Raw genomic sequence first — 57,671 nt, forward strand, 5'->3', positions numbered from 1 at the left:
CACGGATTGCACATTCATCACAAAAGATGAAGCAACGATCGCTGTATCGATACAATCCTGTGGCATCGCACCGTGTCCGCCTTTTCCCTTGAATGTAACCTTGAACAAATCCGCTGAAGCAAAGGATGGTCCCGGTGTGCAGCTGACTTTATGGGTTGGCATTTGTGACCAAATATGAATGCCAAAGACGTTGTCCACCCCTTCAACCGCCCTTTGATCCACAAGTGCCTTTGCACCCTGGGCGACTTCCTCCGCGGGCTGGAAAAGTAAACGGACATTACCAGGTAATTCATCCTTAATTTCATTCAGTGCTTTCGCGGCAACCATCAGCATCGCTGTATGGGCATCATGGCCGCATGCGTGCATTTTCCCTTCTTCTATTGAAGTGTATGGCAAGTCCTTATTCAGTTCTTCAACTGACAGAGCATCCATATCTCCTCTCAAGGCGACGGTTTTTCCAGGCTTCCCGCCCTTGATTTCGGCAATCACACCGGTCGGTTCAGTACGACGATATGTGATGCCTAGCTCATCAAGATAGGAACAGACAAAATCAGTCGTCTTATATTCTTCCCATGAGAGTTCAGGTGCGCTGTGCAGCTGCCTGCGCAAATCCGTTAGTTCTTCTTTATATTCCTGAAATGCTTCCTTCAATTTTTGATTAATCATCATTCCGCCTCCGTTAAAGTCTTCGCTGTTTCGTAAAAAATCTCTACGGCTTTTGCAATGTCTTCTGAATCCGACCATTCTTCCGGACAGTGGCTGAGTCCGGCCCTGCTTGGAATGAACAGCATGCCGACATCCGTAAAATCGGATAACACCATCGCATCATGCCCGGCTCCGCTGTTGATCGAGCAATATGGAATCCCTAGCTCGTCGCTTTTCTCTTTTAAAAGGGAGCGGACTACCGCATGCAATTCTTTCGGCTGGATATACAATAGCTGCTCCACTGCTGTTTCGATTCCATTTCCAGTAAACGAAGCTAAAAGATTCTTCGTTTTTTCAATGACATTAAGGACATTCTCTTCCTTTCCTGAGCGAATGTCCACAGAAAATACAACCTGATCCGGAATGACATTGGCGCCGTTCGGATAGACATTTAATCGTCCAGTCGTGATGACGGTTCCTTCTCCTTCTTCTCTTGTGAGGTCAGGCAGCTGGCTGATGATTTTGCTCGCCGTTACGAGTGCATCAGCCCGGCGATCCATCGGGGTTGTTCCCGCATGGCCAGCCTGCCCCTTTACGGTAACCTCCAATTGGGTGAGGCCAACAATGGCCTCCACGACGCCAATAGGAATCTTCTTTTCTTCTAAAATAGGTCCTTGTTCGATATGTAATTCCAAAAATGCCTTCATTGTTTTTGGGTCTCGTTTTTTCGGAAGCGATGGATCAAGTCCGATATCGATCATGGCTTCAATAGTTGAGATGCCATTCTGATCTTTTAGCATCTTAAATTCGTCCTCACCAAGCAAACCAACCATGCCCCGGGATCCCATCAGGCCGCCTCCGAATCGAGCGCCCTCTTCTTCAACCAATGCAACGACTTCCAAAGGATACTTGGGTTTCAATCCATTTTTAGAAAATAGCTCTGCAACTTCCAGGGCAGCAACGACCCCGGCGGGTCCATCATAGGAACCGCCGTGAGGGACCGAGTCAAAATGAGAACCAATCATCACACTTGGTGCATTTTCAATTGTTCCCTCCATTTTGCCGAATATATTGCCGAAGCCATCTTCCCGGACCAATAGTCCAGACTCTTTCATTTTCTGCTTTATATAATTTCGGGTTCCCAGATCCTCCTGGCTGTATGTCAGTCTTGTCGTTCCTTTGCCAGGAGAAGCTGTGTATTGGCTGATTTGTTCAATATGCTGTTCAATCCGTTCTTTTAAATCTAGCAATCTAATTCCCTCCTATTTCCTACAAGAATCCGACGAAGATGCCTGCAAGCACGACCGATACGATTGTGACGGTCACGAATCCGCCGACAAGCATTGGTGGAAGCATGTGGCTTGATAGTGCTTCTCTTTCTTTTTCGTCTTCTGTCAGTGAATTGATGACTTCGTTGGTGATGATATAATCTGCCGGGAATCCATACAGTGCTGTAAGGGATACAGCAAAAGCCATCTCCTTGCTAACTTTTAAAATCTTGCCGACAACAAATGAGAAGATGTACATTCCAGTAATGCCAAGAACGATTGCACCGATCAGCGGTACGAGAATTTCAAGCAGCATTCCAGGTGTTGCCTGCTTCAATCCATCGAAAATGAATAGCATCAATACAAGGATTGCGATTCCGAAGCCATTTGCTTTTTGCAAAACCTGCTTTTCAAGGAATCCAGCACTTGTAGCGATGACACCAAATAATAGTGCCAGAACGAATGGACTGACCGACACGATCGGTGCCAGAAGCGTGGACGTTAAGTATGCAAGATAAGCAACAACTGACAATCTGAAAAACTTAAAAAACTCTGTGTTATATTTTTCAGGCATTCTTTTAAAAAGTTTCAATTCAACTGGCGGTGCTGCTTCTGCAGTTGCGGCAACCTCAGCTGCAGTAAGGCTGCCCTCGCGATATTGCTTTAAAAGCCGTTTGCCTTCCTTTTTCAAAACAAAAGAGGTTAACGGATACCCTGCGAATCCTTGCATGACGTAAATGACAATGGCAAAAACAGACAGTGACGCTAGTCCGGCTTCTTTCGCACCTTCAGACATAATCAAAGCGGAAACCACTCCTCCAACCAATGGCGGTATGGCGACAACCATCGTCTGGAATCCGAAGATGAGCGTACCTACACTTAACAGGATGGCGACGATGCCCAAAATGCCTGACAGTGCAATGACAATCGTTTTCCACTGCTTCTTCAACTCTTGGATCGATAGCAAGGTACCCATATTCGTGATTAACAAATACATCATCATCACTGCTACTGCGGATGGCACACCTGCGAGAGCAACGATTTCTTTAGGAAAAAAGGTCCAGTATCCAATCAGGAATAGGACTGCTGATACGAACATGGACGGAACCCATGCCTTTGTTCTGACTGCGACCAAATCACCGACTAATAAAATGAAAACTACAATAACCAAAGCTAATAACTGAGACATGATAATCCCCTTCCATACTCTTTTTTGCTTCAACGCTTCGTCTTACGAAAGAAAAAAACTATTAGGACGATAATAATATAGATAAAATTTTCAGTCAATCATAATTTTAAGAATCTTCTAAAGAAAGCGTTTTCTTATGGTTTTTCCTCCTATAGGCCTATGGCAAAAAAAGACGAACTGCTATTTCCGCAGTTCGTCTTTGCTATCTATTCTGTTAATCAGGGTTTTTGGTCTTAAGGGAAACAGACATTGGCTTTTTATCCAGACAATATTCGAGAAGCACGATTTTGCCTTCAAGTTCCAGATGTTTGGCGAGGGCGATCAGTTCTTCCCCTTCTTCAGCTGAGGATATGGACGAAATTCTCACATTGCCATCACTATTCTGGATTTGATCCAGTAAATCTTCTTTTGACAGTTTTACTTTCGTCATTTTTCTCACCCCTTAATTGGATTAACAATCTTTACCCAAGGCAGTATGAAGTGAATCTTGGTAAATAATAGTATTTAACGTTAACAATTACAGATCATCAGCACGTTGCCATCCGGGTCCTTGAAGTTGAAATAAGCAAAATCGCCGATCCGTTCAATTTCTTTTACAACAGGAATTCCTTTAGAAATGACAAATTCATAAGCTTCATCCACATCATTCACGAGCAGGTTAAACAATACATGCTCAGAAGGCTTCAAATGGAAGCCTGGGTCAAAAGTGTGGTCATCAAGGGTTAATCCTGTTTCAGAAGCAACAGGGATGTTATGTACCGGTGATTCAACCTTTTTAGGGTCAAATGGGATTCCAAGCAAATCGTAGTACCATTCCGAGGATTCCTTCAGATTGCTTACATGGACGAATACATTGTTTACTTTATTGAAAAGTGGTGATTTCAATCGAGATTCTCTCCCCTAAACTGAAATTTTAGTTACTCCAATGGATTTTCTCCATACCTTACCCATAATGCAGGAAATTTCTTTTTCAGTCCCACTTCATCCTCTTCATCCCAGTCCAATTCAATCTCAGAGACAATATTTTGATCACCGGTGAGTTTTTCATATAGATCATAATAGTCGTCATATTCTAAGCCCGTCTTCTCTTCGTATGCGATACTGGCTACACTCAGCAAATCCTCGAGCTCGGGAATATCTTCTTCATCCTCAAGCACTTTTAAATGAGGAATAATTTTTTCAGGATCAAGGATGACGGTTTCATAGGTTTCCTTCCCCTGGTAAAGCAGCCACGCCCTGAAATAGTCGAAGGTATCGTCGGAAGCTCCTCCCATGATGATATAGGCTGCTGCCCACAGGTCAGAAGTGTAGGACTTCAAGTAATTCTGATTGAAATAATAATCGAACATCACGATCTCTTTCACGGGCCTCTTCGATAAATGGTTTATAAGCCATTCTAACTGCTCTTCTTCGTTTTCTCCTTTTTGTTTAGAGATCTTTAACAACTCCCAGAATTCCAGGTCTGTCATCTTGCTTTCCTTCATCACCTGTTCAGAAGGATTCGCCATTACATAGCCTTTCTTCATTTTCGATCGAATAAGCTTGTCTGCATCCTTCTGGCAGGCTTCTTCAGATTCGAACGTCTTTACTTTTACCGCTCCAACAGTTCCAACCTTTCCGTAAGTCACTGTATGGCTTTTTCCAGCAACTTTTATTTCCCAAAATTTATTTGAGTTGCCATCATTGAAAATAAGCATTGTTACCATGATACCTTCCACCTCTATTTCCTGTTGGGGTTCAGCCGTATTTGTCGAGACAAGCCACTTTATTTGTCGTAAAGTCAGCCTTCATCTTTTCGAAATAACAAGGATACTTCGTTTTTTAATTTTTTTAGAATAGGAAATTTTGTAGAATACCCCAGACTCTCTAAGACACTCCTGTAATACCATTCCTGCTGCTCCTTGCCTCTTCTGAATCTGTTCCATACTTCTTCTCCGGATTTTTCGGAATCAAGACGGATCGACCGGACATTGTGGAGCTTGTCTGCACAAGCGATCACCCGGATTTCTTCAGGAGCGTTTTTTAAAAAATCGATCGTATGCTGCTTTCGTTCTTCCCATGACAGGGACTTGTCTGGTTCTGAACAGCCTGCTACCAGCTGGGCGATCTCCCTTCCGAATTCCCGCTCAATATCGTTCAAGGTCAAAGCGGTATCCTCTACTGTGTCATGCAGGATTCCAGCCGCAATTAATTCCTTCCTGTATCCTGCTTCTTGAAGAATCATGCCAACTGCCACTGGATGAGAAATATAAGGAATTTTCGTGTTCTTCCGGTACTGGCCTTCATGAGCCACGGATGCAATCTGCAACGCTTTATCAATCAAGTCCAATTTAGTCGCCCCCATACGTCTAGATATCTAATTACTTTTTTATTGATGAGTAAATTCCTTCTATTGGAGAAAAGCTGATTATTTTTTCCAAATTATTCTGCTATATTTAACTTATAAACATCATTTGGAGGCAGACATGACCAAACTGACAGACCATATCATCGTCATCTCATTCGACTGCCTCTCTGAGCATGATGTGCCATTGCTCAGGGAGCTGCCAAATTTCAAAGCATTCATTGAAAAAAGTTCATATTGTACAAAAGTAGAGACAATCTATCCTTCTGTCACCTATCCATGCCATGCAACAATTGTAACCGGGAATCTTCCAAATCGTCATGGAATTGTGAACAATACCTTCATCCAGCCGGGAAGGATTTCACCTGACTGGTACTAGCATCGGACTCACATAAGAGGGACAACCCTCTATGATGAGGCGAAAAAAGCCGGCATGAAAACAGCAGCCTTACTTTGGCCTGTAACGGCAAAAGCCGCCATTGACTACAATATGCCTGAAATTTTTGCGAACAGACCTTGGCATCATCAAATTCCGATTTCCCTGTTCAATGGAAGTCCACGATACCAGCTTGAAATGAACTCCAAATTTGGTCACATCCGAAATGGACTTAGCCAGCCTGCGCTAGATGATTTCGTACTGGCCTCAACTGAGGAAACGATTAAAACGAAGAAACCCGAGCTGATGCTGATCCATTTTGTCGACCTGGATTCCCAGCGGCATATGCATGGTTTTTCATCCAAAGAAGCCCAGGACGCATTGCATCGCCATGACCACAGATTGGGTAAGATTCTTGAAGCCACTAAAGAGGCCGGTATTTATGAAAACACAACCTTTGTCCTTCTCGGCGATCATAGTGCTCTTGATGAGTCTAAAGTCGTGAAATTGAACGTATTATTTAAAGAACGAGGGCTAATCAAGGTTAATGGTGCCGGCAAAGTGAATGACTGGAAAGCCTACTGTAAGAGCTGTGACGGATCTGCATATGTCTATGTGAGTGATGAGAACGATATCGAAACCAAAAACACTGTTACAGAGCTGTTAGCGCAGCTGCTCCAGGAACGGTCTAATGGCATCGAAAAAGTCATCACAGGCCAGGAAGCGAACACGATGGGTGCTGATGGGAGTGCCTTCAGGATGCTTGAAGCTGCCAGGGGTTTTTATTTTAGCGAGGCCATCGACGGTGAATACATTGAAGAAGTCAGCGAACAGGATGCCATAAGTAAAAGATACACGCTTGCCTGCCATGGCTACTCCCCTGAAAAAGATGGGTATCACACTGTTTTCTTTGCAGCAGGAAAAGGCATTCGCACAGGAATATCTGTTCGTTCCATGCATCTGGTTGACGAAGGCCCTACCTTCGCCCGCCTGCTCGGACTGGACCTCGGCGATACTGATGGCCGCGTTCTCGAGGGAATTCTGGATATTTAAAATGTGGAAATGAAGGTTATTCGAGATTAAGAAGCGAAATGGTTAGTAGCAGCAATTAAAAAAATAAAAACTGGGGGCAAAATGATGAAAGGATATACGAAAGAAGAGAGCAGCTGGATTCGCTATGACTGGGCAAGCTCAGCATATTCAATAATCATTTCGACGGCTGTTTTTCCGCTCTTTTATAAGGCTTCTGCTACCGAAGCTGGTGTGAGCCTGTCGAATTCGACAGCTTATCTAGGGTATACAATTGCCATTGCCACCTTCATTCTCGCCTTGATCGGACCGATTCTCGGTACCATCGCAGATTACAAAGGAATGAAGAAACGATTCTTCACGATTTTCTTTACACTGGGAATTATATTTACAGCAGGACTTGCTTTTGTCCCAAGCGGGAACTGGCTGATGCTGCTGGTGATTTACACCCTCGCCGTTCTTGGTTCGACCGGGTCAAATGTATTTTACGATGCATTCATCGTGGATGTAACAACCGACGAACGGATGGATAGAGTGTCAGCTCGAGGTTATGGGATGGGTTACATCGGAAGTACGATTCCTTTCATCATCAGCATTGCAATCATCATTCTTGCACAGACCAAGGTATTGCCGATTTCCATGACACTGGCAAGCCAGACTGCATTCATCATCACTGCTCTCTGGTGGGGTCTTTTCTCAATTCCAATGTTCAAAAATGTCCACCAAAGACATTATATTGAGCGCGAACCACAAATCGTTCTGCAAAGCTTTAAGCGTCTAGCGAAAACATTCAAGGAAATCCGCAAGTACAGGGCATTATTTATATTCTTACTAGCTTATTTCTTTTACATTGATGGTGTCGGGACAATCATCACCATGTCGACAGCTTATGGTACTGACCTTGGTATCAGTTCTACCAATCTATTGATTATCCTGTTCGCCACCCAGGTTGTTGCCTGGCCGTTCGCAATTTTATTTGGCAGATTATCCGAGCGTTTTACTGGTAAAAAAATGCTTTATGTAGGAATCATCGTTTATATTTTTGTCTGTATTTATGCTTACTTCCTGGAAACCACGACCGATTTTTGGATCCTGGCTATGCTTGTCGCGACCTCACAGGGCGGCATTCAGGCATTGAGCCGTTCTTACTTCGCAAAATTAGTACCGAAAGCGAACGCAAATGAATTCTTCGGTTTCTATAATATTTTCGGGAAATTCGCTTCAATCATGGGCCCTCTCATGGTCGGTCTGACGGCACAGCTTACAGGAAATTCGAGTATGGGCGTATTCAGCCTGGTCATCCTCTTTGTCATTGGGATGATTATTCTTGCCTTCGTACCAGAACCGGAAAAACAACCCCATGCACCTGAAATTGCCTGACCATCAGCCTCTGGGAAACCGGAGGCTTTTTTCGAAAAACAGGAGGTGTTCTAGTAATCTATGAAAAAGCTGAAGTTATCGCTAACTATTATAGGCGTCATGCTCCTTTTATTTATCACCATCACCATGTTCAACACCCTCACCTTGAAATCACGTCAGCCTCAACCTGATCCTTTCAATGGTACCCTAGATGAAGACCATGCGATTGAAACACTGTCACAAGCCATTCAATTCAAGACGATTTCCTATCAGGAACGCAGTAAGATGAACATGGTTGAATTTTCCTCTTTCCTTTCTTTTTTGGAAAAAAGCTTCCCGAAAGTTTACCAGAATCTTGAAATGGAAAAAGTGAATGACTACGCACTTGTTTATAGGTGGAAGGGTTCTAACCAAGAAAAGTCCCCCGTGGGCTTGACCAGCCATTATGATGTAGTTCCTGTTCTTGAAGGGACCGAGGAAAACTGGGAGCATCCCCCTTTCAGCGGCACCATAGCAGACGGTAAGATTTGGGGCCGCGGAACACTTGATGACAAAATCGGTGTGATTGGCATCCTTGAAGCTGCCGAGCATCTGCTGTCGGAGGGGTATCAACCTGACCGTGACATCTATTTTATGTTTGGATACGATGAGGAAATTGGCGGAGATGAAGGTGCCAGCGAGATTGTCCGGACTTTGAATAAAAGAGGTATCAATTTTGATTTTGTCCTGGATGAAGGCGGTGCGATCGTCGAAAACATGGTACCTGGAGTCGATAAGCCAGTGGGTGTCGTCGGTATCTCCGAGAAAGGGTCAGCAACAGCAGAACTTATGATTGAAGGCAGTGGCGGCCATTCTTCCCAGCCGAAAAATCGGACGAATATCGGCAGGATTGCAAGCGCTATTTCTAAGCTGGAAGAAACCCAATTCCCTGCCGACTTGCAGGGACCTGGCGAAGACTTGTTTGAATTCGTCGCACCTGAAATGAGCTTTGGGATGAAATATGTATTTGCGAACAAGCTGATGTTTGAACCAGTAATCGAAAGAATCCTCTTACAGCAGCCTGCATCGGCAGCATTGATCAGGACAACGGTTGCTCCAACGATATTTCATGCTGGAGAGCAATATAATGCACTCCCAGAAAAAGCTGCAGCGATTATCAACCTGCGTCTTATGCCTGGAGATTCACTGGACAAAGTGAAGCAATATATTGAAGAAACAATAGATGACGACCAAATTAAAGTGACGATTGAAGGCTCTGAAGCTTCGGGTGTTTCTTCTGTTGACAGCTGGCAGTTTAAGGCTATTCAGCAAGGCGCCCGCAACGTTTATCAAGACGCAGTCATTGCTCCCTATCTGATGTTCGCCGGCTCTGATGCAAAGCATTATGACAGTATTTCCGAAAATACTTACAGATTCCTCCCCGTCCAACTGACCTCGGATGATTTGAACCGGATGCATGGGACGAATGAGCATATCAGTATTGAGAACTATTTGGATGCCATCCGTTTCTATATGGAAATCATTCGAGAGAGCGATAAGCAATAAATGAGGTGTAATCATAAAATTTTATATCTTTTCGATTCTAATATTCTTTCTGTTTTGGCTGATTGCATCCAGTTTCAATTCAGAAGCAATCTGGTGGTCCATTTTTTCAACAGACCGTTCGACACATACTCCTATGATTGAACAGATATCGCTTGTTAAATTCACTCTTGCTGCTTTGGTTTTTGGTGGAATTTGCACGATCCTAACAAAATGTCAATCAAAATAGAAATTATTTCTACTAAAGAAATTGCCAAAAATGTCGAAATAACCATGTAGAGATTTTTAGCATATGCACGAAAGGGATTATTTTACATGAAATTCAACCTACGAGCCTATATGGCTCTATTTTTTGGCGTCATAATCATCGTATTGACGATGCTGTTGAGCATAACAATCAGCAGGCACTCCGGTGAAACGATCAAAAGAGAGATTGGGAACAGCCTATCTACGACTGCCTACAATATGGCAGATAAATTGGATTATTTCATGTGGTCAAGGATTGGGGAAGTTGAAGCCTTGAGCCAAATAAAGGATATTAAATCCCAGGAAGACCTACAGTCAGCACAGGCAATACTTGACCAATTAAAGTCCAGTATTCCCGTATTTTCATGGATTGGTCTGACCGACTCTGCAGGAAATGTGGTAGCAGCAACAGATAAAATATTGTTAGGCTCTGATATTTCAAAGCGTCCTGTTTTTCATGAAGGCAAAAACGGCACTTTTATTGGTGATGTTCATAACGCTGTGCTTCTTGCGAATTTGCTTCCGAATCCAACTGGAGAGCCGATGCAATTTGTCGACATCAGCAATCCTTTATCTGATAAGGACGGGAACTTCACCGGTGTTCTTGCCGCACATCTGAGCTGGGAATGGTCACGACAAGTTAAAGATGAGATTGTGCAACCGTTGAAAGACGAACTAAGCGGAGCCGAAGTGTTTGTTATAAGTGGGAATGACCATACTGTGCTTCTTGGACCACCCAAAATGGCTGGGGAAATATTAGATATCACCAGTGTACAAAATGCCAGGAAAGGTGAAAATAGCTGGCTTGTTGAACAATGGCCTGATGGAAAAAGCTATCTTACAGGCTTTTCGATTGGTGACGGACATCATGATTATTCAGGACTGGGTTGGATTGTCATAGTACGAATTCCAGTTGAGGACGCATTTGCACCTGTTGATACCTTAAAAAGCTTCATTATTAAACTTGGTACATTTACTGCTGTCATCTTTGCGGTCATAGGCTGGCTTCTCGCCGGGTTTGTAACAAGTCCATTACGGAAAATAACGAATGCTGCCCATAGTTTGAGACTAGGAAATCAAGCGGCGATCCCCTACATAAAAGGGATTCATGACCTTGAACTCCTTTCTGGTTCACTTAGGGATCTCGTTGATTCTTTGATCCGGACTGAGTCCGATTTGGGGGAAATGGAGACCCTTGCACGTCAGGATCTTTTAACCGGCCTTGGCAACAGAGTTGCTCTGGAACAATTCCTAAAAAAACCAAACAATATGGGGCATTCATTGGCTTTCTTATATTTAGATCTGGATGGATTTAAACAAATCAATGATTCTCATGGACATCAAACCGGAGATATGGTACTCAAAGAAGTGGCAAACAGACTAAAAGAGAGTACAAGAAAAGAAGATTCCATCTTCAGACTTGGTGGCGATGAGTTCCTTATCGTAATAGACACACCAAATAAACCAGTAGAACCTATCCTTAATACAATCGCATATAAACTTATCGAAAATATTAACAAGCCTTATATTTTCGATAAGGTCATGCTAAAAGTCGGATGCAGTGTCGGCGGTGCAGTTTGGCCCGATCATGATACCGATCCGTTTACCGTCATTAGTTATGCTGATGAGGCCCTATATGCTTCCAAGAGGAACGGTAAAAACAAATTCACTTTCCATCTAAATTAAAAACAGATGCCAGTAGCATGTACTCCTGGCATTATGTTTGGTCAGGCTTAGTGTAATTTGGATTTCAAGAACTCCGCTGTTCTTCCTCACTGCAGCTAGTTAAAGAACAATGATAGTCATTGATAATGTATATAAATGAAACACTTCTTCAAAAGGTTTCAATGTACTGGGAAACAAATTCATTTTATACCTCCTCAGCCTTGTCCTTTAAAAATTCCTCCAGCCATTCATCATCTACTGGTCCGTTGGTGATTTCATATTGATACTGATCGTGTAATAGAATATTCCTTTCAATTAACGAAGGCATGGTCGTTCTGTCGTCTTCGTATTCTAATTGAAACTTGAATTGCTCATCAGGATATTCTGAAACAAAATCACGGTCCCCGCTTTTTTCACCTTATATTGACTTAAGAAATCCATTAGCTCTTGAAGTGAATCGTCATCTGTTATTTGACGATTATATGCCATATCATCTTTTATCGGCAGATGCTTGAAATAAACCTTTTCGATATGTGCTGAATCTAGCACGTCCGTCAAGTTCTTTTCACGATAATTGTTCCATATGGAAACTCCATATGTAAGGGAAATTAAGATTGCGACTGTTAAAATATAAAAGTTTCTCTTTTTCAAACCCTCTCTCCTCCCTTATGTGATAATATCCTCCCTAAAATAATGCCATAAATCCAGTGCCCTGCCATCCATACTAAAAACGCATATGCATCGGTAATTGACGGTGTCCGTTCTGAAAGAAGTGTCGATGGATATAGCAGTAAGCCAACGATTAAACTCACTCTTAATACTAATCGATAAATGGCTGCTTTCTTAAGGCTCTTTCTGTTTATGTACACATTCAATATTAAGGCAAGCATGATCGAAATGACCAAATGTAAACCGAATTCAATAATCTCTGGTAATTGTATGTTTTTAATGATTGGCACGTAATCCACATTCAGCAATAAGGTATATACCTTGAGATTCGTAAAGTCTTGAATCCATTTCAGGAATAGTCCGAGGGCTATTCCTGAAACCAACCCACCGACTAATGATTTCAACGTTGATTTCCTCCTCTAATATTTATCCAATTTCAAACTTCATTCACTCCTTATTTATTCGTGGAATTAGTGAATATTCCTTTATACGGTTTTTAAAAAAGGCTCCTTGACTTCACAAGATAAACGGATTAATTCCGTTTAAATTCAAAACGACCCTCATTTCCTTCAAAATAAGAGTCGTTTTTCCGCTTATTTAATTGGAATCGGAGGATTTTGTCCAATTGTTAGCAGTCACCGGAAATTTCTCCGACTATACTGCTCCAAAAGCGACCTCTAAAGATAATAGCAGGAAATTCTCCGCTTAGTAATTCCCATATGGCTACGATAGTCAACTTTAATGATAACTGAGTTTACGAACTCGAGATGTCCTTTCCTTTGATAAACATTCAGTCACTTCCTTTGTATAGTGAGAAATTTTATATATACATAGGAACAAAACACTCCGAGTTAACCAAAATATTTCGCATACTCTTCTTCAAGTAAATGAGGGTTCAGTTCTTCATAGGCCAACTCCTTGGAAGATATACAAAGTCCGGCGCAAATTGTACCTAGCTTAAGTGATTCCTCTGTGGACCTGCCCTTTGAATAACCGTATAGGAAACCTGAAAAAAAGCTATCCCCTGCCCCATTTGCATCTTTGTATTGATACTCGTTGATAATCGGGGTTTCGATCCATTTGTGATTATCAGTTAAAGCAGTAGATCCATTTTTTCCGTGTGTGCAGACAACCAGCTTTTTACCCATGGATATCCACTTCTCCATCATAGGTTTATAATCAGGCATATTGTCAGAACTGACAAAGATATAGTCTGCGACTTCAATAAAGTCCTCATGATAAGGGTTGCCGGGATTATAGTCGTGTAAATCGGTCCACACAGGTTTATTATATTTTTTTATCATAGGGATCAGTTGCTTTGTGTAAGCAATGATGTTCAAAACAACCAAATCAGCCTCTTTGATTAGCTGCTCAATCCTATGCAAATTCAGATGCAATTCTGATGATGACTGGGTAACAAATATCGATATCCTTTCTCCTATAGGACTCATCAAGTTGATATGCCTCTCTGTCCCCCGCGGGTCATGATCATAAATAAAATCTACGCCGCTTTCACCCAGTTTCATTCTAATTTTCGATCCATATTCATCATTACCAATGATGGAATGAAGTGTTGCAGGCACCATAAGCTTTGAAAGGTTTAATGCTTTCCCCGCACCAGTGGAGCCCAGAGTCTCTGAAAAAGCTGCAAAGTGAATTGTTTGAGGCACAGGATCTGGAAGTTTTTCCAGATGAATAATTGAATCGAATGTGGTTCCACCTATAATAAGTACATTACCCAACTTTATTTCCTCCTTTTTCCAATAGCTTTTATTAACAAAAATTCCGAAGACTGCGAATCAAACTTTTTTTCGATAAATCAAGCATAACAGATAAATCTCAAGACCTTATCTTCTTCTTTGTCTAGCCGTCAACAAATTCGAGAACTATATTTGACTGGAGACAATTTTAGATAGGGGACAACACCCACTTGAGAGACATTGGCTAAATAAAAGCCACCTGTTTCAACAGGTGACTTTTGAACGATGGTATGACCAGTATATTTAAATTACCAAACTAATTTTTCTTGATAATATTAGTAAAAGGTATCAATATACATTCATCAACCCTGATTCGTTGGCCTAATGATAATTTCATTCACAGCAACTGATGCAGGTTGTGAAAGTGCATATTGAACGGCGTTCGCAATATCCTCACTTCGTATAGAAGGAAGGTCCGGGTTCTCAAATATTGGCTTCACTTCTGGATCTACAATTAAGTTTGGCAGCTCTGTATCTACGACTCCTGGTGAGATGGTTGTAGTCCTGATATTTGATTTCGTCAATTCTTTATTCAGCCCTTCCATTATAACCCTGGCAGCAAACTTCGTTGCACAATAAACTGTTCCTGAAGGGAAGATTCCATGACCTGCTACTGAAGCTGTCGTGATGATATGCCCACTGTTTCGTTCAAGCATGTGTGGAAGGACCGCGCTGACGCCATGTAAGACTCCTTTAATGTTAACATCTATCATTTGATTCCACTCTTCCACTCTATTATTCTTCATATAGGAAAGTGGCATGATTCCAGCATTATTGAAAAGTACATCGATTTGACCGAACTGTTCCAAAGTGAAACCGGCTAGACTTTGTACCTGCTCCAATGATGTGACATCGGTTGCTTTATATATAGCTGAACCGCCAAGTGCTTGCAGCTCCTCTGCAAGCTGCTGCAACCGATCTTCTCTTCTGGCAGCAAGAACGATTTTCGCTCCTTCAGTTGCTAATTTAACAGCTGTTGCTCGGCCAATGCCGCTGCTTGCACCTGTAATGATTACGACCTTATTTTTAATTGCTGACATAATTCCCACTCCTTTTTTCAATAACAGTTAATAATTTACTAGCTTCTTCAAGTGCATTTTTGAGTAGATAATTCACTTTATTAATCAGTCTGTTTATAGAAGTTCTCCATAAAAAATAGTCATGCGTTCCCTTCTCCAATGCAGCAATTCTATTTATTGAGGAGAGCGAAGGAATTGGGGATAAACGAATCGCTGCATCATGCTCGAAAATATCCGTACTAACATAATTAAGGGGAACAAGATTGCGCGAGATCGCCATAATGATCTTATTTATTTCTTTCTGTTTTTCAATCGACAAATTTGATGACGATAAATCGGATTGTGCATTCGTAAGGACTTCTTCCAGTTTATTTAATCGTTCCACCGTTATGTTCAAATCGACTTTATCACCGGCTGCTGTTTGATACTCTTTAATTGTGTCTTTGATCTCTTTTACCGCTGCCAGCTGGTTAATTGGCAATATAGCATCGGTTAATACTTTATAGATAGAGAGGGCATAGATTTCACAATCACGTTTTAGGTTTGTCGGATCAATTTTATCGATTGTGTCTTCTACGGTATGCCACCACCAGCCAAATCCTCCTGCTTCTTTACCCGCAAAAACTTGAAACACTTTTTGAGACATCGGGTCATTGGATAACGGTTGTTCCGACATTCCCATAAACAAGGAAGGAACTCCCGCTCCCCAGAAGGACTGGTCTGCGTATTTCCCGTACCTGCTTCCGATGTAATTTTGGCCCGTAATCTTCTTCACATAGTGAGAGGCTAAATCCTTAGTTTCACTCATGCAATTGCTTTCGCTCAGGATGGTAGCTCCCTTGCCTCCGACAGAATCTATATAAATATGCATGACGCAATTTTCGTGGATTTCTTCCCAATGACGATCACAGTAGGCCTGTGATCCTGCATATCTTCCATGCGAATGTCCAGACCAAAAAGCGAACCGTATCGATCGTTTCAATTCCTCTTTATATTTTGAAAGCACCCTTGCCACTTCTAACATCGTCGCATTCGCCGAGCCGTTATCCATAGCTCCATAATGCCATGAGTCAATATGGCCGCTGAATAACACAAAATGATCTGACTCTTCTTTTCCTTTAATATCAGCAGTTAATGTTGGTATTGCAGTCCATTTCGTTTCAACCTCGGTATATAGTTCTACCTGGCCTTTTCCTTCCTTCATGAACTGTTTAAGTATTACCCCGGTATCATCATTTATTGAAACAACAGGAATCTTTGGCATTTGAGAGATATTTTCAGGAGTTGGACTGCCCCATACAGTAGAAACAATCATTTCGTGGGTGTAGGGCCCATTGATAAAAATTGCAGCGAGGCCACCAGCATCACTTACCTTTGCAATAACTTCTGGGCTTGCAATTCCTTCAACAACAGCAACTTTCCCCTTAGAAAAAGAAAGCTTATCATTTGAATAGTCACCAATATAAACAGTTTCTCCACTTATTCCCCGCTCTGTAGTAGAGGGTGCCATTGAGTGAGTGATGCAAGTCAACTCAGTACCATCTATCTTTAGGCTCGTTTTACCAGGCAGAGAAATATATGCTTCGTGATAAGAAAGTTCAGTTTCTATCCCGAAGCTTTCCAAAGTGTGTTGAACATACTTAAATGCACGAAGCTCTTCTTCAGATCCTGACAACCTTACCTCTTTAGCGATTTCCTTGTTATAATCCATTAGTTGAGTCGCATCTATATGGGATATGATTTCTTTTTCAATCACCGTCAAATTATCCAAGGTTCTTCCTCCCATTAATTATTTATTAGTGAACGCCACTCTCGACCTAAAATACTCATTTCATAATAACTCCAGTAATCGTTTCCGATTCTAGATGCTTCTCTAATCAAGCCCTCGGTTTTAAACCCCATTTTCTGATAGAGTTTTAGAGCTGGAGTATTAAAATCATATACAGCAAGGCTAACCTTATGCAGATCAAATTGTTCAAATGCTATATTTAATAGCTTATTGACCATAAAAGGAGCTAAACCCTTGCCTTTCATATCGTCATCACCAATAAGGACGCGGCACATTCTCGCATTCCGATTACGCAGATTGATTGAACCAAGGGAAATATGCCCGATTACCTTCGAGGATTCAAGGTGTATAACCTTATACGCATGATTCTTTGCCCCATCTTTATTTGCTTCATTCAAGTACTTATTGAGCTGCTGGTCAGTCAAAGGATAGGTGAATCCTGTTCCGCTCCATTGAAATAAAAATTCAGGACTACTAATCCAACTTATAAGTTGTGGAATGTCCTCTTCTGTAAAGTGTTTTAATTCGATCATGGTGACTGGCTCCCTTTTAACCTTATATAGAGAAGGTGAAGCTCCCAAAAGCCTCACCTTCCATACTTATTGTTTCAACGTGTTAAATGCATCGAATTCTTTTCCGTTCAGCTTGCTGATTGCTTTGATAAACGTTTTGGTTGTATGTGGTGTGTCATAGAGAATGGAGAAATATTCTTCTCGTTTTTCTTTAGGAGTTTCTTTATAAGCATTTCCCACCATCCAACGGCCGTAATAGTAGCAAGGGAAATAGGTTTTTTGTATAGGGTCTGAGAAGAATCGGAAGGCATTGTTTGCTTCAATTTCGGTAATACCGCCTTTGTTGATTAAATAATCTATTGCTTCTTCCTCGGATACCTGACCGAGGTTAAACATATAGCAGGCGTTTGTTGTAAACATCCTTTGATAGTCAAGGTAATTCCTTGCAAGCAAATACTGTTGTTTTTGTTCATCTGTTACTCCAGGGGTTTCCTCGTTTACATCATCCCAGCCGAGGAAGCTCAAGGCTGTTTCAGGTCCACCTTCAAATAATGCATTGGTTGGACTGTTGATCAGGTAATATGAAGCTTCAAGTGGTAGTTTTCCTTGCTGGTATAAGTAATCCCATCGGCAGTAGAATGCTTGATGCCCAGGATAGCCTTCATGAGTCATAATTTGCGCAAGGATTGGCTCTGTCCATGGGCGGTCAATATTAAAAGTTAAATTCCCTCGGTAATTGCCAGTATATTTGGAATACCCGCTCCAAAATACTCCCCTGATCGGCTTGATCCAATCGATTCCATCCTCTTCTGGCAATCCAATCACCCTTTTCAAAGTACTTTGCTTGCTGTTTTCACGGAAGTTTTCCGCTACTGATGTCACCTGTTCAGGGTCAATCAATGTATCAGAACGCCATGCAGATGCTTTCTCAAATAAGCTTCCTTTGTAGCCAAGGTCTGACAATCCCTTCTCAACCAGCTCCCTCGCATGTTCTAACTGCTGGTCGGTTATCAAGGTGGACGGCAGCTCCTGGATGTTGGAAATTAGTTCTTCATATGGAACATTGTCACCCTGCAGGCTTCGGGCAAAATAGCGGAACCCGTTCGCCATCGCTCTCATATATTCTCCTTCATGTCCTTCTGCAGCTTTGAGGTTACTTTCTACCTCATCCAGAGATTTACCGATCTCATCAAAGCTGGAAAGTGTTGGCTTCACATGGCTGTAACTTGCCGTGGCAACCTCCTGGCTGTGTAACTTTTGCGCCTGCTCATTCAAGCTGACAACGATATTAACGATCTTTTCCCCAACTGTTTCATTCGTCCATCTCAACATGTTCTTTTCCTCCTTAATTGACCGATTCATATGCCACCCTCCATAGATCTCCAATATCGGTCAAGACAAGTTCTAGCATCATTTCATATAATCTTTCGCCTTTTTCAACCGTTGCCGCTCCAGCATTGCCTAGATAGCCATCTTCAAAAAATTTCATTCCTGATCTTTCAAACTTGATCTTCGGATTCATCTTTATCTGATGGTCACCGGCAAGATTTGGATCAGCTAGCTTCTCATCAATCGCGAGAATCAATGAAGTTTCGTCTTCTCCACCATGGCCGGGGCCTTTGGTGATTTCTAAAATTTGTTCGCGGTAATCCATCCACCAATTGATGGTTAAAACCTTCATCCCGATGTCTGCAAGCTTCTCGGCAACAGTTGTCAAACTTGGGATATTCCCTCCATGTCCATTGAACAAGACTATTTGGTCAAATCCATTCCGGTGGAACTCTTTCCCGATTTCAAAGACATATTGAGAAAAAGCTTCAGCAGAAATATCTATCGTTCCTTCAAATGGAGCAAGACCCCAAGAATGACCGTAAGCAACTTCAGGTGCCATCAATACACGATCACCAACCTTCTGGTCCAGTCTCCTGACAAACTCACGCGGTATCCATACATCCGTTCCAAGCGAACAATGCGGCCCGTGCATCTCGATCATTCCTATGGGCAGCAATACGGTGTCTACAGACTTTTTTACCTCTTTGAATTTAGAGGCTGTTAAATCCATCATGTACATAAAGTAAGACCTCCTTCATTTATTGGCATACTTCTTGATAATCTCAGCCATAAGTGCAGCCCTGTATGGAAGGTTCGATAAGTCGACATGCTCCTGCTCTGTATGAGCACCATCGCCAAGCGGGCCCATCCCATCGATTGTCGGGATGCCAATACCTGAGGTGAAGTTTCCGTCGCTAGCACCGCCTGAAGATCCTTCCTTCAATTCGTATCCGTGTGCCGAAGCGATCTCCTTAAGATCCTCATATAATTGAATCACTGGTTCCGTCCGTTCAAGTGGATATCGATCGATCTCCCCAAGCACCTCGACTTTTGTTCCTTTTACAAAAATTGGCCTGTTGCAGATTGCTTCTGAAATCTTTTCTGCCTGCGCCTTTTTAGTGATACGAACATCAATTTCTGCGACTGCTTCCTTAGCAATGACATTCCCTCGGGTTCCGCCATTCACTACACCGACATTTACCGAAATTCCTTCATCGCGGTTTGCTAGTTTCTTCAAATCTAGTATTTGATGAGCCAGCTCTTCGATAGCACTTGCACCATCCCACGCATTGATTCCAGCATGGCCCGCTATTCCTTCAATTTTCATTAGGAACTGTGCAGCTCCTTTTCTTTCTGTTTTTACTGCTCCATCCGGTCCGATACTTGATTCTGGGACAAATACGACGGAGCTTTTTTCTGCTTCTGCCAGGATTATTTCCTTTGAATGCGTACTTCCTACTTCTTCATCTGTTGTTACCAGGAAGGTGATTTTCCTGTTAAGCGGAACACCGGTTTCTTTCAATGCCTTTAATGCCCAAAGTGTAATTGTGAGGCCGCCTTTCATATCAAAGACCCCCGGGCCATATAGCAGGTTTCCTTCCTGCCTTATCGGCAGTGCACCTTCATCCCATACTGTATCAATGTGGCCGATCACTAAGATCTGCCCCTCCTCATCTCCTGTTCCATATGTAAATTTGTATTGGTTGCCAACTTCCGTTTTTTCAATCATTTCAACGGAATTCCCTAACAGTTTCTCGTATTCCTCTCTGAGGACTTTACCGCAATTATCAACCAAACCTTTTGTATGAGAGGGAGATTCGGCCTTGGTCAACCTAAGCAAAGTGTCAGTGATTTGGTTACTGTGCTCTTTAAGGTAATTTAATAAATCAGACATTCATCTAGTTTCCTTTCATTGATCGGGATAGCATTTGCTCTAAATTAATGGCTGCTTCAATCATTTTTTTGTCCTCAAAACATCTTCCGACAAGCTGCAGTCCAACCGGAAGCTTGCTTTTTGTAAACCCTGCATTAATCGTCAAAGCTGGGTGACCTGTTATATTGAATAACCCGGTAAATTTCATTTCAATATCTTCCTCAAGGACTGGGTCCTCATCTGGTGCAGGATAGGGAACAGTAGGCATGAGTAAAAAATCCACGTCTCTCAATACTCGGTCTACATTCTCTCTCGCATTCACTAATTCCTTTTTCGCTTTCAAGTAATCAAGCGATCGATGTACCACACCAGCTTCAATCTGTGTATATGTTAAAGGAGCATATTCCTCTTTCCTGGAAAGCCATTTTTCATGAATGATAGCCGCTTCAGGTAAAAGCACATTCATAAGAATCTCTTCTGTAAAATCAAAGTACTTCAACTCAATTTCCTGTACTGTCCATCCAAGTTTCTTTACCTGTTCCAATGCCTTGATATAAATACTTGCTACCTCTTCGTTAACATCTGAGATTTTGTCAGCTGGAAGAATTCCAATGGTATTTTTTTGAGTGTTTGGAAGTTTTGCAGAGTGAAAACCCGGCACTAGTGCACCCATCACAACCATTAAATCTTCCGGACTTTTTGCCAAGGGACCGGCATGGTCGAGTGATGGCGATAAAGGAAACATTCCTTCGAGCGAAAGTAAACCGTATGTTGGTTTAAGCCCGGCTATTCCACAATAAGAAGCGGGAATCCTTATTGATCCTCCTGTATCTGAACCCAGTGAAAACAATCCTATTCCGGCTGCCACCGATGCGGCCGATCCACCGCTGGATCCTCCAGCAGTCTTTGTCATATCCCATGGATTGTTTGTCTGGCCATAATCAGGATGAACAATCCCATAAGCAAACTCCAGCATATTGGTTTTACCAATAAGAATCGCACCGCAATTGTGCAAACTTGATACCAAGGGCGCTGTGTAATCAGGTATATAATCCTTCAAAATTCGGGACCCGCACGTTGTCCTGACGTCTTTAGTAAAATAGAGATCTTTCAGGCTATATGGAATGCCATATAAAACATGCTGCTCTTTATTTCTTAAAAAAGCAGCTTCAGCTTCTTTCGCTGCTTCCATGGCTTCAGATTCCAGAATTGTAATAAAGCTGTTCAGTTCAAAGTCAACTTCTTTAAGCCTTTCAAAAGTGCTTCCGATTAATTCAACCGGTGAGAGTTCTTTTTGCCTGTATAAATCAGCCACTTGCAAAATGGACAAATCATACCCCTGTTTCATCATTCATCACCTATTTTCAGTATAGGTTGGAATTGTCCGCCAGTGCTGGGACTTGAAAATTCACAATTCAGCCAGCCTTAAAGTTTCCACACTTTTTGACATTCCAACCCACTGAATTTGATGGAATAAAACGACCGCATACAATATAGTCCTGCGGTCGCTTAACTGGAATTATTCTTTCGTCATCTTCTGGAACGGTACATACCATGTGTTCATTGGATTGATTTCGTAACCTTTAACCCATGATCTTTGAGTAGCTTGAACAAGGCGCTGTGCAGGGAAGATATACGGCACTTCTTCACTCATGATAGCCTGGATTTCCTGGTAGATTTCCTCGCGTCTGGCTTCATCTACAGTCTTTCTGCCTTCTTCCAATAGCTGATCGACTTTGCTATTTTCATAGAAAGCAAGGTTGAATCCTGGCCCTTTACTAGTAGAATGAGCGAAGTACCAAAGATTGTAATCTGGGTCTGCGTAATCTGGTGTCCATGCTGCGAGTGCTAACTGATGGCCTCCTGAAGTGACAGTTTCCAGGAATGTCGGCCATGCCAATGTTTTGATTTTCAGGTCGACCCCAATCTTTTTAAAGTCGGATTGCATCATGACCGCAATATTTTTACGTACTTCATTATTCTCAGAAATCAGGATTTCCGTTTCAAAACCGTCTCCGAGCCCCGCTTCCTCAAGAAGAGCCTTTGCTTTATCAAGATCGAAGTCATATTGCTTCACATCAGGATTATATCCGAACATGCCTTCTGGAATGATTCCGCCTATGCGCTTACCCGCTCCCAGAAGAATATCATTATTGATAGATTCATAGTTTACTGCGTGTGCCAATGCCTGGCGGACTTTTACATTATCAAGAGGTTTCTTCTCCATATTAATGGCGATATCATCAATCTGGTATCCAGGCTGTGTGATGATATCGATTCCTTCCGTGCCTTCCATCTGCTTCATTACATCTGGGGAAAGCATAGAGTAATCCAGCAAATCCACTTCGCCTTTTTCAAGCATTAACCTCGCAGTTGAAGGTTCATTGACAATCATAATGTTTACAGTTTTTAATTTCGGTACTTCTCCCCAATAATTTTCATTTGCTTTTAACACCATTTTCTGACCACGATCCCAGCTATCAAGAACATATGGACCTGAACCCATTTCTTTATCAGCAAGGTAACTTTCTCCAAGATCATCACCATGGTTCTCTGCGAGTTTAGGATTGACGATGTTCGCAAAAACGGTACCAAGTGTTTTTAAGAATGGCGCAAATGGTTTTTCTAAGTTGATTTTGATTGTATGGTCATCAACGATTTCAAAGCTATCCTTTGAAATGACCTTTTTGAATTGTCCTGCTGCAGATTTCCCGATATCAATTGCACGGGTGAATGAATACTGAACTGCTTCAGCAGTCACAGGAGATCCGTCGTGGAACTTCGCTTCCTTATTCAGATAAAACGTATAAGTTAATCCATCGTCGGAGATATCCCATTTTTCAGCTAGTTGAGGTTTCACTTCAGTATCTGTTCCATCATAAGTAACAAGGCAATCATAAAGCATATAAGTTACCCGGAATGAAGTATTAGCAGCAGTTCCATGTGGGTCAAGGTGAGGTATATCCTGGTTGGTGGCGAAATTGAAGACTTCAGGATTTCCTGAACCCTGTGGTTCTGCTGGCGTTTCGTTTTTAGTTCCTTCGTTTTTTCCTTCTGTCGGTGCAGTTGTCTCCTGGTTATACTTATTACAACCAGTCAAAGCAAGCAACAGGATCAGCGCCATCGTCATCACTCTAAACAAGATACTCTTCCTCTTCATTTGTTTCCCCCCAGATTTTTAGTGGATTTTCACTTTCAATGCTTTAAAAGGCAGGAATCACCCCTTTCAAAGAAATATGATTACCTATTTTTAGGATCGAGCAAATCTCTCATGCCATCACCTAATAGGTTAAAACCTAAAACTGTAAGAAGAATGGCCAATCCTGGGAAAGTTGCTGCCCACCAGGCATCTCGAAGGATTTCCCTGCTCGATGAAAGCATTGCTCCCCATTCAGGAGATGGAGGCTGGGCTCCGAGGCCGATAAAGCTTAGACCAGCTGCAGCTAGAATGACAAAACCCAAATCCAGGCTCGCCTGAATACTAGCAGGTGCAATTGCATTAGGAACGATTTCCTTAAATAAAATCCTGAATGGGTTCGCCCCTATCGCCCTGGCTGATTCTATAAACTCTGAGCTTTTTATTGACAGGACTGATGAGCGTACAATCCGTGTATACCAAGGCCACCAGGTGATCGCTAATGCAAGCAATACGTTTTCAATCGACGGTCCTAGCGCTGCGGCAATGGACATTGACAGAATGATGCCTGGAAAGCTGAGGAAAATATCTGTAAGCCTCATGATGATTTGGTCTACCATACCACCTACATAGCCAGCGATGGCTCCGAGGATGGTCCCGATTGGAAATGAGATTAAAACCACCATAAGCCCAATCTTTAAAGATATCCTTGTTCCAAAAACAATTCGGCTCAAAATATCCCTTCCTACTTCGTCAGTACCGAACCAATGATCTGAGCTAGGCGGAAGCAATTTTTGTCCCAGATTTACCTCCAGTGGGTCCTTTGGGGCAATCCATGGTGCGAATATAGCCAGTATAATGATCATTGCTACGAGGAAAATCCCTAATACTGTTAAAGGACTTTGTAGAATTCGTCTACCCATTTTCTGCCTCCTTTTTAATCATAATTAAGTCGCGGATCGACAACTTGATAGAGTATGTCAATGATAAGGTTTACTATAATGAAAAGAACAGCGATAAGAATCGTCACGGCCATAACCGCTGGAAAGTCCAGATAGGTAATGGCATTGACTGCATACTTGCCTAGTCCGGGCCAGGAGAACACCGACTCAACGAGGACACTGCCTCCGAGCGAATGGCCAAATGTCATCCCAAGGAGCGTCATGATCGGCATCATTCCGTTTCTTAATGCATGGCCATAAAGTACTCGCTTCTCTGACCCGCCCTTTGCAAATGCCGTTCTGATATAATCACTTCTTAACACTTCAAGCATAGAAGATCTTGTCATCCTTGTAATCATCCCGATTGTCACGGCAGCCTGGGTAATACCAGGAAGAATTAAATGGATCAAGGCTGATTTAAACACTGTCCAATTCCCTGTAAGAAGAGAATCAATAGTATACATACCGGTGATTGTCTCCGGAGGAGTTAAACCTGTATCCAACCGACCTGATCCAGGCAATACACCTAGCTTCAAATAGAAGAATAATAGAAAGATGATCCCCAGCCAAAATGCAGGCATGGCCACACCTATGAGTGCCATGACCCTGGCAAATTGGTCAGCTATTTTATCCTTCTTGCTCGCACTAATTACACCTAATGGGATGCCGATCAATATCGTGATGAACATTGAAAAAAAAGTTAATTCCAGTGTTGCCGGAAAATACTGTTTGATATCTTCCATCACGGGTTGGTGTGAATAGTTGGAATTCCCTAAATCCCCTTGAAGCAAATTTTTCATGTAGTTGAAATACTGTACATACACAGGATCATTGAGGCCCATTTTTTCCTGCAGTTCCTCGATTACCTTTGCATCTGCATATGGACCTGCAGCCAAACGGGCTGGATCACCTGGAATGGTATTCGAGATGAAGAAAGTTAAGATGCTGATCCCGATTAGAATGGGAATCATGAGCAGAACCCTTTTTAGCGCATACCGTAATGCATCCATCTACCCCGCCTCCTTTTAGATTAAGAAATATTGACTTGTGTTTTGCTACTCTGCTCAGGATGTACATGGATGCACGAAGCCCAGTGTCCCATCGCTTTTTCCCTGAGCTCAGGTGTTTCCACTTTACATTCAGGAGTAGCCACTGGACAGCGTGTATGGAAGGCGCAGCCTGTCGGAGGATTGATTGGGCTTGGCAAGTCTCCCTGTAATATAATTCTGTCTCGCTTTTTTGTCGGATCAGGAAGCGGTACGGCTGTCAGCAGTGCCTTTGTATAAGGGTGTAACGGATTTCTGTACAACTCTTCGACATCAGCGATTTCAACGATTTTACCTAAATACATAACAGCCACTCTGTCGGATATATGCTGAACAACGGAAAGGTCATGTGAGATGAACATATAGCTCAAATTAAAGTCTTTTTGAAGATCGACCATAAGATTCAGAACCTGTGACTGAACCGATACATCAAGCGCTGAAACTGGCTCATCTGCGATGATCAATTTTGGGTTCAAGGTAAGTGCGCGGGCTATGCCAATCCTTTGCCTTTGTCCCCCGGAGAATTCGTGAGGATATCGATCTAGCTGGTCCTTGCGTATACCAATTTTATCGATCAGACCCTCCACTACTTTCCTTCTTTCCTGCCTGCTCCCTACCCCGTGAACGATAAGCGGGGTTTCAAGGATTGTACGGACTGTACTCCGAGGGTTCAATGAAGCATAAGGATCCTGAAAGACAATTTGCATATCCTTCCGCAATTCTTTCATTTCTTTTCTTGGAAGGTGGGTGATATTTTTTCCTCCGAAAATGATTTCGCCGGAGGTTGGTTTGAGTAGTTGGAGGATTGTACGGCCCAGACTTGATTTTCCACATCCAGATTCGCCAACAATTCCTAACGTTTCACCTTGCTCAATGTGGAAGCTTACTCCATCCACAGCTTTAACTTTTTTCTTTTCACCGAGAAACCCTTTTTTAATGGTGAAGTGTTGCTTCAAGTCCTTCACTTCCAGAAGAGCCATTCAATTCTCCCTCCTTTTCTTCGTATAGCCAGCAAGCTGCTGAATGATCTACTCCTACATTGCTCATTGGAGGAGTTGTACCTTTGCAAATCTCCATCGCAAAATTGCAGCGTTCAAAGAATCGACATCCATTTGGCATTTTATCCGGTGAAGGAACCATACCAGGAATGGACCCGAGTTTAGCTTTTTTAACCCCAAGTTTAGGTATCGATTCAAGAAGTCCCTTTGTATAGGGATGCTTAGGATTTATAAATAACTCTTTCACCTCGGCCTGCTCGACAATTTTGCCAGCATACATGACAATTACGCGATCACAAACCTCTGCAACTACACCAAGGTCATGGGTAATCATGATAATGCCCATCTCGTTAACTTCCTTAAGGTGGTTCATCAGATCGAGTATTTGTGCTTGAACGGTTACATCCAGTGCCGTTGTTGGTTCATCACAGATCAAGAGACTTGGGTTGCATGCCATGGCAACTGCAATCATGATCCTCTGCCTCATCCCGCCAGATAATTGGTGAGGATATTCCGAAGCAATTTCCTCTGCTCTTGGCAACCCCACTTCTTTTAAAAGCTCAATGACTCGTTTTTTTCGTTGCTCCTTATTCAACTCTGTATGAAGGATCAGCGTTTCTTCAATTTGTCTGCCAACAGTGTGAAGGGGATTCAATGAAGTCAACGGATCCTGGAAAATCATTGCCATTTTATCGCCTCTGATTTTTTCCATCTTCCTCTTTGAAAAGGATGTAATATCATTTTTTTCAAGATGGATTGCACCCTCAAGCTTCGCTTTGTCAGGCAATAAACGCATAACCGATAGTGCTGTCATACTCTTCCCGCAGCCTGACTCACCTACAATACCCACTGTCTCTCCTTTATTTACTTGAAGAGAAATCTCGTCTAGGATTTTCACGTATTTTCCATCTCTTTTTAGAGATAGAGACACGTTATTCAGTTCCAGTAACATAAAGACACCACCTTTATATTGTCAGAAGGCCTTTTACCTCTTTTAGTTCGTTCAGTGCGTGAACATAATGATCGGAAAACTCCCTGCTGACTCTATCTGTATCCTTTGATTTCAAAGCATCCAGTAATTTTCTGTGGTTTTCAACAACAAGCGCGGCTCTCGCAGGTAGCTTATGTGCGACTGTTAAGAACATGGCTCCTACTTGTGTATCCAGCTGTTGATGCATGTGGATCAACCTTTTATGTTTGGAAGCACTGACGATCAATCGATGAAAATCAATGTCACATTTGGCCTCCGTTTCCAGGTCCTTCTCGTCCATTGAATGTTTGAATTCTTCCAGAAGGTCTTCAAGTATGCTAAAATCCTTATCTCTTAAATGGGGAATTGCAAGGGTTGCAGCTTTTGCTTCCAGCAATGCCCTAAGAGTGTAAATCTCATATGCATCCTGAGACGAAAGCGTCGTAACATGGGTCCCTTTATTTGTTTCATGTTTGATTAAACCTTCATTTTGCAATGATCTCAAAGCTTCTCTTATCGGGCCGCGAGATATATTAAGACTTTCTGCCAGCTGAGCCTGATTAACCTTCTCCCCTGGCTTTAACGACCCGTTCAGGATCATTTTCCTTATGATTTTCGCAACATGATCTGAAAGATTTTCATGATTTAACTGCATATTTTTTCTCCGCTTTCGTATAAGACTTTTAGTTTGTATAAGTGATCCCAATCCATTTGGATAGAACCTGTTTCAATGTCTTTGATTAGTGTCACTAGCAATTCAGTTAAAGGCATGGGTATCTGGTGGATTGCTCCAATTTCCAGAATGGGAACCAGCTGTGAATCAATTTCCGTTCTTCTTTTTCGGACAGCCAGGTCTCTCCAGATTCCACTTTTAGTTTTCTTGTTTGACGCCATTCTTTGTGCAAGCTTTTCAAGCTGGTAATCAAGAACTTGCTGATCACGACTCTCTCTTGGGTAGACTAGGTCAGGAACCCAATCATCAAAACCGATTGGCTTGACGCCTTCCTTATCGGCAACCTCCAGTATTTCCGAACAAAGTTCCATCAGCGTTTCCCTAAGATCCACTTTCCTTACCACGGCTGCCATCGTTTCATCCACCAAAGCCGTTGCATATAAAAGTCCAGCATAAGACATTTTCCCCCAGAGATACCCCCATATATTATCCGTAACCTGGGCTGGTCCCCAGCATTGGAGGATTTTCTGCAAATCAGTTACACGTTGACTAATTTGTCCATCCAATTCCCCTATATAGAGCGCTGCTACTCCGCCATAAAGAATCCTGCCTGGCTCTAAGTAGTCCGCGGAAAAATTTACGAAGCAGCCAATCGTCTTTTCTCTTCCTATCAAGCTGGCAATCTCGTTCTCGCATAGCCCATTTTGGAATGAAACAACATTGGTTTTTTCGCCAATAAGTTGTAAAAATGGCTTTAGTGCTTCTCTTGTATGCTGTGCCTTAACACACAGGAACACTGTATCAAGAACTTTGTTTACTTTGACTAGCTGTTCAGGAGTATAAGCATCACATTCAACAGTAAAGGTTTCTTCCGGCCCCTCGATTCTTAGACCTCTAGTGTTCATTTCATGTACATGATCCTGATCTTTATCGCAAAAAGTTACCTTGTTGCCAGCTTTGACAAGGTGGGCCCCCAGCACACCGCCAATTGCGCCTGCACCAATCACTGTGATTTCCATTGAACTCCTCCTAAAAAAGTTGTTGTCCGCCGTCTGCTGAAATGGTTTGGCCGCTCACATAACTCGCGAAGTCCGAGGCAAAAAACAGAACCGGATGGGCAATATCTTCAGGTTCTCCCAGTCGCTTCACGGAGATTGATTTGATCAGATTTGCCTGTTCCTCCATCGTCATTCTTTCCCACTGCTTCTTTGTGGACGGATTCGAAATCACAAAGCCGGGGGCTACGTTATTGACGGTAATTCCAAAAGGACCGAGTTCTTGAGCCATTTGTCTCGTAAAGCCTATTTGACCAGCCTTTGCACTGGCATAGGCCTGGATTCCCGTAAGACTCGTACTACGGCCAGCTCCACTTGAAATATTAATGATCCGGCCATAATTCTGCTTTTTCATATAGGGAGCAACTTCCTTTGTCGTATAAAATGCTGCATCCAGATTAACAGCAAATATCTTTCGCCATTGTTCAGGCGTCACTTCTTCAACTGACTGATGAATTTGGCCACATACTCCTCCAGCGTTATTAACCAAAATATCAATCTTTTTGTTTTTTTGGACTGTATACTCCACCAGCTCTTTTACACTATTCGCATCTGTTATGTCACAAGAATATGTATCGAAAGTGTTATCTTTTTTATTCAACCTTAGCCAATCATTAAGTTCACTTTTCACTTCTGTTAGTTCCTGGTCCAGTATGTCAGTACCAATCACTGTGGCTCCGTGCATGAGAAATGCTTTGCAAATTCCTTTGCCAATTCCATGTGCTGCACCAGTAACGAGAACAACTTTCTCTGTAAAAATTGTCGATTGTAAACTGTTAACACTTTGATTCAAAATACCACCCCTCCGGTTGGTCCTGGATATTGGTAACACTATATAACAGGCTTTATATCTCTGTAAAGAATATTTTTTTGAATATTAACAATATTTAAAAATCAAAACTATCTTTGTATAAAGTATTTAGTTGCCTCCGGGGTTTATGGATTATAGTAATATACTGAAGAATATGCTTTCATCTGCATTAAATAGTCCTTTTTCACAGAAATTATTATATTTATACAAATTCATGAATAGGAAGAGGAAAACTACTACAAAAATAAAATTCATTAATTTTTTTTAGTTGATTTTCTAATGCAGACAGATAACAAGGAGATAGTATCGCTAAAGATATACTCGAGGATATTTTTAATTTTTTCCCCAGGAAACCAGGAAACGACATATTACAAGAATTTTTGTAACTCAAAAAAGCACACATTCGCTATACAAATGTGTGCTTTCATTTATCGAATAATTACAGCTTCCTGACCTTCTCTCCATCAACAATCTTTATATTAATCATACTTGAATCCCCACTTATAGAATCGACTCCTATCCGAGAAAGTTCCATTTCAGTTTCAATGTTGACTGTTTCTCTTTCTTTCCCATGGAGGATGACTTCGTAAGGACCTCCTTCATTCAATAAAGACAGCATCGGCATATCATCTTCAAAAAGGTACTTTTTATAGAACTCTATATTGAAGCGGACGGGATGATTGCTGTGATTTTCAAATGGAAACTGGCAGTTGGCAGTAAGTGTTTTTTTATTTTTCGTCTCAAACACGCAGCTGCTACTCTCTCGGTCATATTCGATTGCGTAAATACCTGTTGCTAATGTGTTCTGGTAGGCATTCACCATCTCCATGGGCAGGAATACCACAAGTAACATTGCGATTAAAACCATGCGGACATGGTATTGATCAAGCGATTTAACTAGGAAAAATAAACTGATGATAAAGAGTAGGAGGCCAGTGACGCCAATATAACTGAGTCCGTCCATGGTATTGATTGGGAACCCAAAAGCAACAGATATTTCCTGCCCTCTAGGATATTCATGGGGGAAAGGAAAATTCAAAGCAGCGGAAATAGAGAAAAAGATAATAGCCAGGATCAAATATTTTTTATTCTTGATCATTTCAGTTCATTCCTTTCCACCAGGCACCTTATTGAGATGGGACAAGCTTATAGAGTACATCAAACTGAATCAGCAACAGCGTGATCCCAATCAATACGACTTCTTCGGCAATGGATAGTATGGATTCTTTAGGCTGTTCAGAAGCTTTCCATTCAAAATAAGCCCTCAGGAAATGTTGAACAGTGAACAGTAAAGTCATGATTAGAAGAAAAAGATTTACCGAAAAATCTTCATACATTAATTGAAAAAATAAATATACATAAGCGATATCCGTCGCAATACGGAGAACCCACTCTAAGTTTCTATGCGTTTTATTTATATGATTATAGGAAAATGCTTTCCCTTGAACTTTTGGAATATTGAGCACTTTTCTTAAAAAGAATTTCATCAACCAGATGATGACAACGATCCAACCAATTAGAATAAAAATTCCATGAACTCCCTCCTTACCCATCATGTTACCATCTTATTCCATTGAATAAAATAGCAGTCGTTTATTTCACGGAAAAATTGTAACGGGTGGAGGCATAGACCATATCATGGCATCCTCTTTTTTCAATTAACTCTCCTTACAATCAATTAAAGAAAACATAAAAAGGACCTTCCCATAAAAAGCGGAAGGTCCTTTAATGTTAGTTTTTGCCCTTCTTCTTCTTCACATTGATGTCAAGCTTGCCATCTGCCGTTTTCCTAGTTTCATTTCCATAGGAGTCAACAGCTTTGACCTCAACGATGGCCCCTTCTGCAACAACATCCTTAGTTGCAGTATAGTATCCCACATAGTAACCTGGTGAGACTTCACGCAGAGGAAGCTCTGTTGCATTCGCAATCTGAGCGTTGCTCGTTAATGGCATATGAATCACGAATGTTGTATCCAGATCACCTTCACTTGTGAATTCGATTTTCACACTTTCCCCTTTCTTCAATGTTTGATCCTGGTCAGGTTTCAAGTCTGAAATCACTGGGGCAGTGTATTTTACATCAACATTTACAGATTCTTCAGTTACATTTCCAGCTTTGTCTTTTGCAATTACCTTGATTTCGTTCATTCCCTCATCCAGCATGACCCTGGCTGAGTAGGTTTCGTTTTCAACCTTCGCTGCCGAACCGTTAACCGTTACACCTTCAAGGTTCGCATCCGCAATTTTACCGGTAACGGTTACCGTTTCTTTATTAATCTTGCTTCCATCTGAAGGTGATGTAATTGACAATTCAGGTGCGTTTGGATCAAAGACCACTGATACTGGTTCTGAAGCATCAGTAATTCCTTGTTCTGTTGATGCCTTGGCTGTCAGTACATTCGTACCTTCATTGAGGGTAACTTCCACTGAATATGCACCTTGATCGTTCGCAGAAGTGGTTGCAATTTCTTCCCCATCATTGTAGATATGAACAGCCGTTGTTGGTGCTGCTGACCCTTCTACTGTGACAGTACCTTCATTTGTAAATGAACCATCTGCAGGTGAAGAGATGCTTGGCGCAGTCCCTTCATAATCGACCACTGCACGAATCATATAGTTTCCTTCATCCTCTGGAGATTGTGACCAGCTTCCGCCCACCAGCTGCCAGCTTCGTAATGCATTCTCCCCGTTTTCATCAGTAGCGAGGCCTGGTGAAGCTGTGTTGATGCCTGCCTGGATGTAAACCAGGTAGAAATCTCCTTCAACTACGATGCCATGTCTGCTTAAATCAATATGTGTCCATTCGCCATTTCTTAATGCGGTGGCGTCGATTGGGCCAGCCAGCTTCTTGCCTGGTGCACCGTCAGTGCCACTTGCATCGTAAACTTCCACTTTGAAATCTGTACCGCCCGGAACCGGCCATTCTGTATCCCAGAAACGGAACAGTCCGCCAGTAACCAATGCTTTGTCATTGCCCTCTGCCAATGACATCTTCACTGCCCAGCCATTGCCGGCGTCATAGAATGCACGTGCATTTTCAGCGCTGCCATCATCATAGCCAATTTCACCTGGATAACCGATGAACGGTTTGATCTCAAAGTTTTGCTCAACATCGCCATCAAGCGTCACGGACGCCTCTTGACTGTAGAAATGTGGCGCAATCACTTTTAAAGTGTATTCACCTTCATAAGCAGTCAGCGAGTAATGTCCATTTTCATCTGTGGCCACAGGAGCAATATTCGCATCCTCCAACAAGTAAACCGTCGCACCCTCAACAGGCTCACCGGTTGCTTTGTTCGTAATCGCACCAGAGATTGTGCCTTTTGGCAATTCTTCTAGATTGAAGTTGGTTGTTGTTTCACCATCTTGTTCAATGTTGACAGTTTGAGTCTGTGGACGGAAGCCATAAGCTTCTGCTACCACTGTAAAATCACCCGCAGCATGTGTCAGCTCGTAACTTCCATTTGCTGGGTTTGTTTTTACAGAGCGACCTGATTCAACAACCGTCACTTGAGCCTGCATAGGCAATGCCATTGGATTTGCTGAACTTTCAGCCTTTTGCTGCTTAGGCAATGACATCTGGATTTTATTTGGAACAACCTTTTCTTTCATGCTAGCTTTCGAATCATCCTTGTTAACTGTTGTGTCTGCCTTAACTGGCGCGGCAAGCGGAGTATCAGTTAAGGTTACATCATCCACATACCAGCCATCCCTAACTACGCTGCCATCAGTCGTTACGTTAAAGGCAACATAAATCCTCTGGCCAGCATATTCACTTAAATCAACCTCGCCATCGATCCAGCCATTCGAAAGATTGTTCACACGCAGTTTTTGCACCCAGTTAACAGCATCGGTGGAGACAAATACATGGCCATAGTCATAATTTCTCTCAAGGTTATACCATTGCTTGAACTGCAGGTAACTGCTGCCTTCCGGCAAATCGATTGGCGGCATTTGCAACGACATGTTTGCCCGATTTTGGTATGTTCCACCAAGAGTGGTTCCATAGACCTTCTCTCCTGAAAAAGCAGAGCCAGGACCACTTGTCGGCGTGCCCCACTCCCAGCTATTTGCATCTCCATAGGAAGTCCAGCCAGAAACATCATTTTCAAAATTTTGTTCATAGCCTACAGTGATTCCTGGCAAAACTGTTACAGTAAATTCGCTTACCGTTTCATTTCCACCAAAGTCCACTGCTTTCCATTTGTATACGAATTCGTTTCTGGAAACTGCTTCCCCAGGAATATTGGCCTGGTATGTTCCATCCTTATAGTTCCCGCCCGTACGTGCTGCGGTAACAGCTGACCATGATCCATCCTCCAATTGATATTCAACTTCGACATTTGTTACACTGATGTTATCGGCAGCTGAAGCCTCTAAAGTCAGTGGCATTCCTGCGAAAACCGTGGCAGGTTGGGAATGCTCCAACACCGGTGCTTCACTGTCGTCTCCATCCTTTGTTACCTGTCCTTTTAATTTCCCCAAACCAGAAACAACCGAGGAAACCGCATCAAAAACATTCAACAATCCAGAACCATAGCCATTATTCGGTGATTCAGGATAAGCATTGTCTGTTAAAGGCAAGGCTGTTGTCATTAAAATCTCTTCCAGATCATCAACAGTCAAACTTGAATTTGCCTGCAGCAGTAATGCGATTGCCGCTGAGACATGCGGCCCGGCCATTGACGTTCCGTTCCAGCCGCCTTCATATCCACTTCCAGGTACAGAAGACCGGATATTCACTCCAGGTGCAGTCAGTTCTGGCTTGATCTCGCCATAAGGTGACGGTCCTAATAATGAGAAACTTCCCCGGTTATTATTGATATCTGTCGCTCCTGTTGCGACTGATTCTGGATAATTGGCAGGGTTTGCAACAGATCCTGGACCGCCAGGATTGCTTAGAGTAGTATTCCCAGCTGAGAACTCAGGGAATATTTCAGCCGCTCTCCAAGCTTGAACCATAGGCCGGTACCATTCATCCAATCCCGGTCCGCCGCCCCAAGAATTGTTGACAACATCTGGAGCTAGATCAGGATTTCCATTTGGAGCGAGTATCCATTCACCAGCTTCCAATAAGTCCGCATCTGTCCCACCAGAAGCTGTAAATGCTTTAACAGCAATCCACTTTGCTCCCGGGGCAACTCCAATGGCATTTGATCCATCCGGCTCGGACCCCACCATTGTTCCGGTGACATGCGTACCGTGTCCATGATCATCATACGGTGCAGTTTGGCCGCGAACGGCGTCAAACCAGTTGTTTTCATGTGAAACCTGTCCCGAAACCGAGTCATAACCGCGGTATTTCTCCTGCAGGGCAGGGTGATTCCATTGAACACCTGTGTCTATGGATGCTACGGTAATACCGCTGCCATCGATTCCCATATCCCAGACAGCTGGGGCTCCGACATGATCAATATTCCATTCAATTGAATTCGTCTTGGCTGCAGGGTCCTGGACCGCGACAGCCGACTTTTCTGGTATAAACAGCTGCCTTGTCTCATTAGGAAGGATTTTATCAACCTCTGCGAAGCCTGCAACTTTATCCATAACCTCTTTTGTAGCTGTTACGGCTATGGCATTCACCACATGATAGGAGTGGACATCCTTAGCCGCGCCCCTCTTTTCTTGCTCCTTAAGGAATTCCATAATATCAACCTGGGTTTCTAGTGCCTTTGCTTTCAACTCAGTTACAATCGTGGATCGTTTTATTGACTTTGTCTTGGCTGGTGTTGCTTTCGCAAGACTTGCTTTTTTCTCTGCCTCTTTTGCGATGGCGTTCGTGTCTACCTGCTCTTTCATTTTTACCAGGAACGTTACTTTATCTTGATTTTCAAATTGCGTATAAAGCTTTTCATTCACTTTTTGTTTTGCGGTCTGGACAGCTTCCTTTGCAGAAACACTGACTCCCTTTGTTGCTGCATTTGTCTGCATCTGAGGCTGAAGCAGCAATGGCACCACAAGTGCCGTTGATAGAAGTACGGATAATAATCGGCGTTTTTTACGTTTCAGTTTCATCCATCTACCTCCTAAGTATTTTTCCTTTGAATTTCTTTCCTGCCCTCCTTTCGTCGCACACTCTATGTCAAAATAGATGCTAAATTAACCATAGCCTTTAGCGGAAAGAAGGTTTGTCGAATTTTAGGACAATAAAAGCGAATATTCTGAAAATGATTATTTGGTTGTTATTGGGAAATTAACAAAATAATTCTTAATGAGTGTTATCACCTATTTATCAGGCTAATTCCAATACCTTCTAATTATTACCAGGTAACATTCCGACAAATTATAGTTGCCAGGACAGAAAAAAGATTCTTTTGACCTATATCCAGCGGCATTTTTCAGCACAAGTATGTTGATGCCATACAAGATCACCAAATATATCGACATGAAAGACCTCACTTGAACACTGAGCCGAGTATATCTATTTGCGTGCGAAATCTGCATCAAATTAAAAATGTCTGCAAAAAAAATAGAGGCCAGTGCCTCTGCATAATGTATTTATTCAACTGTAAAAGTAATCGTCTGGTTAAAGGTCTTTTCCAATAGAGATTCCATCCATACCTCGAGTCCATATGTCCCTTTTTCATACCCGCCTATACCGATTTTGATTGTGATTGCCTCGCCCGGACTGACCACCTGATTGCTTTGGATCGTACCTAGCCCTTCATTTCTGCTCCGCTCTTTACCGGATTCATCTCTGATTACTTACACGTGACCGCCGTTTTGATCGAACGGAATTTCTATATCCTCGTCGGTATTGTTGGTGACTTCTTAGATGAAGTTTTTTCCTCCATCTCCTTCCTTCACTTCAATCAGGGTAGCTGAAAGGTCTTCAGTTATCACTCCAGTGTCTGATTTATCTTCAGTCTTGATAACATTCTGTTTTTGACTCGCGGATTCGATTTCCGTTTTTTGATTACATGCTGTTATCAATACCCACACGCTGATTAATATAAAAACCATCAATATTTTTTTCATAGAAGCACCTCAAATTATTTATTTATTTTCCTTATATTTGACTGTGTATTTTAAAAAAAGTTTTATAACTTTGAAATTTCTTTATTTCGCTTTTCGAAAAAATGCTACAATACTATGTAAAACATAGATAAAGAAGGTAATAGAATGAACAAAAAATTATGGCTCACCTATGGCATGTTGACCTTCGCGACATCCACATGGGGCAGTGCTTTCATTGCCGGAAAATACGCAGTACAAAGCTTCGAACCTGCGACCGTCGCTTTTTTTCGTTTTTTCGGGGCTGCCGTCCTTCTAATCCCACTCATGTTCTTGATGGAGAAAAACCGCCAGAAACCGAACTTGAAGGATTACAGTTTATTTGCCGTGCTTGGCCTGACGGGAATCGCCTTATACAACATTTTCTTTTTCCTGGCGAGCAAGCATGCACCGGTCATTAAAAGCTCTCTGTTCATTGCCTCCAACCCGGTGTTGATTGTCCTTTTATCGGCGGTATTTTTAAAAGAAACCATCACCCGCAACAATGTAGCCGGATTGGCCACCGCCCTTGCAGGAGCTTTTTTTATCATTACCGATGGACATCTTATGAACTTGATTCAACTCGGTTTCGAGCCTATTGATTTTGTCTTGATGGGCGCAGTAATAAGCTGGGCACTTTACAGTGTGGTAGGGAAAATTGTGCTGAAAAAGTACAGCTCTGTCGAGTCCACTACATACGCAGTTGTTTTCGGCACCCTCTTTTTACTTCCGTTCGCATTGACTGAAACATCATGGCAGGATGTCCAGCAGGCATCCGGTGCAACATGGCTCGCCATTATCCATATGAGCGTGTTGGTTACGGTCGTATCATTTGTCATGTATTATAACGGAATCAAAGAAGTTGGCGCCGCCAAGGCATCCATTTTCATCAATGTAATGCCGGTTTCGGCCGTCATTATGGCTACGATATTTTTAGGTGAAAAGTTCACAGCCGCTCATGCAGCAGGAGCAGCCCTCGTATTATCTGGAGTCTATATTGGAACGAATCCAAAGCTTTTTAAAAGAAAGCCAAAAACTGAAGTGGTTAAAAATGAAATCGCATAAGGAGATGAATCCATGATACATAAAATTGATTTGAAATCCGAAAACCTTCACGGGTCTTTCTCTAAGGAGTACAAACCGATCATGACAGTAAATTCTGGGGAGTCCATCCGGATGAAAACCCCGGACATTGAATGGGGATATTCAGCATCTAAAGGGATGGAGAGAGAGTTTTTTCAGTCTGCTGTAAAAGAAGAAACTCCCCTGCACCCGATGGTTGGGCCGATTGAAGTAAAAGGGGCAAAGCCTGGGATGGTGCTTGAAGTGAAACTGAACGATGTTGTGCCCGGCTGGTATGGGACAAATTGGGCCGGGGGCAAAAAAAGCTGGCAAAATGACGCAGTTGGTTTGACGGGGTCCGAAAGAGTCCGACTCGACTGGGAGCTGAATCATGACACAATGACTGCCAGGACGCAGGTAAGCGGCCGCCCGGTCAATGTTTCGTTAAATCCATTCATCGGCCTGATGGGCGTCGCTCCTGTGGAACCTGGCGTTCATCGCACCTCACCTCCCCGTTATTGCGGCGGCAATATCGACTGCAAGGAGTTAAAAAGAGGCAGCACACTGTACCTTCCGATCTCAGTTGAAGGAGCATTATTCTCAATCGGTGACGGCCATGCAGCACAGGGAGACGGAGAATTATCCGGTACGGCAATAGAGTGTCCAATGGATTTAGTAGACATCACTCTGACCCTCAGGGACGATTTGCACATGAAAATGCCACGTGCCAATACCCCAGCTGGATGGCTGACTTTCGGCTTAAACGAGGACCTCAACCTCGCAGCCGCACAGGCACTGGATGAAATGGTCGATTTATTGAGTGAACTTCATGGACTAGAGCACACAGAAGCCCTGGCACTAGCAAGCGTGACCGTAGATTTACGAGTCACCCAAGTCGTCAACGGCGTCAAAGGAGTCCATGCCGTTTTGCCACATGGAGCGATTAGGTAAGTAAATGGATCTTTATTTAGCAGCCTTGCCTTGGAACATTTCATTTAATGCTTCAAGGCTTTTTTTGTAGAGTCGTTTTTAGCTGGACTTTTTAAAAAAAATCCAACCAACATCAGTCCCGCACCTGCTATTTGAACATAATAAAATTTTGGGCTAAAACCCAGTGGTGCCAGAACTCCTAACATAATCAACACCAAGGCAACACTTGATAATAGTTCACCCATGGTATTTTTACTAAATTTCTCTATGCCAATGAACGCACTGCTTAAGATTAACAGCATACCAATAAAATAAAATAACCCAAAAAATATTAAGGAAGAATCCACAATAAGGACACTAACAAAGCTTGTGATTACACCCAGGGCACTTAATTTGATTTTTCTCGGATGCCGTCTGATCATTTTACCTATATTTCTTAACAAATCCCCCACCTCGTTCGATCTCCCATAATGAACACACTGCATATTTATCCGAACATCACAATGAATTTCGTAAACCAGGCGATATATCTTGCTCCCCATATGAAAAATGCTTGAGCAAGTATTGTTCCTAACAATCGTGAGGTTACCATCATTATTGACATGCTTTTCAGCGTATTGTAACTCCCTCTTTGATTAACAACATCGTCTGCAATAACAGATAATTTTGGATCAACAAAAATCACCAAAAGGATGGTGGCAATCCCGTTTATTAAACCAGATGCCATAACTGCAGTAGTTCCTCTTTCTGGTACTAATAACGCTGCATACAGTGCAGCAAGGACACCTATTGTGTAAATCGCTGTTATGACCATATTTACAAAAAAGAGCTTTACCGGAATTTCGCTCATTTTTGTACCCTGCAAATATGAATACTTAGGAAGACTAAAATGAGTGATGCCGCGTTTAATGTATTGCAAGGAAAAAAGCCTCTTCATTAAGGAAGGAACTGAACCTTTTTCCTCCGATAAATGAATGATCGCTCTGGAAAATAATGCTACAAAAGTAGGGAGCAGAATAATCCCAAAAACTGTGCCAAGGGTCGATGCACCAATGAGAATTCGAAATTGAGCTTCTACAAACTCCAGTGTATTCTCTTTCGGGGCATTATCAATCAGGCTGCCAGTGAAAGGCTGCTGCATCATATTTGCTAATCTTGAAACAATCACCATTATATTGAAAAGGGATAAAGCCGAAGCAATCATTTTAACACGTGCCCCTGATAGTCTTACTGCATAAGCTAATGTCTCGATCGAATGGATAATAAAAATAAATAATGCGATAAATAATAACCCTTGAGTAAAAAACTCCATTCAGCTACCTTCTTTGCTTCAAAGTTTTTTTGCCATTAGATATTTCTTGCCAAGTACTTAAACGTAGTGATAAAGCTGGGATAAAATGCGCGCATTAACTGAATTAGATTACTGAATTAAACGGAATAGCCATGTAATCAGATACATAGGAATCGCTACTATGATCATTCCAGCAAGTAAATAGCTAATTGCTCGGATAATAAACGTTAAAATATCATAGACTGAACCTGCAATGTCATCAACAAATTTCAACAATGAAAGTCACTCTCCTAAAATGAACTTGATAGATATATTCTAGCATTATTTTCCATAACTAACTATATAGTCCTATCAATGAATTAAAAAGAAATATTCCTTGGGATTGCCACATCTGTCTATATTCTGGTTCTGTGTTTACAATTCCTTCCTTTGGTTTCATCATGGAGCATCAGTCAATAAAAAACACCCCAATCAGTTATGACGTGGGCTGCTTAATAACCAATTATTTAATTTTTCAGGATCCCTAAGTAACCCTTCCAAGGTCCTACTGCTTGATCATATCTTTTTGCCAGCACTCTCGTTATCTGTGCAATATGTGTTAAATCATGAACTGTCCATGTTGAAATCAATTCTCGAGCTCTCACTTCCCCGTATTCTGGATGTACTCCCGTAATTTCGAGTTGAGATTTATCGGTAATCAACAGCTTGAGTTTTCCAATATTTTCCTCCCGCAAACTTTCAAATTCCCGAATCTTTTTCTCGATTGACCACTCATGATACTGCTGCAAATGAGAAAAACGATCAAATACAGGGAATCTCCTTTCATCTGTTTCACTTAAGATTATCTCTAGTCTGGGAATCCAATTATATTTCTCCCCGTCGATTAGATGTCCGATTACCTGGGATGGAGTCCATGTCCCTTCTCCTTCATTGGCTTGAAGCCAGTCTTCGGATAAGCCGACCAAATATTGTTCTAATACTCTGGGTGTCCGTTCCAACACTTCAATAACTTCTGACATGAAGAATTCCATTTTTGCTCCCGCCTCTCTTGATTAATAATTATATGTAACACATTGTCATACTGTTGTTCTTTTTCTGAAAAGAATCAATGGTAAGATAGATTTGTCCGATTATTTTTAAGATAAGAGAGTGAAATAGATGCTGACAATCAACGAAGCGGCTGAACAATTATCTTCATTCGGGATCAATGCTACTAATGATGAGATTTTGTTGTGGATACAAGCAGGACAGTTAAAAGCTGAAAAGTCAAAGAGGCGAAATGTATCCTATCAAATCCAATTGAATGACATGATAGAGTTTATAGTCCAAAAACAAAAGAAGGATATAACTGCTGAGTTGGAGAATTCCAATCGCAAGAATCAAAAACTGAATGAAGAACTTGAAATATTGAATACCCGTCTCCATATCGAACAATCAAAAGTGCGCACCCTGAAAAAAATGCTCAATGCACAGATTGAAGCCTCAGGCACCGATCCATCCAAACTCGAAGAATTACTAGGTTTAAAGCGTGACGCAAGCGGCCCTGTTCTAAAAAAGGAGTTCAAAAAACTTCTTAAAGCCCTCCATCCTGACCGAGGTGGTGATGAGAGGCTATTCAAAGTGTTCCGACAGCATTATGAAAAATTGAAATAAGAATCTCCTGATTCATTCGAATCAATTTTTCATTGCTAAATAATATGTACTTGCGCCCATCAATAGTCCACCAGTTACGCCAATAGCTGCTCCAGTCACAACCCAGTTGGTCGACAAATAAATGCCTGACATGTACAGGGCCAGTCCCAATAAGAAAAGAATTTTACCTTTTTTCATATTTACTCCTTTATCCAATGGTTTTACATAAACACTTCTATAAAAACACGAAAAAGTGCTTTTCTATCTTAAGGGATTGAAAAAGTTTCACTCTCAAAAGTACATTTTTTTCGATCATTCCAACGAGATACACTTCTCTTTCTTTACTATGCTTCTCCCTAAGTAATCAGGAACTAGTAAACCTACTCCGAACTGGGGACGTCTACTAGTGATCGATTCAATTACTGGTGTCGATACAAAACTTTCACAAATGATATAATGCTATTTAAGCTTAAAACAGTATACTAGAGAAGATAAATAAGGAGGTGCAACATGCGAAAATCAATCTTCATCCTCTTGTTTTTCATCGCGGGGGCAATCATAGGTGGTTGTTCGAACGAAAAATCAGTGTCTGATTCTCTTACCCTTCCAGATGAAAATGGGAAGGATGTTTCTTTTGAAAAAATGGAAGACCCTGCACTTGTCTTCTTTTTTACAGGAGTTGGTTGAGACTTCTGTAAGTCGCAGCTGGTCGAGCTGCAGAACCGAAAAGACTCATTCAGCCAGTTCCCTGGAAATATTTACGCTGTAAGTGCGTCTTCCGTTAAGGAACATAAAGCAATGAAGGAAGAATTGGGACTTGAATATCCGGTTATTTCGGATAAAGATCTTAAATTGATTAAAAAAGTCAACCTGCTTGATCCCGAGTCACCGATTGCCGTTCGAGGTTTCGCTGTACTTGACAAAGACGGCACTGTCCTCCATTCACAGGAAATCGATACATTCGGTATCGAAGCAGACGGAATCATTCCTTATGCTGCCGATATAGCTAAAGGCAAAAAACCTTCAGAATAAGCAGACAGAACCACCCGAAGTTTCGCGGATGGTTCTTTTTGATAAGCCGAAATAATTTTCCTTAGTTTAAACCTGAAAACTCAACAAGCTCCAATTGATTACCGGATGGATCCTCGATGATATTATATCTACCCGGCGGGCACGGCCTGGATTCATCAAATAATACTTTAGCGCCCTTTTGACGAATACGGTCAACATCCTCATCAATATTCTCAGAAAGGATGCCTAGCAAAACCTTCTGGCCGGCCGCCTGGCTTTCTTGATCAGACTTCTCCAATACAATCGGCACCCCATTATGTACCAGTGAAACGATGTTTTCCCCATAACGCTTCGACACTTCAAAATCCAGCATCTTTGTATAAAATTCAAGAGCTGCATCCATGTCATCAACTTTAATCGTTAAAACACATACTTTGTTTAACATTAACATCCTCCTATCTTTAAAAATACACCTTACAGAGATTGGTTGATGAATCTGCTATGAAACCAATATCCCTATCCAATAATTGTAAATCTTATAATCTATTCGGTAATAAACATAAAAACCCTTTAAAAATCCATTATTAAATCCTAACTCCAATGTTTAGAGTTGGGATTTTTGATTCTCCTTTGTATCTCCTCCCACTCCCCAATATCGATGAGGAATGGGCTGTACAATTACACGCACCTGTTCTGGATTTACTTCAAGTGTCCGAACAGCTGTATCAGTTATTCCGGCAATCAGTTCCTTGATTTTTTCATCACTCCGCCCCTCAAGCACCTGAACCTGTATTATCGGCAAAACAAACCCTCCTTTTCGACAAAATCGGGTGGTGACAGGCACCGCCCGAATAATTAGAATCCTAACAATCTTGGAATAAACAGTGTTGTTTGCTCCCAGTAAGTGACAATGAAAAGCATGCCGATTCCAAGTAACAACATTGGCATGACGGCTTTGATCAATCGTTCAAATTTGACCTCGGCGATAGACGAGACTATGAACAGTCCTGTGCCAACCGGTGGTGTCAGCAAACCAATTGTCAGGTTAATACAGATAATTACTCCAAAATGAATCGGATCAATGTTAAAGCCTGATACTAGCGGCATGAACACCGGAACCAGTATAATCAATGCGGCTATGCCATCAAGCAGTGTACCAATAATCAATAAGAAGATATTAACCAATAACAGAAACACAAATGGATTATCCGATATAGACAGCATCGAATTGGCAATCAATTGCGGAATCTGTTCAAAGGCAATCAGCCAGCCAAACAAATTCGCCATCGCAATCAGGAATGTCACCGTTGCGGTCCCGATTACCGTATTCACCAGGATTTTCGGAAAGCTTTTCCACTTCAGTTCTTTGTAAAAAAACATGCCGACAATAAATGCAATTACACTAGCAACGGCAGCAGATTCAGTTGCAGTAAAAGCACCGCTTAGTATGCCCACTGTAATTACGAAAGGAACAAGGATGGCCGGAAGGACCTTCACGAAAGAACTCCAGATGGCCGAAAAGCTGGCCCTTTCACTTCGTGGGAAATTGTGTTTATATCCCATGTAAGCGATCAAGGCAATAAATCCTATCCCGAAAATGGTACCAGGGATAATCCCTGCCATGAATAATCCACCAATGGAAGTCCCTGACAGAGTTCCATAGATAATAAAAATCATGCTAGGGGGTATGATGGGAGCTACAATTGAGCTTGCAAGCGTCAGGGCTGAAGAAAACTCACGATTATACCCCTCTTTTTCCATCTCTGGAACCATGACCTTACTCATCATAGCTGCCTGCGCATTTGCCGAACCGAGGATCGAGGCAAGGAACATATTTGCAATCACCGTAACATAAGCTAATCCACCGCGGACATGTCCTACAAGCATTCTTGCAAAAACGACCAGCCTGTTTGTAATTCCACCGCTGTTCATCAACTCTCCGGTGAGCATGAACAACGGAATAGCCAGCAATCCGAAGTTCTCCATCCCGGAATACAGCCTTTGTGGGGTTGATTCGAGAAGCATCGTGTTTCCAGTCACCAAAAAGTACACAACGGTCGTCATGCCCAGCACAAGCGATATAGGGATCCCCATTAATAGAAAGACCACGAATGCAAGAATAACTATGGCCATCATCCTTCATCACCTTCCTTAGCTGCAGCATGGAGATTTGTAACGGCCACGCGGTCAATATGATGATTTTTCAAGATATCAATCATATTACTGATTAAATGGATTGTTGCGAAAAGCAGGCCAATTGGAAGGATTGAATAGGGTATCCACATTGGCAGAAGGATAGCACTCGATCTTTGGATGGATACCGATGAAGAGGTAATCCAGTTAAAACAGTAGAATAATAGGATTGCCATGAATGCGAGCATAAAAATATGCGCTAAAACAGCAACCCATTTCTGTATTTTTTCAGGCAGGTAACCAGTAACCAAGGTCATGGACGCCTGTGATTTATACTTTAATCCTAGGCTGCCACCAATGAATGTGATGAATATCAGCAAGAAAATGGATACTTCTCCAGCCCAAAATAGCGGGGCATTGAAGACATATCGGAAAACAACGGCAGCAGCCACTATCACAGCCATTGCGAACATGAGGATAATAGCCAGTTTCTTTTCGAAACTGGCTACCACATTACTAACATAGTTCACGCATTTCCCTCCATTAGGTTATTTGCGGAATGTATCGATGAATTCCTGGATCAGCGGGTCTGTTGGACCATACTTTTCATCGAACTGCTTGATATATGGTTCAAATAATTTTTGATTAATTTCGTAAACTTTCATTCCTGTATCGCTTAACGTCTTCTTGAACTCTTCTTCCTGGGAAGCGCGTGTGTTAGCTGAATAGTCAGCTGCAACTTTTATGGCATCTTCAACAATCTTTTTATCTCCATCCGACAATTTTTCATACTTATCCTTGTTCATGATTGCAACTGATGGCCAGACCATGTGGTTTGTAACAGCAGCATATTTGGCAACCTCATGGTATTTGTTCGTAATTGTTGCATCCAGGTCCATATCCATTCCATCGATGACCCCTGTTTGAACAGCAGCGTATACTTCCGGCAATGGAAGTGATTCAGGAGAAGCACCAAGTGATTTATAAAAATCCTGCAGCGGAGGGCTCGGTGTTACACGGAATGCCAATCCTTTCATATCTTCAGGCTTCTTTACTTCCTTATCCTTGAAAAGCATGACGCGGTTTCCTGCGAACAGGTAATCAAGTCCTTTAAGTCCCTGGTCGTCAAGAGTTGCCAAAATCTTTTTTGCAATTTCAGTATCGCGTGCTGCATTTGTCTCTTTTAAATCTTCAAAGGCATATGGAGCGAACCAGGCAGTAAATGCTGGAGCGCGCGAACTCATATAGGCAGCCGTGATCAAACCGAAATCTACTGAACCGGAAGAGATTTGCTGAACCATATCCGCTTCGCTGCCAAGCTGGCTGGCAGGATAGATTTCGACGGTCATTCGGCCATCTGAGTTCTTTTCCAATTCTTCTTTGAATTTTTCAGCGGCCTTGTGCCACATATGGTCCGTTGGGGTTATGTGCGCTAGCTTGAAAGAGTATTTCTCACCAGATCCTGCCGCAGGTTTCGCATCGGTATCATTCCCACAAGCAGCAGCAGTCAACACGAGCATAAAAATTAATAGTGTCAGACTAAATTTCCTAAAACCAATCATTTCTCGCACCCCTTTTATTTTTGTAAACGCTCTCCAAAACTTTCCCAAGTTGTCTCTAACTGTGATTATAATCACTTTTTCCTACTAGAAGTGTAAAGTGGTTAACATAGAATGTAAATTTTATCTTTATATTTCGAATATTCAAAACGGAAAAGAAGGCACTTAGTAAATAAACTAAGTGCTTGATTTGCATGTAAAGGAAACGCTGCCTAACTCCGCGAATTGCACCAGCACATTATCATTAGGTTCAAATGCAATCGCCTCTGACACCGCTCCACTAAGGATCACGTCTCCTTTTTTGATCCCTTTACCTACTTCACCGAGCTTATTGACTGCCCATGCGACAGATGTTGCTGGATGACCGAGGACTGCGGCACTTGAACCGGTTTGGACAACCTGGCCGTTTTTCGACATCACCATGCCCAGCTGGCCTAAATCTAACTCACTTGGCGACATCCACTTGCTGCCGATTAAGAATTTCGAAGAGGAACAGTTATCTGCAATCACATCAGCCAGAGTGAACTTGAAGTTCAAATACCGGCTGTCGATTATCTCGATTGCAGGTGCCACATATCTTGTTACTCGCAGTACATCTTCTGCAGTCACATCGGTTCCATCCAAATCCTCATCGATAAAAAAGGCAATTTCCGGCTCTGCTTTTGGATGGATGAACTCGTTAAAATTTAGGTGTTCCCACTCCAGCGCCAGCATATCATCTGTCAAATAGCCATAAATCGCTTCATGGACCCCCATCATTTGCTGCTTCGCTTTACTCGTCAATCCCAGCTTCAGACCGATTTTTCGAGAACCGTCCTTCTCCCGTCTCTCAATCAATTTTTCCTGGATTGAATACGCATCAGAAAAGCTAAGATCTGGATAACGATCAGTCACTTTCACGACTTCGCGACGTTCTTTTTCAGCGGAATACAAGTATTCCACAATTTCAATGTCGACACCCTTCGTAATCGTCATGCACTACACCTCCAGTTTCCGGGCTTTTGCCAGTTCAGCTGCGACATCAAGGATCATATCCTCCTGGCCGCCTACAACCTTCCTTTTGCCCAACTCTATTAAAATATCCCTGGAATCGATTCCAAATCTCTGGCCGGCCCGCTCTGCATGAAGCAAGAAACTCGAATATACGCCAGCATAACCTAATACGAGACTTCCTCTATTAATCTCCTGCGGTCTAGGGATCATTGGACCAACCGTATTTTCTGCCAAGTCCATCATTTTATAAATATCGATTCCCAGATTGACTCCCATCCGGTCCAATACCGATAAAAGTACCTCTGTTTGTGCATTCCCTGCGCCTGCGCCAAGACAACGGATACTTCCGTCAATCCTCGTAGCCCCTTCTTCAATCGCTGTCAGCGTATTGGCGACCGCTAGTGAGAGATTGTTATGGGCATGAAAGCCGACTTCAATAGACAATGAATCTCTTAAAGCCGCAATCTTGTCTTTGACTTCATGCGGTAAAAGGGCTCCTGCAGAATCGGTGACATAGACAGCCTGTGCCCCGTAACTCTCCATTAGCTTCGCCTGTTCGACCAATTTTTCAGTTGGCGCCATATGAGCCATCATCAGGAAGCCAAGCGTCTCCATCCCCAGCTCGCGCGCCATGCTGATATGCTGGGCGGAAACATCTGCTTCTGTTACATGTGTAGCAACCCTGACTAGATTTGCTCCTAACTGCCCGGCCTGCTTAAGTTCATGAACCGTACCAATTCCAGGTATTAGCAGCACTGCAACCTTTGAGTTTTTACACTCATCGACTGCCGCTTCTATCAATTTCATCTCATCAACGAGCGATTTACCATACTGCAGTGTTGAGCCGCCCAATCCGTCCCCGTGGCTCACTTCGATATAATGCATGCCCGCGTCATCAAGCTCACGAACGACTCTTCGCACCTGCTCTTCAGTATATTGATGCTGCATGACATGGCTGCCGTCCCGCAGGCAAACTTCAGTAATTTTGATAGGCTTTTCACTTTTGCGCTTCATACATTCCACCTAACCTTTCGCTTCAACACTCTGTTTTTCAAGCATATGAATCGCAAAGTCTTCAGCAACCCTCGTCGCAGCTGCTGTCATGATATCAAGGTTCCCGGCATAAACAGGGAAGTAGTCACCCGCACCCTCGACTTCCACAAATACAGTCACCCTGTTTCCATCAAACAACGGCTCCTGCTTCAACCTGTATCCTGGTACATATTCCTTCACAGTTTCCACCATTTGCTCGATAGATTTTGAGATTGCAGCTTCATCCATATTCTTCACTTCGCAATAAATCGTGTCACGCATTAAAATCGGAGGCTCGGCCGGATTCAGGATAATGAGCGCTTTCCCTTTATCGGCACCTCCTACCTCCTCAATACCCCTGCGCGTCGTAATCGTGAATTCATCAATGTTGGCGCGTGTTCCAGGGCCGGCACTTTTTGAGGAAATGGTAGCGACGATTTCTGCGTAACTGACATCTGCAACGGAATTGATCGCAGAAACAATCGGAATCGTCGCTTGTCCCCCGCATGTAATCATGTTTACATTCTTTTCATTCAGATAAGCCTCTGTTTTAACAGCAGGAGAGACAAAAGGTCCCCTGGCCGCCGGAGTAAGATCAATCGCCAGCTTGCCCAACTCCGCCAGTACCTTCGCATGCCTTACATGCGTTTTGGCAGAAGTTGCGTCAAACACGATGTCAGCCATCTCAGGATTTCCCTTCAATGCCTCAATACCGTTATGGAATGTCAGATACCCATTTTCCGTCGCGCGCTTTAACCCGTCGGATTCAGGATCGATCCCGATCATTGCTGTCAATTTAATAACTTCGCTTCTTTCCAGCTTATACATAAGGTCGGTCCCGATGTTGCCGGAACCGATGATTGCTGCTTTGATTTTCGCCAACCTGTTCACCTCCTACTCAAAAGTCACGGACACGGAACCGACAGGACCAAACTGAGCGGAAACCGTATCGCCTTCTTGCACCGGGATGGCTGCGGATAGAGCTCCTGGTAAAATCAGCTCGCCTGCCTTTAAGGTAATGCCAAATTCATGAAGCTTATTCGCCAGCCAGGCAATCGCATGTGCCGGATGTCCAAGGGCCGCTGCACCTGAACCGGTGGCAACCATTTCATTATTTTTGAAAAAAGTCATCCCCACACTTCGCAAATCGATTCCATCTATGTCCGTCATCTTCTCCCCGACCACGACCATCGCTGAAGATCCATTATCAGCAACCGTGTCGATGAGTCCAATCTTCCAATCCGCAATTCGGCTGTCGATGATTTCCAAGGTAGGCACAACATATTCCGTTGCCATCAGCACATCGAGGAATGTCACATTAGGTCCCTTGAGGTCCGACCCAAGCACGAAGCCAATTTCCGCTTCAATTTTCGGGCTGAGAAAGTCGGACATCTTTACTGTACCGCCATTCGGCACCTTCATATCATCAAGCAGATGGCCATAGTCCGGCTCATCGACACCGAGCATTTTCTGCATCGCCACACTCGTGAGGCCCACTTTTTTGCCAATAACCGTCCGCCCTTCGCCAAGCTTCCTTTTCAAAACTTCAAGCTGGATATTGTAAGCATCCGTTACATTAAGGTCTTCGAATTGTGCCGTCAGTGGTTCTACGGCATTTTTGCTTTTTTCCGCTTCCAGAAGCGTATCAGCAATACTTTCAATTGTAGCGTTCATCGAGTTACCCTCCTTTTCTTTTAAAATAGTTATTACAATCGTGATGATTGTTGTTAAAAATAGTTTTTAAGCCAGTTGGAATGAATTTGATACCAGTTAATTGCGATATAATTCCAATTGAGTTCGTTTTCATAACAATTTGAGGGGTTTGACCGGTTGTGGCGAAAATAATCCCCGTTGATCACAATTTAATCCCCTTTGGAGAGTTTTAATCCCCCATTAGGACTGATATAATCCTCGTTGAACAGGATTTGGGTTCTTAATTTACATAGTTAACGCCTGTTAGCTGGGCTAAACAGATCATTCTACGGTTGAGCTTCTTTTTTAAACGGTTAAAGCGAATTATTCTACGGTTGAGCTTCTTTTTTAAACGGTTAAAGCGAATTATTCTACGGTTGGGCCATTTAATTATACGGAGAGCATAAATTTCTCCGTTTAGACTGCTTATTTTTCCAGTTCCAACAAATATATCTCCAGTTGAGCAGCTTTTTTTTCCAGTTGGAGCAAATTTACCTCCAGTTGAGCAGCTTTTTCCGATAAAGGTTAATATATTTCCGGTTGCCCAACTTTTATTACCGGTTGGAGCATCCTTTAATAAAGTGCCTTATATTTCACAGCTTCATCGTAATCGTCTTGGCTTCGGTATAAAACTCGAAGCTGTGCCTGCCGCCTTCGCGTCCGATGCCGCTTGCTTTGGATCCGCCAAACGGTGTGCGGAGGTCGCGATAATACCAGCAGTTGATCCATAATAAGCCTGAGTTAACTTTTGCAGCTACTCGGTGGGCGCGGCGCAGGTCATTTGTCCAGACAACACCCGCCAGGCCATACATCGAATCGTTCGCAATCCTAACAGCGTCTTCTTCTGTTTTAAAAGGGATCACGACGAGCACTGGGCCGAAGATTTCTTCCTGGGCCACGCGCATCTTGTTATCCACATCGTATAGAACAGTAGGTTCATAGAAGTTGCCTTCTCCAAGACTGGCAATGCGCTTTCCGCCTGTTGCGAGCTTAGCGCCTTCACCTAATCCAATCTGGACATACTCATCGACGGTTTCCAGATGCCCTTTTGAAACAAGTGCACCCATATCCGTTTCCTGGTCGAGTGGATTGCCCACCTTCAAAGCACGAGCTGACGCGACGAATTTTTCCATAAAACGATCGTAAATGCTCTCCTGGACCAGCAAGCGTGAACCTGCAAGGCAAATCTCACCCTGGTTCCTGAAAATCGCTTCAATCGATCCTGCAACTGCTTCATCAAGATTTGCATCCTCGAACACGATATTGGCTGATTTACCGCCAAGCTCAAGAGAAACGGGAATCAGCTGGGAAGCTGCGTTTTGCATGACCGTGCGGCCTGTCGTACTGTCACCGACAAAAGAAATCCTCCGCACTGATGGGTTGCGTGTCATCTCTGTCCCTGCCGTACCGCCAGGACCTGTGATAATATTCAACACACCAGGCGGCAGTCCTGCTTCATTGGCAATCTCGCCAAGCATCACCGCGCTAAGTGGGGTATAAGATGCTGGCTTCACAACTACCGTATTGCCGGCAGCCATTGCGGCCGACGCCTTCCAGGTCATCTGCATGAACGGAAGGTTCCATGGAATGATCAAGCTTGTCACCCCAGCTGGTGCGTATTTTGAATAGGACATATAGCGAGACTGGTCATAATGCTCATGATTAATGTAGTTCGCCATTTCGGCAAAAAAGCGCAGGTTGGCTGCAGCCCTCGGAATATCAAAGCCGCGGCTTTCCTTGATTGGCTTCCCGACGTCAAGCGTCTCGACCAGGGCCAGTTCATCAACCTTTTCCATGACTAGTTCAGACATCCTGACCAGAATCTTTGTTCTTTCGGCAACGGGCATCTCACTCCAGACGCCACTTTCGAACGTCTTCTGTGCGACGTCGATGGCGTGCTTCGCATCCTCAACACCAGCCTTTGCCACAGAAGCCAGCTTTTTGTTCGTCGAGGGATCGATCGTGTCAAACGTCTCCCCGGACACCGCATCAATATAATCACCATTTATAAATAGTTTTGCATCCGTTATAACCTGTGGTTGAGCAAGATTCATCCTAATCACCCCTCCTCATCCTCAACTTCAACTACCATTTCAACTTCGACTGCGTTATTCAAAGGCAGCTGCGCCATGCCGACCGCAGATCTACCATGCTTCCCACGCTCACCGAACACCTGTACCAGCAAATCAGAAGCCCCATTCATGACCTTCGGTTGGTCGGTAAAATCAGGTGTACTATTCACGAAGCCGAGTACCTTTACCACTCGCTTCACCTTGCTGAGCTCGCCTAATTCCTGCTTCAGTACCGTCAGCAAATTAAGCATGCACTGCCTTGCCGCTTCATAGCCATCCTCAATGGAAACATCCTTGCCAAGCTGGCCCCTGTATTCATTCGTTCCCTGCCCGGAAGTGAAAATCAGGTTGCCGGTTCTCACACAGCCCACATAATTCCCTGCCGAGGGACGGGGGGCGGGCAATGAAAGACCAAGCTCCTGCAAACGTTCTTCTGGCGTTACTATGGCCTTTTCCATAAAATCAACTCCCCACCTTAACAGGAATATTCAAAAACCGGAGTGCATTTTTACCGAGCATCGCTTCCGTTTGTTCCTTCGATAAGCCGACCGTATCGTCAATCACCTTACCAGGAGGAACTTCCCTCAGCAAAAATGGATAATCAGAACCCATGATAATGCGTTCATGGCCAAAATTCTGCAGTAAATAATTCAGGTTGACCGGCTCATTCACAAGCGAATCATAATAAAATTGCTTCGCGTATTGACTTGGCGGCTTATCAAGCAAGCGCAGATGCGGCCACACCTTCCAGCCCTGATCTAGACGAGGCAGCAAGTAGGGCAGTGCGCCTCCTCCATGAGCCAAACAGATTTTCAGCTTCGGGAACTTATCCATGATTCCGCCTAGAATCAAACTTGCTCCGGCCAGTGCCGTCTCACTCGGCATTCCAACGGTATACATCAAGTTATGGCGCGGCATCCGTTCTTTTCCAAGTGTCTCCCATGGGTGGATGAATAAAGGCACTTCCCACTTCTCAGCCATTTCGAAGAATTCGATAAACTGAGGATCATCCAGATTCACGCCATTTACATTCGTCCCAATTTCAATTCCGCTCAGCCCAAGCTCATGCTTGCAGCGGTCCATTTCTCGAATCGCAACCTCCACGTTCTGCAGCGGCACTGCTCCCAGCCCGATGAATTTAGTCGGATACTGGTTAACCAGGTCGGCAATAAAATCATTCTGGACTCTTGCAAGAATTTCCGCTTGCTCAGCAGGCGCCCAATACGAGAAAGTCACCGGAATCGGTGAAAGAACCTGAATGTCGACTCCTTCCCGTTCCATATCCTTAATTCGCTTCTCAGCATCCCATACCTGGTCGGTCACTTCGCGGAACACCTTGCCAGCGATCATGATATTAGCGCCGCACGCACATGTACGCTCAAGAGTCGGCCACTTCTCACCGCCGAACCGTTGAGTCAGTTCACTAAAATTCTCTGGAATGATATGCGTATGGAAGTCTACTCGCATTTCCATTCACTCGCTTCAGGCGGCATCATATGTCCACAGTTATCACATTTGCGCAATTCCTCATTTCCATTAAAGCTAGCAATCGCTTCCTTCACCTGCTTTTCAATGTTTGTCAGCTGGATTGTAGCACGGTGCATTTCGTGGTCGCACTCATCACAGAACCAGACGAAATCCTCCAATTCACCTTGTGCACGGTTACGCTCGATCACCAGTCCAATCGTGTTTGCTACGCGGTGTGGTGAGTGCGGCACATTCGCTGGAAGATGGAACATTTCGCCTTCCTTGACTTCCACGACTTCACGCTTGCCTTCAGCATTGATGACCTCAACATAGCAGCTTCCCTGAATCTGATAGAAGATCTCCTCGGATGGATCAACATGGAAATCACGTCTCTTGTTTGGTCCGCCCAAAAGCATGACCATCAACTCTGCATCCTTCCAGATTACCTTGTTATTGACCGGCGGCTTAAGCTGATCCCTGTTTTCCTCAATAAATTTCATAAGATTGATCGGAACAAATTGGCTTTTCATCTCTAATCGTCTCCCTTCAATTCTTGTAAAATGGTAAACTCACTCCGTGACCTTCGCAGCGCTGTCCTTTAATGACTTTTGCATATGAACGACTTCGTCAGCTAAGCCTGAAATCCGCTTCAGCAAATCTTCATCGATGATTTCATTTTCAGAGTTAAAATGATCGTAATTAGCGTACACATAGCTGGGTGCTACAAACGCCCGGAAGTACCCGGCAATCGGCTTCAGCTGATTTTCAATCACCAGGAAATGCTGGTACGTTCCACCGTTGGCGACGAATCCCATCACTTTATTCCTGAATGCATCGGGGTGAATAAGGTCAAACATATTCTTGAGCACTCCTGGAATGGATCCCTGAAAAATGGGTGTTCCGATTACGTAAAAATCAGCAGAAGATACTTTTTCTATCACTGCTCTTGTATCTGCTGAATATTTTTCGAGTGAACGACCGTCACAAAACTCGACATCGTAATCCATCATATCGAGCAGTTCCACCTCGATGTCCGGGTATTTCTTTTTTACATCATCGAGCACTTTACGGACAACGATGCCTGTTTTTGCTCCGATGATCGTGCCTGAAATCCCTAGCAGCTTCATACTGTTCCCTCCTATTCAAATAAAAATAGAACTCTACTTTCCTGCTGGCCATCCGAGAAGCGCATTGGAGTGATGAATTTCACCTTCAGAAATCAACTGGCGGATCCTGGATGAAGAAATCACGCTTCCCTGGGAGCAGCAGACTGGTTTAGTGACAGAGACCTTAAAATATTTTTCAAGGAGAGAAACATCTCCCAGACGGTCCTTGCCAAAACGAAAATCTCCACCAACCATGATTTCAGCCGGATTAAGTTTCGCCAGGCAATCAATGAATTCGTAAGCACTCCGACTGGCATACACCTCATCAAATCTGTGTACAACCGTATGCTTTGCTCCTAATTTAGCGATTTTCGCCAGCTTCTCGTCAACTGTGGTCAGCATCCTTGCTCCTTGGAAAAACACCCGCGGTGGAGGATCAAATGTAAACACCACACTAGGAAGCTTCAGTTTCCTGCCTCGTTGGACCGCCTGCCGGATTACGGTCTGATGACCACGATGGACACCGTCAAATGCTCCAATCGCCACAATTGATCGAGGCAGTTGCAATGAAGAATAAATATGTGTTTCCATCTGTCCTTCTCCTCCTGCAGGTTAATTTGTAAGCGCTTCCTTATTATCCAGCTGTGCGCCTTTCAACGCTTCATCAACCATCGTCAGTGGTGTTTGGCGCTTATAGTTGTTATAGAAAATACCGCGTTTACGGATTGGATCTCCTGTATAATAGCGTTCATACTGCAACAACCTCTGTCCGAATGCCTCGCCGCACAGATCCCATGCGAGCTTGAAAATGCTGACGCGTTCCAAAGAAGAAACTCCTTCCCTGCCAACATAGTAATTATCAATCGAACCTCTTAATTCATCACTTTCAAAATCTGCTCCTGTAGGTGACATCAGCAATCCGCCCGCGCCAACAATCTGGATGACCTCAATTGCCCGCGGATACATTTTCGGCAGCAACCCGCGAATGGTCTCAAGTGGAACATAAGCTGGCATCGCTTCACCATGCTCGGTCATTGTGTGCTCATATTCAGCAACCTTTAACAATGCCCGGATTGATTCAAGTGATTGGGCAAGTTCGCCAAGCTGGTCCTGGACGTTCAAATACCCATCAACACCGATTGTATCGGCAACCTTCATCGCCACATGTGTTGCGAACTCCAATTTAACAAGACCGCGCACTCCAGATTGGTGTGCTGGCTGCTGTCCTGCTCCTGTCATTGGATAAAGCTTGTTTGCCGCCTCGACATTGTTATACAGGAAAACGCGATCCCAAGGTACGACCACATCGTCAAACACAAGTAAAGCATCCATTTCTTCAAATCTTGAAGCAAGTGGATGATCAAAGAATGAACGCTGTCCATCCTGCATCGGCTCGCGGCAGATGATACGCAGTCCTGGTGTGTCAATCGGAATTGCAAATGCCAGGGCGTACTTTTCATCGCCAGGCGCGAATCCTGGGAAAGAGTAGATGATCACCTCATCTGTAACAGGAGCCAGCGTTGCCAACATCTTCGCTCCCCTGACAACCAGGCCATCTGGAGTTTCCTTCACAGCACCAAGGTGTGTGTACGTATCCTTTTGCTCATGTGAATTTTTGCTGCGGTCGTTTTGTGGGTTGATGATGGCATGTGTAAGGAAAATATCATTGTCACGAAGATATTTATAATAGTTGCGGACATTCTCTGCCCAGTTTTTATTGTATTTCTCAAAGAACCAAGAGTTGTAATACATGGAAGTAACGACAACGTTCAAGAAATCAGGCGTCCTTCCCATCAGGCCGAAAGTTGCCTTCGCATACGCTTCAAACACATTACGGCGCTTAATCAAATCGTCATAGCTTTTTGGGACCAGGAACGAATTATTCACTCGCTCACCAGTTTCTTCACAAACATGAGTGATTTTATCCTGGAATTCAGGATCATGCTGCATATCATACAACTTCGCGATTTCAAGAATCGGCTGCTTGAACACCGGTTCCTCAAATAAAATTTCGACCTTCCTTCCAGAAAGCCACACCTCAGGCTTACGTGCTTTAACCGCTTCAATATATTGAGCCCCAGTCCTAATTCCCATATTCACCCTCCTGAAAAATTAATTGAAAATTCATAATGAATTGTAATACTAAAATTTGTTCATAACTGTAGTCTATTTAACGTTTTTTATAGAATTGTTTTCTTAAAAGTCTAAATACTCTAATAAATTATAGAATTTTTTAACGGTTTCCCCTATGATTATGTTAAATATCCATCTTCACTTTATGGGAGGTCATGGTATGGTTACGGTTTATGAAGAAGTCTTCCACTGGGAGAATTATTTGAAGTACGGTACACGCCAGTTTTTCGGTAAAAAAGAATGCATCTACAGACAAGGTGAAAATGGAGAGGGATTTTATTATCTTCATAAAGGCCTTGTTCGAATTGTCACTGAAAC

General features: G+C 43.0%; 57 protein-coding genes and 2 pseudogenes (2 of these 59 running past the window's edge). 10 read left to right on the forward strand and 49 right to left on the reverse strand.

The genetic code is table 11. The annotated features are described in order from the left end of the window. The 7 genes from ACNAZ4_RS05345 to ACNAZ4_RS05375 all read right to left on the reverse strand — a co-directional run. Window positions 1–666: the 5' portion of an amidohydrolase gene (locus ACNAZ4_RS05345; protein ID WP_415813515.1), read on the reverse strand. 513 nt of this gene lie to the left of the window's left edge; only the first 666 of its 1,179 coding nucleotides appear in the window; it begins with the start codon at window positions 664–666; its stop codon lies off the left edge, out of view. Beyond that, entirely contained in the window at window positions 666–1,895 is a 1,230-nt protein-coding gene (locus ACNAZ4_RS05350; protein WP_415813183.1) for a Zn-dependent hydrolase, read from the reverse strand. The genes ACNAZ4_RS05345 and ACNAZ4_RS05350 overlap by 1 nt, the downstream gene beginning before the upstream one ends. Before the next feature lie 19 nt (window positions 1,896–1,914). Next, window positions 1,915–3,102, reverse strand: coding sequence for a hypothetical protein (locus tag ACNAZ4_RS05355; RefSeq protein WP_415813184.1), 1,188 nt, complete (start codon window positions 3,100–3,102; stop codon window positions 1,915–1,917). 214 nt (window positions 3,103–3,316) lie between these two features. After that, window positions 3,317–3,532, reverse strand: coding sequence for a hypothetical protein (locus ACNAZ4_RS05360; RefSeq protein ID WP_415813185.1), 216 nt, complete (start codon window positions 3,530–3,532; stop codon window positions 3,317–3,319). Window positions 3,533–3,612: 80 nt separating this feature from the next. Beyond that, window positions 3,613–3,987, reverse strand: a complete 375-nt coding sequence (locus ACNAZ4_RS05365) for a VOC family protein (RefSeq protein WP_415813186.1) — start codon at window positions 3,985–3,987, stop codon at window positions 3,613–3,615. A gap of 32 nt (window positions 3,988–4,019) precedes the next feature. Further along, entirely contained in the window at window positions 4,020–4,808 is a 789-nt protein-coding gene (locus ACNAZ4_RS05370) for a DUF4240 domain-containing protein (RefSeq protein WP_415813188.1), read from the reverse strand. 74 nt (window positions 4,809–4,882) lie between these two features. Beyond that, a complete protein-coding gene (locus tag ACNAZ4_RS05375; protein WP_415813189.1) occupies window positions 4,883–5,431 on the reverse strand; it encodes an HD domain-containing protein in 549 nt (182 codons plus the stop codon). Window positions 5,432–5,567: 136 nt separating this feature from the next. On the opposite strand from ACNAZ4_RS05375, the pseudogene ACNAZ4_RS05380 reads away from it, so the two are divergent. From ACNAZ4_RS05380 to ACNAZ4_RS05395, 4 genes and pseudogenes are all read left to right on the forward strand, one after another. Continuing rightward, window positions 5,568–6,875: pseudogene (locus ACNAZ4_RS05380) on the forward strand (alkaline phosphatase family protein). A gap of 81 nt (window positions 6,876–6,956) precedes the next feature. Beyond that, window positions 6,957–8,231, forward strand: a complete 1,275-nt coding sequence (locus tag ACNAZ4_RS05385) for an MFS transporter (protein WP_415813190.1) — start codon at window positions 6,957–6,959, stop codon at window positions 8,229–8,231. 60 nt (window positions 8,232–8,291) lie between these two features. Beyond that, window positions 8,292–9,755, forward strand: a complete 1,464-nt coding sequence (locus ACNAZ4_RS05390) for a M20 family peptidase (protein ID WP_415813191.1) — start codon at window positions 8,292–8,294, stop codon at window positions 9,753–9,755. 312 nt (window positions 9,756–10,067) lie between these two features. Then, window positions 10,068–11,684 carry a sensor domain-containing diguanylate cyclase gene (locus ACNAZ4_RS05395; protein ID WP_415813193.1) on the forward strand — a complete coding sequence of 539 codons (1,617 nt, stop codon included), beginning with the start codon at window positions 10,068–10,070 and terminating at the stop codon, window positions 11,682–11,684. A gap of 330 nt (window positions 11,685–12,014) precedes the next feature. Here ACNAZ4_RS05395 and ACNAZ4_RS05400 read toward each other — a convergent pair whose 3' ends face one another. From ACNAZ4_RS05400 to ACNAZ4_RS05505, 22 genes are all read right to left on the reverse strand, one after another. After that, window positions 12,015–12,314 carry a hypothetical protein gene (locus ACNAZ4_RS05400; protein WP_415813195.1) on the reverse strand — a complete coding sequence of 100 codons (300 nt, stop codon included), beginning with the start codon at window positions 12,312–12,314 and terminating at the stop codon, window positions 12,015–12,017. After that, window positions 12,311–12,736, reverse strand: a complete 426-nt coding sequence (locus ACNAZ4_RS05405; protein WP_415813197.1) for a hypothetical protein — start codon at window positions 12,734–12,736, stop codon at window positions 12,311–12,313. The genes ACNAZ4_RS05400 and ACNAZ4_RS05405 overlap by 4 nt, the downstream gene beginning before the upstream one ends. A 447-nt stretch (window positions 12,737–13,183) precedes the next feature. Continuing rightward, window positions 13,184–14,074: a carbohydrate kinase family protein gene (locus ACNAZ4_RS05410; RefSeq protein WP_415813198.1), complete on the reverse strand. Its 891-nt coding sequence runs from the start codon at window positions 14,072–14,074 to the stop codon at window positions 13,184–13,186. Between the two features lie 320 nt (window positions 14,075–14,394). Next, the gene (locus ACNAZ4_RS05415) at window positions 14,395–15,132 is read right to left on the reverse strand and encodes an SDR family oxidoreductase (RefSeq protein ID WP_415813199.1); all 738 of its coding nucleotides are present in this window, start codon (window positions 15,130–15,132) and stop codon (window positions 14,395–14,397) included. Continuing rightward, entirely contained in the window at window positions 15,119–16,882 is a 1,764-nt protein-coding gene (locus tag ACNAZ4_RS05420) for a M28 family peptidase (protein WP_415813200.1), read from the reverse strand. Before ACNAZ4_RS05420 ends, ACNAZ4_RS05415 begins: the two co-directional genes overlap by 14 nt. Before the next feature lie 14 nt (window positions 16,883–16,896). After that, entirely contained in the window at window positions 16,897–17,433 is a 537-nt protein-coding gene (locus ACNAZ4_RS05425) for a GNAT family N-acetyltransferase (RefSeq protein WP_415813201.1), read from the reverse strand. Between the two features lie 66 nt (window positions 17,434–17,499). Continuing rightward, the gene (locus ACNAZ4_RS05430; protein WP_415813202.1) at window positions 17,500–18,744 is read right to left on the reverse strand and encodes a hypothetical protein; all 1,245 of its coding nucleotides are present in this window, start codon (window positions 18,742–18,744) and stop codon (window positions 17,500–17,502) included. A 13-nt stretch (window positions 18,745–18,757) separates the two neighbouring features. Continuing rightward, window positions 18,758–19,483: a creatininase family protein gene (locus ACNAZ4_RS05435; RefSeq protein WP_415813203.1), complete on the reverse strand. Its 726-nt coding sequence runs from the start codon at window positions 19,481–19,483 to the stop codon at window positions 18,758–18,760. A gap of 15 nt (window positions 19,484–19,498) precedes the next feature. Then, window positions 19,499–20,638: a M20 family metallopeptidase gene (locus ACNAZ4_RS05440; protein ID WP_415813204.1), complete on the reverse strand. Its 1,140-nt coding sequence runs from the start codon at window positions 20,636–20,638 to the stop codon at window positions 19,499–19,501. A gap of 4 nt (window positions 20,639–20,642) precedes the next feature. Beyond that, window positions 20,643–21,947, reverse strand: coding sequence for an amidase (locus ACNAZ4_RS05445; RefSeq protein WP_415813205.1), 1,305 nt, complete (start codon window positions 21,945–21,947; stop codon window positions 20,643–20,645). Between the two features lie 189 nt (window positions 21,948–22,136). After that, window positions 22,137–23,777, reverse strand: coding sequence for an ABC transporter substrate-binding protein (locus tag ACNAZ4_RS05450; protein ID WP_415813206.1), 1,641 nt, complete (start codon window positions 23,775–23,777; stop codon window positions 22,137–22,139). Window positions 23,778–23,857: 80 nt separating this feature from the next. Next, a complete protein-coding gene (gene nikC / locus ACNAZ4_RS05455; protein WP_415813207.1) occupies window positions 23,858–24,676 on the reverse strand; it encodes a nickel transporter permease in 819 nt (272 codons plus the stop codon). A gap of 14 nt (window positions 24,677–24,690) precedes the next feature. After that, window positions 24,691–25,704 (reverse strand): ABC transporter permease, encoded by a 1,014-nt coding sequence (locus tag ACNAZ4_RS05460; protein WP_415813208.1) that lies wholly within the window; start codon window positions 25,702–25,704, stop codon window positions 24,691–24,693. A gap of 20 nt (window positions 25,705–25,724) precedes the next feature. Further along, the gene (locus ACNAZ4_RS05465; protein WP_415813210.1) at window positions 25,725–26,720 is read right to left on the reverse strand and encodes an ABC transporter ATP-binding protein; all 996 of its coding nucleotides are present in this window, start codon (window positions 26,718–26,720) and stop codon (window positions 25,725–25,727) included. After that, window positions 26,674–27,690, reverse strand: a complete 1,017-nt coding sequence (locus ACNAZ4_RS05470) for an ABC transporter ATP-binding protein (RefSeq protein WP_415813211.1) — start codon at window positions 27,688–27,690, stop codon at window positions 26,674–26,676. Before ACNAZ4_RS05470 ends, ACNAZ4_RS05465 begins: the two co-directional genes overlap by 47 nt. Window positions 27,691–27,703: 13 nt before the next feature. Further along, a complete protein-coding gene (locus ACNAZ4_RS05475; protein ID WP_415813212.1) occupies window positions 27,704–28,363 on the reverse strand; it encodes a GntR family transcriptional regulator in 660 nt (219 codons plus the stop codon). Then, the gene (locus ACNAZ4_RS05480; protein ID WP_415813213.1) at window positions 28,354–29,400 is read right to left on the reverse strand and encodes a ketopantoate reductase family protein; all 1,047 of its coding nucleotides are present in this window, start codon (window positions 29,398–29,400) and stop codon (window positions 28,354–28,356) included. Before ACNAZ4_RS05480 ends, ACNAZ4_RS05475 begins: the two co-directional genes overlap by 10 nt. A 10-nt stretch (window positions 29,401–29,410) precedes the next feature. Continuing rightward, window positions 29,411–30,229: an SDR family NAD(P)-dependent oxidoreductase gene (locus tag ACNAZ4_RS05485; protein WP_415813214.1), complete on the reverse strand. Its 819-nt coding sequence runs from the start codon at window positions 30,227–30,229 to the stop codon at window positions 29,411–29,413. Between the two features lie 457 nt (window positions 30,230–30,686). Further along, entirely contained in the window at window positions 30,687–31,346 is a 660-nt protein-coding gene (locus tag ACNAZ4_RS05490) for a hypothetical protein (protein ID WP_415813215.1), read from the reverse strand. Window positions 31,347–31,374: 28 nt separating this feature from the next. Then, a complete protein-coding gene (locus ACNAZ4_RS05495; protein WP_415813216.1) occupies window positions 31,375–31,800 on the reverse strand; it encodes a DUF4181 domain-containing protein in 426 nt (141 codons plus the stop codon). Window positions 31,801–31,978: 178 nt separating this feature from the next. Beyond that, entirely contained in the window at window positions 31,979–36,262 is a 4,284-nt protein-coding gene (locus ACNAZ4_RS05500) for a S8 family serine peptidase (protein ID WP_415813217.1), read from the reverse strand. 756 nt (window positions 36,263–37,018) lie between these two features. Continuing rightward, complete coding sequence (locus ACNAZ4_RS05505; RefSeq protein WP_415813218.1) at window positions 37,019–37,225, reverse strand: hypothetical protein; 207 nt, start codon at window positions 37,223–37,225, stop codon at window positions 37,019–37,021. A gap of 144 nt (window positions 37,226–37,369) precedes the next feature. On the opposite strand from ACNAZ4_RS05505, the gene ACNAZ4_RS05510 reads away from it, so the two are divergent. Further along, complete coding sequence (locus ACNAZ4_RS05510) at window positions 37,370–38,305, forward strand: DMT family transporter (protein WP_415813219.1); 936 nt, start codon at window positions 37,370–37,372, stop codon at window positions 38,303–38,305. Window positions 38,306–38,317: 12 nt separating this feature from the next. Then, a complete protein-coding gene (locus ACNAZ4_RS05515; RefSeq protein ID WP_415813220.1) occupies window positions 38,318–39,253 on the forward strand; it encodes an acetamidase/formamidase family protein in 936 nt (311 codons plus the stop codon). Between the two features lie 44 nt (window positions 39,254–39,297). Here ACNAZ4_RS05515 and ACNAZ4_RS05520 read toward each other — a convergent pair whose 3' ends face one another. The 3 genes from ACNAZ4_RS05520 to ACNAZ4_RS05530 all read right to left on the reverse strand — a co-directional run bounded on the left by ACNAZ4_RS05520 (window position 39,298) and on the right by ACNAZ4_RS05530 (window position 41,554). Further along, window positions 39,298–39,684, reverse strand: coding sequence for a hypothetical protein (locus ACNAZ4_RS05520; RefSeq protein WP_415813221.1), 387 nt, complete (start codon window positions 39,682–39,684; stop codon window positions 39,298–39,300). Between the two features lie 35 nt (window positions 39,685–39,719). Next, window positions 39,720–40,544: a lipid II flippase Amj family protein gene (locus ACNAZ4_RS05525; protein ID WP_415813223.1), complete on the reverse strand. Its 825-nt coding sequence runs from the start codon at window positions 40,542–40,544 to the stop codon at window positions 39,720–39,722. A gap of 485 nt (window positions 40,545–41,029) precedes the next feature. Continuing rightward, window positions 41,030–41,554 (reverse strand): DinB family protein, encoded by a 525-nt coding sequence (locus tag ACNAZ4_RS05530; protein WP_415813224.1) that lies wholly within the window; start codon window positions 41,552–41,554, stop codon window positions 41,030–41,032. 127 nt (window positions 41,555–41,681) lie between these two features. Between ACNAZ4_RS05530 and ACNAZ4_RS05535 the strand changes: the two genes are divergently transcribed. Beyond that, entirely contained in the window at window positions 41,682–42,176 is a 495-nt protein-coding gene (locus tag ACNAZ4_RS05535; RefSeq protein ID WP_415813225.1) for a J domain-containing protein, read from the forward strand. Window positions 42,177–42,197: 21 nt separating this feature from the next. Here the strand turns inward: ACNAZ4_RS05535 and ACNAZ4_RS05540 are convergent, their stop codons facing one another. Then, complete coding sequence (locus ACNAZ4_RS05540; protein WP_415813227.1) at window positions 42,198–42,353, reverse strand: hypothetical protein; 156 nt, start codon at window positions 42,351–42,353, stop codon at window positions 42,198–42,200. A gap of 312 nt (window positions 42,354–42,665) precedes the next feature. Between ACNAZ4_RS05540 and ACNAZ4_RS05545 the strand changes: the two genes are divergently transcribed. Both ACNAZ4_RS05545 and ACNAZ4_RS05550 read left to right on the forward strand, forming a co-directional pair. Continuing rightward, on the forward strand, window positions 42,666–42,842 hold the full coding sequence (locus ACNAZ4_RS05545; RefSeq protein ID WP_415813228.1) for a hypothetical protein: 177 nt from the start codon (window positions 42,666–42,668) through the stop codon (window positions 42,840–42,842). A gap of 15 nt (window positions 42,843–42,857) precedes the next feature. Then, window positions 42,858–43,187: pseudogene (locus ACNAZ4_RS05550) on the forward strand (redoxin domain-containing protein); the annotation flags it as partial. Window positions 43,188–43,248: 61 nt separating this feature from the next. Here ACNAZ4_RS05550 and ACNAZ4_RS05555 read toward each other — a convergent pair. The 16 genes from ACNAZ4_RS05555 to ACNAZ4_RS05630 all read right to left on the reverse strand — a co-directional run bounded on the left by ACNAZ4_RS05555 (window position 43,249) and on the right by ACNAZ4_RS05630 (window position 57,314). Further along, window positions 43,249–43,611 carry a VOC family protein gene (locus ACNAZ4_RS05555; protein WP_415813229.1) on the reverse strand — a complete coding sequence of 121 codons (363 nt, stop codon included), beginning with the start codon at window positions 43,609–43,611 and terminating at the stop codon, window positions 43,249–43,251. Window positions 43,612–43,770: 159 nt separating this feature from the next. After that, window positions 43,771–43,968 (reverse strand): 2-hydroxymuconate tautomerase family protein, encoded by a 198-nt coding sequence (locus ACNAZ4_RS05560; RefSeq protein ID WP_415813230.1) that lies wholly within the window; start codon window positions 43,966–43,968, stop codon window positions 43,771–43,773. Between the two features lie 53 nt (window positions 43,969–44,021). After that, on the reverse strand, window positions 44,022–45,299 hold the full coding sequence (locus tag ACNAZ4_RS05565) for a TRAP transporter large permease (RefSeq protein WP_415813516.1): 1,278 nt from the start codon (window positions 45,297–45,299) through the stop codon (window positions 44,022–44,024). After that, window positions 45,299–45,829, reverse strand: a complete 531-nt coding sequence (locus ACNAZ4_RS05570) for a TRAP transporter small permease (RefSeq protein ID WP_415813231.1) — start codon at window positions 45,827–45,829, stop codon at window positions 45,299–45,301. Before ACNAZ4_RS05570 ends, ACNAZ4_RS05565 begins: the two co-directional genes overlap by 1 nt. 18 nt (window positions 45,830–45,847) lie before the next feature. Continuing rightward, complete coding sequence (locus ACNAZ4_RS05575) at window positions 45,848–46,861, reverse strand: TRAP transporter substrate-binding protein (RefSeq protein ID WP_415813232.1); 1,014 nt, start codon at window positions 46,859–46,861, stop codon at window positions 45,848–45,850. Window positions 46,862–47,035: 174 nt separating this feature from the next. Beyond that, a complete protein-coding gene (locus ACNAZ4_RS05580; RefSeq protein ID WP_415813233.1) occupies window positions 47,036–47,833 on the reverse strand; it encodes a 2-keto-4-pentenoate hydratase in 798 nt (265 codons plus the stop codon). 3 nt (window positions 47,834–47,836) lie between these two features. Then, window positions 47,837–48,865 carry a 4-hydroxy-2-oxovalerate aldolase gene (dmpG, locus tag ACNAZ4_RS05585; protein WP_415813234.1) on the reverse strand — a complete coding sequence of 343 codons (1,029 nt, stop codon included), beginning with the start codon at window positions 48,863–48,865 and terminating at the stop codon, window positions 47,837–47,839. A 9-nt stretch (window positions 48,866–48,874) separates the two neighbouring features. After that, on the reverse strand, window positions 48,875–49,765 hold the full coding sequence (locus ACNAZ4_RS05590) for an acetaldehyde dehydrogenase (acetylating) (RefSeq protein WP_415813235.1): 891 nt from the start codon (window positions 49,763–49,765) through the stop codon (window positions 48,875–48,877). A gap of 12 nt (window positions 49,766–49,777) precedes the next feature. Further along, window positions 49,778–50,557 (reverse strand): 2-keto-4-pentenoate hydratase, encoded by a 780-nt coding sequence (locus tag ACNAZ4_RS05595; RefSeq protein ID WP_415813236.1) that lies wholly within the window; start codon window positions 50,555–50,557, stop codon window positions 49,778–49,780. A 611-nt stretch (window positions 50,558–51,168) separates the two neighbouring features. Further along, on the reverse strand, window positions 51,169–52,629 hold the full coding sequence (locus tag ACNAZ4_RS05600) for an aldehyde dehydrogenase (protein WP_415813238.1): 1,461 nt from the start codon (window positions 52,627–52,629) through the stop codon (window positions 51,169–51,171). A gap of 5 nt (window positions 52,630–52,634) precedes the next feature. After that, window positions 52,635–53,105 carry a RidA family protein gene (locus tag ACNAZ4_RS05605; protein ID WP_415813240.1) on the reverse strand — a complete coding sequence of 157 codons (471 nt, stop codon included), beginning with the start codon at window positions 53,103–53,105 and terminating at the stop codon, window positions 52,635–52,637. Between the two features lie 4 nt (window positions 53,106–53,109). After that, complete coding sequence (locus ACNAZ4_RS05610; RefSeq protein ID WP_415813241.1) at window positions 53,110–54,120, reverse strand: amidohydrolase family protein; 1,011 nt, start codon at window positions 54,118–54,120, stop codon at window positions 53,110–53,112. Further along, window positions 54,105–54,644, reverse strand: coding sequence for a 3-hydroxyanthranilate 3,4-dioxygenase (locus ACNAZ4_RS05615; RefSeq protein ID WP_415813242.1), 540 nt, complete (start codon window positions 54,642–54,644; stop codon window positions 54,105–54,107). The genes ACNAZ4_RS05610 and ACNAZ4_RS05615 overlap by 16 nt, the downstream gene beginning before the upstream one ends. 39 nt (window positions 54,645–54,683) lie before the next feature. Next, on the reverse strand, window positions 54,684–55,241 hold the full coding sequence (locus ACNAZ4_RS05620; RefSeq protein WP_415813243.1) for an NADPH-dependent FMN reductase: 558 nt from the start codon (window positions 55,239–55,241) through the stop codon (window positions 54,684–54,686). 33 nt (window positions 55,242–55,274) lie between these two features. After that, window positions 55,275–55,811 carry an FAD synthetase gene (locus ACNAZ4_RS05625; protein ID WP_415813244.1) on the reverse strand — a complete coding sequence of 179 codons (537 nt, stop codon included), beginning with the start codon at window positions 55,809–55,811 and terminating at the stop codon, window positions 55,275–55,277. Window positions 55,812–55,832: 21 nt separating this feature from the next. Further along, a complete protein-coding gene (locus tag ACNAZ4_RS05630; RefSeq protein WP_415813245.1) occupies window positions 55,833–57,314 on the reverse strand; it encodes a 4-hydroxyphenylacetate 3-hydroxylase family protein in 1,482 nt (493 codons plus the stop codon). Window positions 57,315–57,513: 199 nt separating this feature from the next. On the opposite strand from ACNAZ4_RS05630, the gene ACNAZ4_RS05635 reads away from it, so the two are divergent. After that, window positions 57,514–57,671, forward strand: the start of a protein-coding gene (locus ACNAZ4_RS05635) for a Crp/Fnr family transcriptional regulator (protein ID WP_415813246.1). It continues 466 nt past the right edge of the window; only the first 158 of its 624 coding nucleotides appear in the window; the start codon lies at window positions 57,514–57,516; its stop codon lies off the right edge, out of view.

The organism is Mesobacillus thioparans, from assembly GCF_965138835.1.
GTDB classification, from domain to species: domain Bacteria; phylum Bacillota; class Bacilli; order Bacillales; family Cytobacillaceae; genus Mesobacillus; species Mesobacillus thioparans.

What these genes read in the sequence shown, in the direction of transcription:
- ACNAZ4_RS05555 (WP_415813229.1), bottom strand. Translation starts at nt 43,611, where the DNA reads ATGTTAAACAAAGTATGTGTTTTAACGATTAAAGTTGATGACATGGAT.
- ACNAZ4_RS05525 (WP_415813223.1), bottom strand. Translation starts at nt 40,544, where the DNA reads ATGGAGTTTTTTACTCAAGGGTTATTATTTATCGCATTATTTATTTTT.
- ACNAZ4_RS05360 (WP_415813185.1), bottom strand. Translation starts at nt 3,532, where the DNA reads ATGACGAAAGTAAAACTGTCAAAAGAAGATTTACTGGATCAAATCCAG.
- ACNAZ4_RS05495 (WP_415813216.1), bottom strand. Translation starts at nt 31,800, where the DNA reads ATGGGTAAGGAGGGAGTTCATGGAATTTTTATTCTAATTGGTTGGATC.
- ACNAZ4_RS05535 (WP_415813225.1), top strand. Translation starts at nt 41,682, where the DNA reads ATGCTGACAATCAACGAAGCGGCTGAACAATTATCTTCATTCGGGATC.
- ACNAZ4_RS05490 (WP_415813215.1), bottom strand. Translation starts at nt 31,346, where the DNA reads ATGATCAAGAATAAAAAATATTTGATCCTGGCTATTATCTTTTTCTCT.
- ACNAZ4_RS05450 (WP_415813206.1), bottom strand. Translation starts at nt 23,777, where the DNA reads ATGAAGAGGAAGAGTATCTTGTTTAGAGTGATGACGATGGCGCTGATC.
- ACNAZ4_RS05580 (WP_415813233.1), bottom strand. Translation starts at nt 47,833, where the DNA reads ATGACGATTACGAAGGGTGTCGACATTGAAATTGTGGAATACTTGTAT.
- dmpG (WP_415813234.1), bottom strand. Translation starts at nt 48,865, where the DNA reads ATGAAGCGCAAAAGTGAAAAGCCTATCAAAATTACTGAAGTTTGCCTG.
- ACNAZ4_RS05395 (WP_415813193.1), top strand. Translation starts at nt 10,068, where the DNA reads ATGAAATTCAACCTACGAGCCTATATGGCTCTATTTTTTGGCGTCATA.
- ACNAZ4_RS05435 (WP_415813203.1), bottom strand. Translation starts at nt 19,483, where the DNA reads ATGTACATGATGGATTTAACAGCCTCTAAATTCAAAGAGGTAAAAAAG.
- ACNAZ4_RS05355 (WP_415813184.1), bottom strand. Translation starts at nt 3,102, where the DNA reads ATGTCTCAGTTATTAGCTTTGGTTATTGTAGTTTTCATTTTATTAGTC.
- ACNAZ4_RS05440 (WP_415813204.1), bottom strand. Translation starts at nt 20,638, where the DNA reads ATGTCTGATTTATTAAATTACCTTAAAGAGCACAGTAACCAAATCACT.
- ACNAZ4_RS05630 (WP_415813245.1), bottom strand. Translation starts at nt 57,314, where the DNA reads ATGGGAATTAGGACTGGGGCTCAATATATTGAAGCGGTTAAAGCACGT.
- ACNAZ4_RS05545 (WP_415813228.1), top strand. Translation starts at nt 42,666, where the DNA reads ATGCGAAAATCAATCTTCATCCTCTTGTTTTTCATCGCGGGGGCAATC.
- ACNAZ4_RS05390 (WP_415813191.1), top strand. Translation starts at nt 8,292, where the DNA reads ATGAAAAAGCTGAAGTTATCGCTAACTATTATAGGCGTCATGCTCCTT.
- nikC (WP_415813207.1), bottom strand. Translation starts at nt 24,676, where the DNA reads ATGGGTAGACGAATTCTACAAAGTCCTTTAACAGTATTAGGGATTTTC.
- ACNAZ4_RS05530 (WP_415813224.1), bottom strand. Translation starts at nt 41,554, where the DNA reads ATGGAATTCTTCATGTCAGAAGTTATTGAAGTGTTGGAACGGACACCC.
- ACNAZ4_RS05460 (WP_415813208.1), bottom strand. Translation starts at nt 25,704, where the DNA reads ATGGATGCATTACGGTATGCGCTAAAAAGGGTTCTGCTCATGATTCCC.
- ACNAZ4_RS05515 (WP_415813220.1), top strand. Translation starts at nt 38,318, where the DNA reads ATGATACATAAAATTGATTTGAAATCCGAAAACCTTCACGGGTCTTTC.
- ACNAZ4_RS05625 (WP_415813244.1), bottom strand. Translation starts at nt 55,811, where the DNA reads ATGGAAACACATATTTATTCTTCATTGCAACTGCCTCGATCAATTGTG.
- ACNAZ4_RS05470 (WP_415813211.1), bottom strand. Translation starts at nt 27,690, where the DNA reads ATGTTACTGGAACTGAATAACGTGTCTCTATCTCTAAAAAGAGATGGA.
- ACNAZ4_RS05465 (WP_415813210.1), bottom strand. Translation starts at nt 26,720, where the DNA reads ATGGCTCTTCTGGAAGTGAAGGACTTGAAGCAACACTTCACCATTAAA.
- ACNAZ4_RS05540 (WP_415813227.1), bottom strand. Translation starts at nt 42,353, where the DNA reads ATGAAAAAAGGTAAAATTCTTTTCTTATTGGGACTGGCCCTGTACATG.
- ACNAZ4_RS05595 (WP_415813236.1), bottom strand. Translation starts at nt 50,557, where the DNA reads ATGAACGCTACAATTGAAAGTATTGCTGATACGCTTCTGGAAGCGGAA.
- ACNAZ4_RS05575 (WP_415813232.1), bottom strand. Translation starts at nt 46,861, where the DNA reads ATGATTGGTTTTAGGAAATTTAGTCTGACACTATTAATTTTTATGCTC.
- ACNAZ4_RS05605 (WP_415813240.1), bottom strand. Translation starts at nt 53,105, where the DNA reads ATGGAAAAGGCCATAGTAACGCCAGAAGAACGTTTGCAGGAGCTTGGT.
- ACNAZ4_RS05475 (WP_415813212.1), bottom strand. Translation starts at nt 28,363, where the DNA reads ATGCAGTTAAATCATGAAAATCTTTCAGATCATGTTGCGAAAATCATA.
- ACNAZ4_RS05370 (WP_415813188.1), bottom strand. Translation starts at nt 4,808, where the DNA reads ATGGTAACAATGCTTATTTTCAATGATGGCAACTCAAATAAATTTTGG.
- ACNAZ4_RS05425 (WP_415813201.1), bottom strand. Translation starts at nt 17,433, where the DNA reads ATGATCGAATTAAAACACTTTACAGAAGAGGACATTCCACAACTTATA.
- ACNAZ4_RS05565 (WP_415813516.1), bottom strand. Translation starts at nt 45,299, where the DNA reads ATGGCCATAGTTATTCTTGCATTCGTGGTCTTTCTATTAATGGGGATC.
- ACNAZ4_RS05430 (WP_415813202.1), bottom strand. Translation starts at nt 18,744, where the DNA reads ATGTTGAGATGGACGAATGAAACAGTTGGGGAAAAGATCGTTAATATC.
- ACNAZ4_RS05480 (WP_415813213.1), bottom strand. Translation starts at nt 29,400, where the DNA reads ATGGAAATCACAGTGATTGGTGCAGGCGCAATTGGCGGTGTGCTGGGG.
- ACNAZ4_RS05385 (WP_415813190.1), top strand. Translation starts at nt 6,957, where the DNA reads ATGATGAAAGGATATACGAAAGAAGAGAGCAGCTGGATTCGCTATGAC.
- ACNAZ4_RS05500 (WP_415813217.1), bottom strand. Translation starts at nt 36,262, where the DNA reads ATGAAACTGAAACGTAAAAAACGCCGATTATTATCCGTACTTCTATCA.
- ACNAZ4_RS05615 (WP_415813242.1), bottom strand. Translation starts at nt 54,644, where the DNA reads ATGAAAAGCCAATTTGTTCCGATCAATCTTATGAAATTTATTGAGGAA.
- ACNAZ4_RS05620 (WP_415813243.1), bottom strand. Translation starts at nt 55,241, where the DNA reads ATGAAGCTGCTAGGGATTTCAGGCACGATCATCGGAGCAAAAACAGGC.
- ACNAZ4_RS05600 (WP_415813238.1), bottom strand. Translation starts at nt 52,629, where the DNA reads ATGAATCTTGCTCAACCACAGGTTATAACGGATGCAAAACTATTTATA.
- ACNAZ4_RS05610 (WP_415813241.1), bottom strand. Translation starts at nt 54,120, where the DNA reads ATGGAAATGCGAGTAGACTTCCATACGCATATCATTCCAGAGAATTTT.
- ACNAZ4_RS05415 (WP_415813199.1), bottom strand. Translation starts at nt 15,132, where the DNA reads ATGTCAGCAATTAAAAATAAGGTCGTAATCATTACAGGTGCAAGCAGC.
- ACNAZ4_RS05510 (WP_415813219.1), top strand. Translation starts at nt 37,370, where the DNA reads ATGAACAAAAAATTATGGCTCACCTATGGCATGTTGACCTTCGCGACA.
- ACNAZ4_RS05505 (WP_415813218.1), bottom strand. Translation starts at nt 37,225, where the DNA reads ATGAAAAAAATATTGATGGTTTTTATATTAATCAGCGTGTGGGTATTG.